Source organism: Maribellus luteus (assembly GCF_003576475.1).
Taxonomy (GTDB): Bacteria; Bacteroidota; Bacteroidia; order Bacteroidales; family Prolixibacteraceae; genus Draconibacterium; species Draconibacterium luteum.
The window spans coordinates 1-57,671 of record NZ_QWGR01000015.1; the positions used below are offsets into that span (position 1 = coordinate 1).

Consider the following 57,671-nt stretch of genomic DNA (forward strand, 5'->3'; position numbering starts at 1 on the left):
TACACCTGGACTGTGGACGGAGTGGAATACCTTGGAACCGACGGAGACACAACCGTTCATTACGAAGGGGCAAACTGCGCACCCGATACAATCCTGAACATTACGGTGAATGACGAACCACAGCCGATTGTAACAAACGTGACCATCTGTTCGAATGAAACCTATACATGGAACGTGGACGGGGTTGAGTATTTCGGGACTGACGGAGACACAACCGTTCATTACGAAGGCAATAACTGTGCTGCTGATTCGCTACTGAATATTACAGTTTTACAAACTACAGAAGCAAGTATTGACACCACTGTATGTGATATCTTAACTTTCAACGATTCGATTTATACCGAATCGGGTACTTATGAGCAGCACTTTACGAATGCTGTTGGTTGCGACAGTATGCTAACGATCAACCTTACGGTATTGGAAAGCACTTTCGAAACCATCAACCGTATCGTTTGTGACCAGTTGACGATCAATGACTCAACATACACCGAATCCGGTCAATACATTCAGAATCTCACAAACGCAGCCGGTTGCGACAGTACTTTAACCATCAATTTAACGGTAAATGAAAGTAGTGAACTGACGTTAACAGAAATTGCTTGTGACTCATACGAATTAAATGATTCAGTATACACCGAAAGTGGTACATACGTACAAAACCTGCAAACCGAGGCTGGATGTGACCTTACAGTTACCTTAAACCTAACCATCAGGAGAAGTACTGAAGAGATCATCGAAAGAACTGTTTGTAACCAACTGAGGATTAATAATACACTTTATACTCAATCCGGAACCTATACTCAAAACTTGACAAATGCAGCCGGTTGTGACAGTACTCTTATCATCAGACTAACTGTATTAAGTGAAGATCCGGTGGAATTGACCAGCGATGCAAGTGACCTTACAGTAGAATGTGACGGAAACGGCAACCTGGAAGATCTAAATAACTGGTTGCAGACAATTGGCGGAACAGGTGCTGCCCAGGCAGGATTTGGAACAATCAACTGGACCAACGACTTTGAAGCCCTGACACCGGGATGTTGCAACACCGGCTCAGTACTGGTAACATTCACGGCTTACGACGAATGTCAGAATTCAGTGTCAACCAGTGCAACATTTACCATTGTTGACAGCGAAGCTCCTGCATTCACCGCTCCTGAAGATATCACTATCTATTCAGGCGAAGAATGTCAGTACGATGCCAGCGTTGAAGCCACTGGTGATGTAACAGATGAATCAGATGCTTGTTGCCCGGAACTGGATGCAACTTATACCGACGTGGTAGAACAGGGAGCATGTGCCGGAGAGTGGGTAATTACACGTACATGGAACCTGGCTGATGCTTGTGGAAATCAGGCAGAACCTCAGGTACAGATAATCACGGTTATGGATACCGTTGCCCCGGTGGCAGTTTGCAACAATCTAACGATTCAGCTACAGGAAAACGGAATGGTAAGCATAACAGCTGATGATTTAAATGGCGGCTCAACCGATAATTGCGGCATCGACACGGTATTTATCAGCCAATACGATTTTACCTGCGGCGACCTTGGAACCAATGAAGTTACACTGACAGTAGTTGACAATTGCGGCAATACTTCAACTTGTACTGCTGAAGTAACTGTTGAAGCCGGGGATGTTGACTGTGGTCAGGAAAGACTAATTGCACAACCCGATGTACTTACCCTGGTTGTTTGTCCGGGTGGAATCGTGAATGGTTCGATCAACCTGTTAACAAACGACGAAGGTATCGGAACCTCAGGAATTACAATGAGCGCAGATAATATTCCGGACAATGTACAGGTGAACCTGATTGACGGAGAATTATTGTATGCCAACGAAGAACTATCCGAAGCAGTAATCCAGTTTACATATACCATTTGCAGCAATGCAAATCCGGAAAATTGTTCTACCGCCGAAGTAACAATCCACATCCAGCTTGATACCGACTGTGACGGAGTTCCGAATGTGATCGACATTGACGATGACGATGATGGTATACTTGATATCCATGAAGATCAAAATGCATTGAACCAGCAAACACTGGATTCGGATGGCGACGGAATCGTTGACAGACTGGATATTGACTCAGACAACGACGGAATTCCGGACAACATTGAATGGCAGCAAACCATTGCTGAAGGCATTCAGTATGCTGAAAATGGTGGAGTTGACCAGGGACTTGACTACTATCCTCCGCTGGGAACTGATTCCAATGGTGACGGCTGGGATGATCAGTACGATGCCCTGGGAGTATACTACGATCCGGTTGACATGGATCTGGACGGAATCCCGGATTACCTGGATGAAGATGCAGATGGTGATGGCATTGCCGACTATATTGAAGGATGGGATGCAACCCCACATGATACAATTGCTGATGTTGACTACATTGGGACAGATACTGATGGCGATGGTTTGGATGACGCATACGATTCTTACGACACCAGCTTAGAATGGCTCCATGGACTAAACGCCATTGGAACTAATGCTCCATTGCAGGATTCAGATACTATCATTGGTGTGCGTGACTGGAGAGATGATTACGTTCCATCTATTCCAGGAGAAGGTGAAGAAGCCGAAGGATGTGAGCTGTTCATCCCAGATGGATTCTCACCAAACGGAGATACCTATAACGATTACTTCGAGATTATTTTTACCTGTGAAACCGGTGATTTATTATTCGAAGTAGAATATCCGGATGCCAAAATAGAGATATTCAACCGTTGGGGGAACAAAGTTTACGAAAAAGCCAACTATGGTAATACTCAAAGATGGAGCTACCAGGATGCATGGTGGGATGGAAAATCAACCAATAAGATGCAGGTTGGCAGGGATAATCTTCCAACAGCCACCTACTTCTACATCTTATATCTGGGAGACGGAAGCAAACCAATTACAGGATCAATATTCCTAAATAATTAATGGTAATGATTAATGAAATGTTGAATCCAAAAAAAGAAAGAACGATGAAAACGAAATTAAATATTATCAAAGCTTTAGGGATCCTGGTAATTGCATTGACAGCGTTCACTTCTAACGCCCAGCAGGACCCAATGTACACTCAGTACATGTTTAATACGCAAACCATCAACCCTGCTTATGCAGGTACATGGGAGTCGGTAGGCTTTATGGCACTGGCCCGAAATCAATGGGCAGGATGGAATGGGGCACCTGAAACATTTACTTTTTCGCTGCAAGCTCCGCTTAGAAATGAACGCGTGGCCTTAGGTTTAAATGTAATCGGAGATAAAGTTGGACAGGTAAAACGTTTTGATATTTCCGCCGACTACTCATACCTGGTGCCGATTAGTGAACGTACCAATTTGAGACTGGGGTTAAAAGGCGGATTTGTAAACTACAGCAACAACCTGCAGGATTACAACATCATCGATCCCAATGACCCTAAATTCATCGGGCGTATAAACAGCTTCAAACCCAACTTTGGTGTTGGAGCTTTCCTCTACAGCAAGAGAGCCTATGTTGGGTTTTCCGTTCCGAGGGTATTGAATGTAAAACTTGACTCCGATATGCAGAGCGCCGCGGTTCAGGCAGAAATCAGGCATTACTTCCTGATTGCCGGTGCAGTTTTCGATTTGGGTGAGGATGTTAAGTTCAAACCAACGATGCTGACTAAAGCATCGTTTACATCCGAAACAGGTACTCCCCTTCAGATGGACTTTTCAGGAAACTTCCTGATCAAAGAAAAACTTTGGCTGGGAGCCATGTACCGTACCGGATCTTCCTACGGCTTTATTGCGCAGTGGATTTTCGACAAAAAGTTGCGGGTTGGTTATGCGATCGATTTTGCTACCAACAACATCAAGCACCACAACAACGGAACCCACGAAATTATGGTGTCGTACGAACTTAAATTCAGAAAAGAAGAAGTGGTTTCGCCACGTTACTTCTAAAAGATATTGTTGTGTTTTTTAGAGCCCGAGTTCCAGCTTCCCTTGCTGGTTCTTGGGTTTTTTCTTTTGATGTGCTTCCACAATGGCATCGATCTCGGGCAAACAGCGGCCACAAGATGTGCCGGCCCGCGTAAACTCCTGTATGTGCGAAGTTGTTTCTGCCCCTTTCTCTAAAACAGATTTAATCTCACTTTCGTCTATCAAGTTGCAAATGCAAACCAGTTTTCGCGCCATTACCGATTGCCGTTTATAAGTTTTACTACAATACTTCTCTTGTTACGAGGCCCACCAGCTTTATTAATTCCTTAATACTACCAGCCGGCACGCTACTAGATGAATCTCTTTCTGCCTTATGCCAGTATCTTATTTTCAGTATACACCTTTACTTTGCGGTAAATTTCAATCACCGTATCGCTTTTCGACATTGTGCCGTATATCTTTTCCAGAAAACGCTTCTTCATCAGGATATCAAAAGAAGGTTTAAAATTAACATCATATACCCACGAAAGCTGCATGATTTTAATGTCAATCTGATTGGCAACATCTGACTTTGATACCAGCTTCCCTGCCAGTACCTGTTTGGCTACCTCCTCCGAAACGACTCCTCCTTTGGGCATCTCCCAGGTTAAAGTATGATTGGGAACAGCTTTGGGATTTATGTAATAGTCCGTGATTACCTGGAGTATATCCAGCTTATCCGCATCGCGAAGAATACGGGCATACAAAAGCTCGTTTTCATCTGATTCCTTCGGCAACTCTCTTTTATTGTGGTATTGAACTGCCAACAGGATTTTACGCTTCTCCCCTTCTTCGCATTCGTCCAGAAAACCATTTTCAGTAATTACCTGCAATGAATATTCGGCATGATCCACCGACTGTGTATCGTTGAAAGTATTAAACTCCAGCAGTTGCCTAAATCGCCCAACGTCATGAAAAATACCTGCCAGAAAAGCCATTTCCTGCTCTTCTTCGGTAAGCCGAAGACTTTGAGCAATATCCACACACAGTTTGGCTACGCGCAAAGAGTGCTCGTATTTAATCAGAAAATTATTGGCTTGCTCTTCCGATAATCCTGAAAATGAATCAAAATACCTCTGCAAGTTTACTTGTGCGAGGTCAGTTCCCTTCTCCATAAATCCAACTTTTGAACGCGCAAAGGTAACTATAAGCCCTTTCGGCCTCTGCCGCTCGTTCAATATTTTATCAACATTTAACAGAAGGATGGCAAACCATAACCTTTCGAAATAAAAGAACATTATAGTCATTATTATTTCTGCATGATTGGGGAATTTTACTATTTTTGCGCCACAAAACGGTCCCATAGTTCAATGGATAGAATGTAAGATTCCGGTTCTTATGATCTGGGTTCGAGTCCCGGTGGGATCACAAACAAAGGCAGTTAATCAATTGGTTTTCTGCCTTTTATGTTTCAAGGGGTGCTAAAAAAGTGCTAAAAACCAACATCCAGAAAACGACATTTCGTTGATAAGATTTTTATTACCCTTACCCTGTTGTATCAACAAACTTATATCTTTAATTACCAATATCCAAACGATTTATCTATGTCTATACTATCCGTCAACGATCCCGTAAAAGCTGGATTCTCCATCAATACCAAGGAGTTATGAAGCATTCTAAGACTCATCAAGACGACACTCCCTCCGCGCTGGAAGGATCAGCGTCCGTATTGTGAGCTGTCGATCAAGACCAACAGTATTGAGTTCGTTGTTACAGGAGTAAAACGAACATGTGAATGTGATGCCTGAGACCGGCCAAGGTAACCATATCCTTCCTTCATCTACTTCTCCTGGTAGAAGATCGCCCCAGAGTAAAGACGAAAGTATTAGTGGGCGATGATATCATGACAGTGAACGAGACCACTGTGGATGTAGTGACTTGGTTCTTCCAGGATGACAGTATACTCCGCAGCATCGATCTCCCGGTTAATTATGATACTGTTGACATCCTACGGTTATCCCAGAAGTACACAAAGGAGGAGATTGAGTTCAACAAGCTGACGGAGGAACACAGGCAGGCACAAAACAAACTGTACGAGGACATCATCAAAGTAAGACGGATTTTGAAGAAGTACCTGATCGGGGAAGGAGATATAACCAACTTCATTATAAGCAACATCAACAAAACCGGAAAAAGTGCCATTTTATAACAACATGCATTACATGGGGGCAAAGGGACATATAGTCAACTGGTTACATGTTCGATTAGGACCTGTTAGGGACAATATTTAGACGAATCGGCCTCGATGGATGGTTCGACAAATGAGGTAAAACAGAAAAACATGGAGTTGATCCGATCAGTGCACATTCTACACCCTGGGTAAAAATTGTTCTCGTCAGAAGAAGGTCTCACCGGGTTCAACCCCGGCAAGACTACAGAGGTGCGTCTGTACTATGCAACCCCCGCATTTACTTCTTCCCTGCAATAACTGATACGAGGATCATTGCCAGGAATCGTCCGATAGCACTAAACACTCCCCAGAAGATTAGAAAGCCGATGAAGCTCCCAAAGCTATGTGGATGAACCAGGTTCCAACTAATGATACCTGCAATGATAGATAGTGCCACGGTGACAACCAACATGGCCGTGGCCTGTGTTTCTCCAGAATTTGAATCACTCATGATTAAAAATTTTTAAAGTGTGATGATTTGTAAGTAAGGAGGGATGCTACTGCACCCCAGCGAAATTGTTCTTGAATTGATTGTACTCCCACGCAAGAGTTTGTTTGGGCAGGAGCTCAGAAGCCCCGGTAAAGTATATTGACTCGATGTGATCTACGAACGGATCCCAGAGGTCTGCCTTCAGCTTCTCCTCTCTGCGGTTATATTTACAAGTGTTCATAATGAAAGATTTTTGTGTTACGAGGGCTTTGGTGGTTTGAAGAGAATCTGAAGCAGAACCATAGCGATGAACTATGATCCTGCATAGAAATTTCTACATCTCTCCTTCATCTGCCATCGAGTAGTACGACTCGGATGTTAGTATGATATGGTCCGGCACATCCATGTCCAACAGCTTAGCTCCGTCTTTCAGCTTGGTGGTGATCCGCCGATCGGCATCACTGGTGCGCAGCTCCCCGGAAGGATGATTGTGGAGCAGAATTATCGAGGAAGCGTTGGCTTTTAATGCAACCTGAAATATCAATTTAGCGTCCACAACGGTTCCGGAAACTCCACCGGTCGAGATCCACGAAAGCCCCAGAATCTTCAACCCACGAGAAAGCAGGAGAACAGCAAATCTCTCCCGATACTCCACATCCGGCCATAGTGGATAAACGTATTCATAAACGGACTTCGAACCAGTAACACGTAGCTGATTAGAAGGCTTAACGGAATGACTATAGGTAACAGATACCTCCGCAATGTTTTGTTGAAATAGTGTTGTCATTGATTTTGTTTTAATTGAGGACTGATTATAGCATGGGAATACTGCTAAATTGTAGGCACCGCCCAATTGACTCATCTGACTAAATGCAAGGCCGTAACCACCTTAGGAAACAACTAAGGAGCTTGTTATAGCCTTGCATGTGTCAGGTGAGTCAATACTTTTGCCGAGAATTAAGCAGTGTGTGTACCCAGATTATCTACTTCTTTGTAGATCTCTTAGTGGTCTTCTTGGGAGTGACCTCAGGGACTTCTTCCATGGGAGTACAATAAACAGTGTAGTCCCTTCCGAACTTATCGGGTTCCTGCAACTTAGCTACTTCAAAGCTGCAATACTGTGTCCCTTCAAATTCATGTACCTGAGATAGTAGTTCTTTTACCTTCACGGTAACTTTGATGATAGAGAGGTTAGGAACCTGGGTGCCCTTACCCAAATAAACTTTTCCAAATGTCTTCATAATAAAAAATTTAATGTTAGAATGTTTGATGGTTTATGACAGACAACATGTCACAACAGAGGCAGCAGACATCTGATCCAGATGATAATCGAAGTTGCATTACATGGACTGAGTAACATAACGGACAGAGCCAATCAAGCCCGACAAGTGCCTTTATGAAGCCCCGAGAAAAGGTGTGTCAGAAATAGCTAATCCGACCATAAAAACACCCAAAATCGGGGTAAAGTGTGTTGAAATTGCGACTTTTTGATGGTCCTGACACCTGTATTTACAACAAAGAAATCGCAGTTGCATTTATACCAGATACGCAAACACCCGGGGGTACTTACCAATTGAGAGCCTGTATACAATACGTAGGGGGCGCCTACGCTCGCGCAAAACACAAAAATTTTTGCAAAACTCAGTCGCTGGAAACATTGCCCAAGGAACAGGATAAGATTTAAAACGGATTGTTATCTTTGGTTTGCTATTACAAAATAGCCACATCAATGAAAAAACGATTCAGATAAGAACCAAACATGTTCGAACAAACATTTAGGAATATAGACGACGTACTATACAAGGACGCAGGAGCAGATAGTGAACTCGATTACATAGGACAAACCTCATGGATAATGTTTTTACGTTACCTCGAAGACCTTGAACAGGATAAAGCGGACGAAGCAGAGCTTCGAGGTCAAACCTACGAGTACATCATAGACGAAGAGTATCGCTGGAAAAACTGGGCGATGCCCAAAGGACCAGATGGAAAACTCGATCATCACAAAGCAATGACCGGACCCGACCTGGTACAGTTTGTAGACCTTAAACTCTTCCCATATCTCGCAGGCTTTAAGCAGAAAGCAGACAGTCCGCAGACCATAGAATACAAGATCGGTGAAATATTCAGCGAGTTGAAGAACAAGATCCAGAGTGGGTACAACCTACGCGATATCATTGGGTACGCTGATGAGTTACCCTTCCGTTCCACCAAAGATAAGCACGAACTGAGTCACCTGTACGAGACTAAGATCAAAAACATGGGTAACGCCGGACGTAACGGAGGACAATACTACACTCCCCGTCCGTTGATTAGAGCCATGATACAGGTTACCGATCCGCAGATTGGAGAAAAGGTGTACGATGGAGCCGTGGGGTCAGCAGGTTTCCTCTGTGAGGCGTACGAGTACATGTACAAACGCATGGACAAAACCACGGACAACCTGACCACGATACAAAAGGAAACCTTCTATGGTAAGGAGAAGAAAAACCTTGCCTACGTGATCGGTATCATGAATATGATCCTGCACGGTATAGAGGCACCCAACATTATCCATACGAATACACTGGGCGAAAGTATCCGTGACATACAGGAGAAAGACCGTTACCACGTAATACTTGCAAACCCACCGTTTGGAGGAAAGGAGCGTAAGGAGGTACAACAGAACTTCGACATCAAGACCGGAGAGACGGCCTTCCTATTCCTACAGCACTTTATCAAGTCGCTGAAGACCGGAGGACGTGCGGCCATCGTCATCAAAAACACTTTTCTTAGTAATACAGACAACGCGAGTATTAGCTTGCGCAAACACTTACTCGAAAGCTGTAACCTGCATACGATACTCGATATGCCCCAAGGAACGTTTCTGGGTGCTGGTGTTAAAACCGTGGTGCTGTTCTTTCAGAAGGGAGAACCAACAAAAACCACATGGTACTATCAGCTTAATCCGGGGCGTACATTGGGTAAAACCAATCCATTGAATGATGTGGACATGGAAGCCTTTGTAAAAGCACAGGTAGCCAAACCCGAAACAGAACAAAGCTGGAACCTCACATTCGTAGATGTTGATGAAAACACCTATGATCTGAGTGTAAAGAATCCAAACACACCCGAGGAAGATCCGCTTCGCAGCCCACAGGAGATATTAGCAGAGATGGAAAGCCTTGATGCCGAAACCAGTTCCATTCTTCAAACGATAAAAGATTTGTTATGAAGAAAGGATGGGAGATTAAAACACTAAATAGCGTCTGTGATAAGACTTCTAATATAAAGTGGCAGAAGTCAGATGATGCATCGTATAAATATATTGACCTCAGTTCTGTTTCCAGAGAGAGCTTGAAGATCACAGAAACGACACAAATAAACTCATTAAATGCCCCCAGTAGAGCAAAGAAGATTGTGAATGAAGGAGATGTAATCTTTGCAACAACAAGACCAACGCTTAAAAGAGTAACGCTTATCCCAAAAGAGTATGATGGACAGATATGCAGTACTGGGTATACTGTCTTACGGGCAAAGAGCAACAAGATACTACCTGAACTAATATATTACTGTCTACAGACAGAATCTTTTATGGAACGGATGGAAACGTTGCAAAGAGGAGCAAGTTATCCCGCTGTAACGGACATGGATGTAAAAAAGACACAGATCTTACTACCACCACTCCCCGAGCAGCAACAAATAGTAAACATCCTAGACCAGGCCTTCGCTGCCATCGACAAAGCCAAAGCCAATATCGAGCGCAACCTTCAAAACGCAAAGGAGTTGTTCCAGAGTGAGCTTAACCGGGTGTTCTCCCAGCGGGGAGAGGGATGGAAGGAGAAGACATTGATGGATGTAGCACTTGAATTTGGAAGAGGAAAGTCCAAACATAGACCACGAAATGATGCCAAGTTGTACGGAGGTAAATATCCGTTCGTACAAACAGGAGATGTTAGAAACGCGAACAAACATATAAGGAGTTATACCCAAACTTATAACGAAGTTGGCCTGGCGCAAAGTAAGCTATGGTCTAAAGGCACAATTTGTATAACTATCGCAGCTAACATTGCAGAAACAGCAATTTTAGATTTCGATGGTTGTTTCCCTGACAGTATAATTGGATTACAGGTTAATCCAGATAAAGCAATCACTGAATTCGCCTACTACGCTTTACAATTTCTGAAGGCAAAACTACAAGCATTAGGCAAAGGCAGCGCACAAGACAATATAAATCTGGGAACGTTCCAAAGCCAGTACTTCCCATTTCCAAACATCGAAACGCAGCAGGATGTCGTTAAAAAGTTAGATGGACTACTGAATCTATCGATAACCTTGGAAGAGAAGTATTGCAATAAAATAGAGCAGTTGGACGAACTCAAAAAGTCCATCCTACAAAAAGCCTTTACAGGAGAGATAACAGCAAGCGAATATAAACTAACAGACACAGAGGAGTTGGATATGGTGGCGGAGGAGAAAGACAACTAAATCAACCGCATATGATACTCAAGCACAGAGAACTGGATATACCCCCTGAAAATCCCTTTGCAAACTGCAAATTGAAACGTTACAGATATGCACAAGCATTGACTGATATAGTAACGAATTATTCCGATGGATTTGTCTTGGCGATTAACAACGAATGGGGAACCGGGAAAACCACTTTTGTAAAGATGTGGAAACAGTATCTTCACAACCAAGGCTTTGAAACGCTTTATTTTAACGCATGGGAGAACGATTTTGAGAATGGTGCCCTTGCAGCTCTGATGGCAGAACTATCAACACTCCAGGATGAATCGACGAAAGAAATCTTTAAAAAAGTACTAAAAACCGGAGCGAAACTCGCAAAAAGCGCAATACCAATCCTACTAAAAGCTGCGGCCGCGAAGTATCTTGACAAGGACGAGTTAAAAGATCTACTTGCAGAAGTCACTGACAGTGCAAACGAGCTCTTACATATACAAATAGAAGAGTATACAACGAAGAAGAAAGGATTGGTCGAATTCAAGGAATCGCTTAGTACATACATTCGTGAAACATCAGGAGAAAAACCTATTGTATTCATCATAGATGAGCTTGACCGATGTCGTCCAGATTATGCTGTAGAGGTATTAGAAAAAGTAAAACACTTCTTCGATGTTCCAGGTATAGTTTTCGTACTCTCAATAGACAAGACACAGCTTGGACATGCTGTTCGAGGACACTATGGAAGTGAAAAAATTGCAGCCGAAGAGTATTTGCGAAGGTTCATTGATATCGAATATTCAATCCCTGAACCAGAAATCACGGAATGGGTAGAGTACTTGTTTGAATACTTTGGCTTTTTAGAATTTTATGAAAATATCCCAAAAAGAAATAGTCAAGAGGAATATGATGCCTTTAGAAAGATACTTAAATATCTGTTTATCAAGCAAAGGCTAAGTCTCAGGATGCACGAAAAAATATTTGCCCAAGCCAGTATCGCCTTTAAAACTTTTGGTCGATCACAGGTAATACCAGCAGTATTCATATTCCTTATTTATATAAAAACTTATCATGAGGAATTATACAAATCAATTCGCAATGTCGAGTTAACACCACAACAGCTACTGGACAGTATCGAGGAGTTATTAAAGAACTTCATCTCAGATGATGTAAGGCATCATTTTCTAAATATGGAAGCCCAACTGATAACACTATACGATAACACTTTTATCCGGAAAACTCAGAAATCAGGCATATATAAAAGTGAAGGTGGGGAAATAAAATACATAGTAAAAACGAGATTCGAAGGGCCAGTAAATTACAAACTACATGATTTACTAAAGCACATAAACGAAAGATCTGAATACTTTTCCACACCTATTGAGTATTTGATTGGGAAGATAGATCTAACAGAACGAATTAAACTATAAGTATGAACGAATCGCAAACGCAATACGAACTTATAGAACCATCCCTACGTAAAGCCGGATGGGGCGAAGTGGAAGGTAGTAAAGTACGAAAAGAACACCCGATCTCACAAGGTAGGCTTATCGGCAACAGGAGGCGAAGTCAACCGATCCGGGCAGACTATGTACTGGAATACAAAAACCGTTATCTCGCGGTAGTTGAAGCCAAATCAAACGAAAAACATTACACCACCGGCGTAGCGCAGGCAAAGGATTATGCTGAGCGTTTACACATACGATTCACCTACGCAACCAACGGCGACAAGATATACGGTATCGACATGCACGAAGGTACCGAGGGCGATGTAAGCAAGTACCCCAGTCCGGAGGAACTCTGGAACATGACCTTTGTTCAACCCACCACCACAGAAGAGGAGGAGAAAGAACAATGGCGCGAACGCTTGTTTGCGATTCCGTTCGAAGACCGCAGTGGTACCTGGCAACCCCGCTACTATCAACACAATGCCATTAACAAGGTCCTTGAAGCCGTAGCCGACGGGAAAGACAAAATACTCTTAACGCTTGCAACTGGTACAGGGAAAACAGCGATAGCTTTTCAGATAGCATGGAAATTGTTTCACGCAAAGTGGAACATCCGACGAGACGGAGAACGGAGTCCACGAGTACTGTTTCTTGCTGATCGGAATATATTAGCAGATCAGGCTTTTAACGCTTTCAATGCGTTTGAGGAGGAAGCCCTGATACGCATACGACCATCAGAGATCAAGAAAAAGGGACATGTACCCAAGAATGGTAGTGTCTTTTTTACCATCTTTCAAACTTTCATGAGTGGTGGGAACGGAGAGGCCATGGATGTGAAACAAGTACGGGAACCGTACTTTGGAGAATATCCACAAGATTACTTTGACTTTATCATCATAGACGAGTGCCACCGTGGAGGAGCCAACGACGAAAGCTCGTGGCGCGAGATCATGGAGTATTTCAGCCCGGCAGTACAGCTCGGTTTAACTGCAACTCCAAAACGCGATGTAAACGCCGATACGTACCGTTATTTCGGTGATCCGGTGTATGAGTACTCCTTGAAGGATGGTATCAATGACGGCTTCCTAACGCCCTTTAAAGTGCAGGAGATTAAAACTACCATCGATGAGTATGAGTACTCACCTGACGACATTGTTGATAGTGGAGAAATAGATTCGGAACGTAAGTACACAGAGGAAGATTTCAACCGTATTATACAGATCATAGATCGAGAGCAGTTCAGGGTGAAGAAACTCATGGAACTGATGAACCAAAACCAGAAAACACTTGTATTCTGCGCAACTCAGATCCACGCAGCAGCTATCCGGGATGCAATCAACCAGCAAAAGACAAGTACTAATCCAAACTACTGTCATCGGGTAACAGCCGATGATGGAGCGAGAGGCGAACAACACTTGCGCGACTTCCAGGACAATGAAAAAATCATACCAACCGTGCTAACAACTTCACAGAAGTTGAGCACCGGCGTAGATGCACCAGAGATCAGAAACATAGCTCTCCTAAGACCTGTCAACTCCATGGTGGAGTTCAAGCAGATCATAGGACGTGGCACACGTTTGTTTGATGGGAAAGATTACTTCACGATATACGATTTTGTAGGTGCACACAAGCACTTTAAAGATCCGGAATGGGATGGTCCACCGTTACCACCACCAGAACCGGGTCCATATCGTACACCAAAGCCTTGTCCGGTTTGTGGTGAGCGTCCATGTATATGTGGAGTGGAAGACCCTCCACCATGTCCCGAGTGCGGAAACTCTCCCTGCGTATGCGAGAAACCACCTCGGCAGATCATCGAAGTCAAGTTGTCGCAACACAATGTACTACAACTTGACTCAATGGTTAGAACATCATTCTACAGTCCTGACGGTAAATTGATGTCTGCAGAACAGTTCATCAAGAACCTGTTTGGAGAGCTGCCGGTGCTATTTAAAAACGAAGATGAGCTGCGTAAGATTTGGAGCTTACCCGATACACGGAGGAAGCTTCTGGAGGAGCTTAGTGAGAAGGGATATACTCAGGCACAGTTGGAGGATCTGCAGAAACTTGTAAAGGGAGAAGACAGCGATCTGTACGATGTACTATCATATATTGCCTGGCACCGAAACATGATTCCTCGTCAGGAGCGAGCGGAAAAAGCGAAAATCCACTTCGACAGTTACAGCCCATCACAGCAGGAGTTTCTGAACTATGTACTTGACCAATACGTTCAGTCCGGTGTGCAAGAGCTTGACGGAGATAAACTGTCTCAACTACTCATCCTGAAGTACCATGCCTTGACTGACGCAAAAGCAGCCTTAGGAGACATCCCAACGATCAGGGAGACGTTCATCGGATTTCAGGAGTATCTGTATGAGAAGGGGGCAGTTTAGTTAAGAAGGAAAATAATCCGAGATGCAAGGAAAAATAACCCGAGACATAAGGGAAAATAATCCGAGACCTATAGATACAACATAGATATAGAGTAAATAAAATCTTCAATAGCATCTGTCCACCCCCTTTTTCATGGTGCAGACACTCGTAAGACGCAATAAAAAGAATACAAGATCTTGTGGCCTTAACTCTCTATTTTGCAACTTTATGGTAAAGCCGGAGGTTTTATTCTATAATGCTTAGCTTTTCTAATGGAGCGTTTGTAGGATGAGACTTGGTGGATAGGTTTTAACTGTGGTGGAGCCACATTAACATTTAATCCGAGTAAAGCATAAACATCTACCCGGTACCCTCCTGCAGGATTTGAATCCGTTTTAGGTAACTTCGCAATAATACCATGATGCAACAGGGCGTCACGATGCAAACGGAAAGTTGGCATTGTAATTCCCATCACGGAAGCAATTTTTTTATCTGTAAAGTGGATCTCATTTACATCGTCAAGAATGAGATGATAGAGTTTAACATTTAACAACCGGTCTCTCCAGTCTATATAGGGATCCCTGATAAAGGACTTTGGAATTCCACTCCAATCCAGCCGTGGCTCTTTCAGTTGTTCATACCAGACACTTCGACCATCATTCTTTGTATGCAACTTCACGTAACCTTTATTCTGCAGGACATTAGCGTATTCAGAGAATGTGGATGACGCAACACCCATCATATCTCCACAAGCCCCCTGAGACTCACTGAAGTGTTTAAAGAATAAACGTGTAATGTACAAGGTAAACTCTTCGCCTGGCGTAAGAGGAACATCATGCTTCCGTTCAACCTTGACGAATTCAGTAAGCTGTGTATTTAGAATTTTCTTCGGGGAGTTTTTACCAGAAAGCCGAGTTATCATGTTTGCATCGATTTTTGAGGAGTCAAAAATAGTAAAAGCAACCAAAATTACTCATTGAATCCACTGCTGCCCTTACGGGTTTATTACGGCACCTGGCACGCCATTAAATTTTAGCTTATACCCTGTAGCCAGAAGGATTCAAGTCAAGGGGCAATATCTGTTTTACGAAGTGCACGCAGTAAAAACTGAATCGCTCCGAAGGACGGCTAACAGAAGAAATAAGCGATCTCAGCCGCCCTTTACTTTTCCCTATGGCAAAGTACCTTTGACACGATTTAAGGGTATAAGGATTCTCTCTCTGTGAATTGTACTAGGATATTGAAGTTTCTAATGAGTAGTTGTAACCTATAACAAAATAATATGTATACTTAAATAGTCGTGCGTTCAGCACGATGTGTGTTTGGGGGTTAACATTAGTAAAAGGGCGGTTGTTGAACTGCCCTTTCTTCATTATATATAGTTTGGACACTCCCTGAGAATCCAATTTCTTCTCATCTAATACGACTCTTAGCTATGTACGTCCAGTTCCGATTCTTAACGGTGATCACCAAGGGAAATGAACGCAAGTGGGTTTCGGTTGGTGTTCAAGCATAGCGAACCGAAGCGAATGTTATGAAGGTCTCGCAAAAGATAGGTTGAAGAATGAAACCGGTTTGCGGGATATGTACGGAGAGAGGAAGGAACGACGTACACGAGAACACCGATCCGCCGGAGGCAATTTAATAATCCGTTCGATGCCTGAAATAACCAGCAGGTGAGCCTAACACGGGCTGCGGTTGGGTCGTGAGATCTTGTACAAACGAAGGACTACAAGTACTTACGGCACAGAGAAAGCAGCCATGAGGAAGATTGAGGAGCAGCAAAATACATGACAAGCTGCTGCAAGCACCCGAAGGGCTTTGTGTGAGTTTTATTCCCTTAAAGCAAGCATGATATAAAACTCGTACAAAGGCTTGGCGGGTAGTTTGCCGACGATTGATGACGAATACCATATTTCCTAAAAAATATAATTTATATTATGAATATATTTAGAAAATTTTAAATGTATTATTATGGACGCGTTTAGTAAGTTACTTACGAACAATGGCGCTTTAGCCATTATGGACAATAAAGGGAATAAGTATACCTTTGAAATGACACACATGGGAATTGGTGATGATCTAAGAGAAATAGCCGGAGAGCTACGAATTTGTTATGGGCAGTTTCAAGTGTATACTAAAGCGAGAGGACTATTCTTAGACCTCAATGTTCAACCTGACACTTATAGGGTCAGCAGAATAGATGGTTTAATGGTACATACCTGGAAGACTAACTACATGGTTGATGATGAGTATCGTTCATACGCCGTAGGAGGAGACTTAATTTTAAATGTTCGTGATAAAGGATACATATGGTCCTGTCTACAAGATGGACAAGATATACCAACCTATTTTGTTACTAAGAAGCAAAGAGATCGAGTTTGATCAAGGAGTACTAATCAGCACAAACTCATAGTCAGGGAGAATAAAAATACCAGAATTTTATACTGGTATTTTGTAATCTTTACGTAGTCTAATTAAAAGGCAAATCAGCTTCAAACATAATATCCATCATTATAGCAGACTCTCTACCATCTACATGACCATCAGAGTGTACCATCTGGGTCATAATATGGACAAAAGCCATTTTATTGATATGGGACATATCTCTGATGATAGATATCGCCTCCTTGTGTGAAAGCAAGGAAGAATCCGATACTTCACTATCAGTGATATAAAGAACTTTTTGCAAATGAAACAAGTAACCAGTCTCATTCGGATCAATGTTGTCATCGGCTTTCAAGATTTCAATTAGAAATTTGGCCATCGCCATTTTTTCAAAGGTTGTATACAACAGCTCCATACAGGTTATTTAAAGATTAATAAATTATTGAATTCTACGTGCAAGCCATTCAACTTATGAGGGCTCAGTATCTTTGTATATTAAATATTTATTATGATACATAACAAGGTAACAATTCCTCAGAAAACAGGAAATCCTATATATGCAAAATAATGAAATGTTGAAAACTTATTGTTTATCAACAGCACATACTACCAGAAACTTCTGAGCGCCTCCTCTCCTGCTTGCTCATATTTTTGCAGAGTAGCTATTGTCTGTGCCGTGATCCTGGCGATCAAGTGCAGCGGTTTACCAGCATTTAGACTATGAGTAATAAATATGCGTCTGGCCATGTGGGAAGAAATAAACTCATGCATAGGCTTCTCTATTTCAATATCTTTCGTTCCTGACTTTCTTTGTAGAAGAGCGACACGATTGAGCTTTGCAAACTTAGCAAGTTCTTTTAATCTTCTGTTATGATACTGACTACTAACCGTTGGTAATTTATATTCATATTTAGAAAGTATTGATAAAGCATCATCGTTCAATGGAATCTTAGTCAACTTATATCCCTTCTTCTGCCTTATGGTCCAGAAACCATCAGATACACTACTTAAACTTAATTTATTTATATCTGAGATGCGCTGGCCAGTCACACATTGAAACAAGAATATGTCACGAGTACCTTCAAGATCTGCAGGAATCTTAGCCTCACGGAGCAGAGCCAGTTCCTTCTCCGTTAAAATTGGTTGATCATGTTTCGGAGCTGTTGTAAATTTAAATGCAAGAGCAGGATGGGATGGATCAAGATCGCGAAGAACAGCCTTCACCATCTTCACTTTTATGAGTATAGTATCATTTCTTCTACCTTTACTGATCATACCGTCACGAAGTCTTTCAAAAGTGGAAACATCCCACTGGTCTATACGGAGATGGCCCAGATGGTAATCATTGAGGATATTTTTACAGCTTGTGTAGTGCCTAATCCGTCCGTCACTAAAAACAGATTTTTTCTTATCAATGTATGCCTGTATTGCTTCGTTGATGGTAGGAGGTAACTTCTGAGGACTGATCTGTCTCATTAATTCTTCTGCACTGAGTGATTTCCCAAGATAAAAACCTCCCTTCGCTTGGCTAATTATATTCTGCACCCTCAGCCTGATATCTTCTTCTGGAACTATATTCGAACCAAATAATTGTCTTAAATATCCAGTCACACGCTCATCAATAAGCCGAAGCTGATCGTTTAAGTCCCTGGCCTCTTCTCCTCTTCCCCGAACTCGCTGTATTTCCTTATTCCATGCTTCCGTATGCACTTTCAAACCAGTTGAGAGTCTTATCTGCTGCTTTTCATACGTAAATTTTATATATATCACACTTTCCTTTAGCCCAGGGCTCTTCAAATTAAAGTTAACTTTCATTATATCTGATGTTTACAATTTAGCACCTATGGTGCTTTACGGTGCTAAATATACAAACAAACTATGACCCCATACATTTATGAATATACAAATTACTAACATTCAATCAACAACATTAGCACCTTTGGATAGATTAGCATATTCGAATCCCGGTGGGATCACCAAAAGCCGCATAAACAGCGGCTTTTTTCATTATTGGGGAATGAATGAGGGAACAGAAATCATAATATAAGCTTGTTTTCTATCATCTCTTCTCTCTGTATGGATAGCTACAAAAACGTTGAACCTTCAAAATACAGCATCAATCATCGGATATGATCAAAAAAATAAAAAGCGCTTAAAGTCAATTACCTTAAGCGCTTTTTGAGTGAAAATCCGGGACCGTTCTTATGGTTACGATCAACTGAATGTTCCGGTTTATGTTATTGCTTTTTGATAATCCGCTTTTGACCCGCGGTCAACCTCTTTCAGCTTAATTTTAATAACAAACGGCTCTTTTTTGTTTGATACTTTTCGCGGAATTACAATGTCGTAATAATAACTTCCGTATTTATCCCGGCCACCGTCGGCTACAATGGCTTCTTGTTTTCCGGAAATAAATTCGGCATGTTCAATTACAAAAATCATGTCCTTTGTTTTGCTTCTCGGAACCTTCACCCGAACTCTGTCGTTCATCGGTTTGTTAAATACAGTAAGGTAAATAGATTCACCTTTTTGTGTTGAATATCCCCAATCTTGTTTTTCCAGAACCGAATTGTGAACGCCGTAAACAGCTTCGCGGTTAACATCCATCCACTCTCCTACTCCCTTGGCAATTTTTGTTTCTTCTGTGCGAATATTTCCTTCGCCATCGGGGCCAAAGTTTATAACAAAGTTCCCATTCAGTGAATTGGCTTTCACAGTCATTTCAATCAAATCGTACGGAGTTTTTACATACGACAGCGACCAATCGCGGTGATAGCCCCACTGGTTTTCCGGAATGGTCATTACGCAATCCCAGTCAAATCCTTTTGTATCTTCCAAGGTTGAAGGCAGACTTCGTTCGTAGCGCTGGTCGTAATCGTCGATCAGGTCGCCATTGGCATCCACATGTCTGTTTCCCAATTCATCCGACCGAAAGCGGCTTCCGATTATCAGCCCCGGATGTTTGGCTCTGAGCTCCATTCCCAGGGTATCAACCCAGGCCGCATTTTTTACCCAGGCAACATCCCACGATCCATCGAACCAAAGACCTTTCATGGCCGGATAATTATCCACCAGTTCCAAAAGCTGGTTACGGGTAAACGATTTAAAATCTTCGTAGCGTTCTTCCTGTTCTTCTGTTTCAAACGGGTTGTAATCGCCACCCGACTGGAATGTTTCCTTTATTTTAGGCGAGTTAATATTTCCTCCCGAATAATATCCCGGATGGCTCCAGTCGATAATCGAGAAATACAGGTAAACATCAATTCCTTCAGCCGTGTAGGCATCAACCAGTTCTTTTACAATGTCTTTTTTATATGGAGTATTGGCGATGGTATAATCGGTATATTTACTGGGCCACATGCAAAAGCCATCGTGGTGCTTGGTCGTAAAAATCATGTACCTCGCTCCCATTTCTTTGGCTTGTTTTGCCCACTCTTTAGCATCGAAATTTACCGGATTAAACTGTTTGTACAGGTTATCGTACTCTTCGTGTGTAATTAATCCCGAGGTTCTGAACCATTCGGCCGCATAGGTAGTCGTTTTCCCGTTCCACTGACCGCCCGGGATCGCATAAACACCCCAGTGAATAAATTGTCCGAGACCATATTCGCGCCATTTTTGCATGGCCGCATCATTGCGCTTCCCTTCCCTATGGGCGCCATGTTTCAAAGCAATTCGCTCTTTGTTTCTTTCCTGGGCAAATCCTGAAAACATAAAAAAGCAGAGCAGCGTCGTAATTAATAAGTTCTTCTTCATTATGATAATTTTTATTGTTTATAGTCCGATATGTTCTTCTGTTTTTTTCTTGGGCGGCGAATAGTTGTTCAGCAGTTTATTGTCTTCCGAATAATCCCAAACAATCTTATCGTCGTACGAAATACCCTTAGTTCCCGCTTTTGCTTCGATAATATTTTCACCTTCTTTTAATTCAACTCCCTCAAAAATATAATGTACGGGGGTAGTCCCCTGCCGGTAATGAGTTATTTCTACACCATTTACAAAAAGCCGGGGAACACCAATGTTGGAATAAACCGTTACCGGGGTGGTTTTATTGACGCGTTTAACAGCTCTTCGTTGTGTTAAATAAAGTACCGGTTCTTTGCTCCAGTTGGCTTTGTACCAGTAAAACGGATCTTTTTTGACTTCCCTGTCGAAGGTTACCAGACCTTTCATATTGCGGGCTTCCACACCGCCCTGCGTATTTACCGGAGTGGCAAAGTCGAACATATTCCACACATAAGAAGCGAGTAAATACGGATGTTGGGCAATAACCCCCCACTGAATTTCGTGAAATTTGGTGGCAAAGGTTTCCGGGTAAAACTGGGAGAAATAACGCCCAAACTCGCCCACCATTTCTTCTTGCTGGTAAATATTGGCTTCAGCTCCGTATTCTGAAAATATAATTTTATGATCCGGGAATTCCTGTTCCATTCCTTTAACCCAATTTTCGATGTCACCTATCTCTCCGCCGTACCAGCCAAAATAATGGTTAATCCCCTGAATGTCGGCATTCAGGTTCGATGCCTGATCCACGGCCTGATGGCCATTTACCGAAACCGTATAACGCGATGGATCTTCTGATTTTGCCAGATCGTTAAGCTCTGTTGTTAAAGCCACCGTGTAATTGTAGGGCGTATAAACTTCGTTGTGCAGGCCCCACACATAAATAGACGGATGGTTGTAATTCTGACGTATCAATTCGGTTAATTGTTGTTTTGCATTATCAGCTTCTTCGGTACTTACCCTGTTTACAAAAGGTATTTCGGCCCATACAATAAACCCCATGCTGTCGCATTTCGAATAAATATATTCTGCCTGCTGATAGTGCGCAAAACGGATGGTGGTGGCCCCTATTTCCCTGATCATTTGCAAATCGGTTTCGTGCTCCAGATTGCTTAGTGCACTTCCTTTTTGCCACCAGTCCTGGTGACGGCAAACACCGTACATCGGCACTTTTTTGCCGTTCAGGTACATCCCGTCGTTGTTTTTCAGTTCAAAATGCCTCAAGCCCAAGGGCTGTACAATTTCATCAATAACTTCGCCTTCCGAAAGAATTTGAACGACTGTTTTATACAGATGCGGATCTTCGAGCCCCTGCCACAAGTGCGGCTTTTTTATGCTAAAATGCTGTTCGAAAACCTGGCGTCCTTGCGGCAAAACACGAACCGGCAAGCTGTATTCAGCCTTTTTATCCCCGTTCTGTTCATACAAAGTAGTAAGGATTGTTACCTCTTTCGTCTCTTTGTTTTTGTTTTCGAGCTTTGTTTTGATTGTTACATCGGCCGATTTTGACGTTACATTTTTTTGAGAAATATACACCCCCGGCGAAGCGTAATCTGTTACGGCAATGTTTACCTTGTCGGTAATTATCAGTTCTACAGGACGGTAAATTCCGCCATAAACTCCAAAAAGTGTGTGGTTTATTGGAATCACATCGGGACGCGATGCGTTATCCACCTTTACGATTATCTCGTTGGGTTCGCCCGGTTTTAGTAAAGTCGATATTTCGATCGCAAAAGCGCCGTAGCCGCCTTTGTGTTTTCCGGCAATTGAATTGTTTACATACACTTCGGCAACTGCCGCCACGCCCTGAAACCTTAAAAAGAAACGTTTTTCACGGAAGTTGGCATCGGGAGTATATTGCTTTTTATAGTAGGCCGCGCCTGCGTAAAAAATATTCTTTTTTACCTGCATGTCTTCTGCATTCCAGGTATGAGGGACGCTCACCTGCTGCCATTCCTCGTCAAAAGTTTTCGGAAAGTTTTCGGCTTTCTTAAACAACCAGTTATCGTTAAATGAAATTACCTCGCGCGCACCAAGCGGAGATGCAAAAAACATCCCGGCAAAAGCGAGGCTCATTACCATTCTTTTTATGAAAGATGAACTTAGCATAGCTATTGAATTTTTCTGAATTAATCAACCAATTTGTAGACTTCTGACCCTGCCAGCAAAAATGCACCGGCGCCATAAACCGCTGTCATATCCTTTGTTACCGATTTCGGATCGGCGCCAATAGGCTGCACCCAGCCCAGTTTCCCTTCGTCGTCGACCATTGCCGTTAGTGCGCTCCACGATTTCATTAAGCCGGGGAGGTAAATGTCTTTGTCGAAATAGCCCTCATTAATTCCATAGGCAAGTGCATAGGTAATCAAGGCTGTGGCACTTGCTTCGGGTGCCGGGTAGCTTTCGGGATCAAGCAAACTGGCATGCCAAGCACCACTTGTGTCAGCCAGTTCAACCAGGCGCGAAACATGTTCGTGCAGTAAATCCTCGTAAAAGCTGCGATAGGGCGAATCAGCCGGCAAGGTTTTCAGAATCTTCACCGTACCTGCGGCTACCCATCCGTTTCCCCGGCCCCAAAATATTTTTTCTCCGTTTTGCTCGCGCTTTTCAAAGTAGCTTTTATCCCTGAAAAACAAGCTTTCCTCTTTATCATACAGGGCGTCATAGGTTCGCTTGAATTCGGTGTCCATAAACGCCAGGTATTTTTCATCTCCTGTTATCGAAGCCATGCGGGCATAAACGGGCGGTGCCATAAACAAGGCGTCACACCACGACCACCACTTTTTTCCTTGCAGTTCTTCGTGAAAGTTTGACATGACCCAGTCCAGCCTTTGCTGCGTAGGGATTCTCATGCTTTCGTCGTTATGTTTTTGGGACATTTCCAGAAACATTTGTCCGATGCAAAACTCATCGGCATGATACAAACTGTAAACCGGCATGTCAACAAAGTTTTCGGGGAGTTTCCACTGGCACTCTGAACCAATCTTGTTCAGCCAGCTGTAATATACCGAACTACTATCGGACATTTTGGCCCACTCTTCCACCCCGGTTAAAAAAACGGCATTGGTCCAGGCATCAATCCCGTAATCGTGCAAATATCCGGGGCTACCTTCAGTTGCATAATCAAAATGACTTATTTGCCAGTCTGCTACTTTTTTCATCACGTCTTTAACCAACGCTTTCTGCGGATGGCTTGACTTGGAAGAAGTACAGGCAGTTATCGAAAAAATGATAACCAGAAAAAACAGCGAAATATTAAAATGTTTCATTGTCAATAAATTAATATCGGCACGATGAAGCAACGGTTAAACGGCTTGTGCAGTATAACAAGGGTTGATCAGCGCCTTTCTCAAAAAAGTTGTCCGGCACAAAAATATTTTTGGCCCCCATGTGGCTATTACTCTTTTGACTCTTTCTTTTATCATTTTGATGCACATTCCTGTCTACGAGCTCTTTTCCGGCATAAACAACCGAAAAGGGAAACCGATTATCCGGATGTATGAGGTTTGTGTTTTTGTGCAAAAGCAGTGGGTGTTTGTCCAAATTCCTTTTTAAACGCATTGGTAAAATAAGGCTGACTCTCGATTCCTACTTTTTCCATAACCTGCCGCATGCTTAAATCTTCTTCAATTATGATTCGGGCGGCTTTGCGCAACCTGTAATTCAGAATAAACTCCACGATCGATTTGTCGGTCATTGTTTTAATTTTCCGGTAGAGTTTACTTCTGCTCATCGATAATTCTGAGGCAATAAAGTTAACATCAAGACCAGACTGGTCGATGTGGTCGTCAATAATACTCACAAAGTCACTGAGAAACTTGTTATCCCGTTCGTTGGATGATAATTCGGCACTGTCGGCAAAAAAGTTGCGCGCATAAAACTCTTTTAGGTGCTGACGTTGTTTAAATATGTTTTGAATACTGATCTTCAACAGTTCAAAATCCACCGGTTTTTCAAAGTACAAATCGGCTCCCGAATCTACGCCTTCAATTTTGCTTTCGAGCCCTGTTTTGGCGGTAAGCAACACCACGGGGATATGCGAAGTCTCCACATTTTCCTTTATTTCGCGGCTTAGTGTTACTCCGTCTTTCCGGGGCATCATAATATCGCTGATCACCAGGTCGATCATTTTCGAAGCCAGTATTCCGGAGGCTTCTACCCCATCCCCGGCTTCCAACACTTCAAAATCACTTGCCAGGTAGTCGGCAATCATATTTCGCAGGTCCTCGTTGTCTTCCACCAGAAGAATACGCCTTCGGTCTTCCTGCATTCCCTGCATTATGTCCTCTTCCAGCAAATCATTTACAGAAGCGCTGTCGTCTTCTTCCGAATCCTCTTCGGCGGGTATTTCGCTGGTGGGTAAAAAACAATCATTCGGATATATTGATTGATCTACCGGAAGCGAAATAACAATGTCGGTTCCCTTATCCGGTTCACTGTAAATCGTAATTTCTCCCCGGTGCAATGCAACCAGGCTTTTTACAAGAGCCAGGCCAATTCCTGTTCCCAGCTGTGAGTCGAAGTGTTGGGCATTTATTTTATAAAACCTCTCGAATACCTTGGGCAGCATTTCTTTGGAAATACCAATTCCGGTGTCACGGAAAACCAGCTGGATTACACTGATGGGCAACTCCCTGTTATTTACCTTGTAACTGCTTGGATACGGCGAAATAAAAGGCTTGTCACCGCTGTGTATTTCTACTGAAATCTGCCCGTTATCGCGGGTCGATTTGAACCCGTTGTTCAGCAGGTTCATAATAATCTTTTCAAGAATGTTTTTATCAATCCACACAGGCACCGGCAAATGAGGGTTGCCTGTAATTTTAAAATCAATGTTTCTTTGTTGGGCGTAATCGGTGAAACCCGATGCTACTTCCTCCACCAATTTATTCGGATCGAGCGCCTGAAGTTCGAGTTTCATTTTGCCGCTTTCTACGGTGCGAAAATCCATGAGTTCGTTTACCAGGTTCAGCAGGCGCTGTGCATTGCCATTTAAAATGCGGTAGTAATACTCTTTTAAACCTTCGCGCCTGAGTTTGCCGAGTGCCGCTATTATCAGCGACAACGGGGTTTTAAAATCGTGCGAGATATTGGTAAAGAAACGGAGTTGTGCCTCGTAAATCTCCTTGTTTTTTTGCTTTTCAACATTTTCGAGATAAAGCTGTATTTTTAGTTTTTTCTTATCCGAAATGTATTTTACGATGAGTGCCACTACCACCAAAAACAAGATCATATAAAGAATATAGGCCGGCCAGCTGAACCAGGGAGCCGCTTTTCGTATCACATTTATTCGCTCGGGAGTATCGTTCCATACTCCGTCGTTGTTGGCTGCCACAACTTCAAAAGAATAAGACCCCGGGGGTACTTTTGCATACATTGCTGCCCGGTTAGAGGCATCCACTTCAATCCAGCGGTTATCGTAACCATGCAGACGGTATTTAAAACGTGTTTTTTCGGGTATCAGGTAATTATCGGAAGAAAAACGGAAACCAAAATTGGTTTGATTGTATTTTAAGGTAACTACCGGAACGCTATCCTTGCTGGCAGAATTCCGGTTCAGGGCAGAAGAAGTATGATCGACTAAAAAATCGGAGATGATTACCTGGGGCGGATTCTGGTTTAAAGTAATGGCTTTGGGATCGACAATGGTAAAACCATTTGTACCTCCAAAATACAGGTTTCCGTCCTTCCCTTTCATTGCTGCGAGCGGATAATAAACATCTCCCTGCACTCCATCGTGTTTATCGTAGCGCGAATACGTCTGCCCCGAAATATTGTAGCGGATCAAGCCGTTGTCGGTTCCGAGCCAGAGGCTTCCCTCGTTGTCGTAACAGATATTAAAAACCGAAAAGATGCCGTATTTTTCCATGTCATTGAAAACGGAGAACGTCTCCGATCGCGGATCGTATTTTAAAAGCCCGTTGCTTAACGTGCCAATCCACAGGTTGCCGGAATCGTCGAGACAAAAGGTACGGAAGTTCATAAATGAAGAATCAGGAGGAGCAATTTCTTTTACTTCGCGTTTTTTTACATTAAAAAGAAAAATCCGGTTACTGCTGATCATCCACAACTGGTTTTCACCTTCTCTCAGCATATCAAAAATGTAGTTCTCGTTGTTTTCTTCGCCAAATTCAAAGTGGGTTATACTTTCATCGCTAAACGAGAGGTAAGAAACTACCTGCTTGCGAAGCTGATAATTGATCCACAAGCCGGAATCACTTTCAAGTACCAGTTTTCGTATGTTGTTTGAGAGTATCGTTTTTTTATCTTTGGCCCTGAAATGTTTGAAATGCCCGCTATCGAGGTTGTATTTATCCACACCACCTGAATACATTCCAATCCACAAATTCCGGTTCTTGTCGATTACCATCGACTTCACATTGTTGTGCGACAGGCTGTTTTCAGCATTCTGATGAGAGAAGTAAGAAAATTCACCGCTGCTTTTCTCCATCCTGTTTATTCCCCCGCCTTCGGTAGCGATCCATAAAAAACGATCATCGGAAGTAAAAGCGCTTACCGGAATATGATTCAGTTTTCCGGGTTGAGGGGCATATGATTTGAAAGGATTTTTTTCGTCGAGGTTTACGTAGCAAACCTGCCCGGCATACGTGCCTATCCAGATATCTTTATTGAAGTCTTCGTAAATGCTCCATACCGAGTTATTGGGGATGCTGAATTTATCGGTTCTTGAGTGACTGAAATGACGGAATTCCCTATCCTCCGGATTCATGACATATATGCCGTTCAGGGCCCCAAACCACAGCATTCCGGTTTTATCGATGTGAAAGGTCCTTATCATTTTCACATCCAGTTTTTTGTAAATATCGATGTGGTCTTCCACCGTAAAAGTGGCCAGATCAATCCGGTATAAACCATAGGAATTAACAAGTACCCATAGTTTTCCTTTGTGTGCTTTTGCTTCAAGGATAAACCCGTCGCTATCGGGCATGGTCATGCACTGCGAGAAACCGCCGGTAGTATAGTTGTACCTGTAAATCCGTCCATAATTACTGGAAACATATAAATCGTCGTTATAGGGGCAAAAAACGGCACCAATATAAGGTAGTTTCTTCCCATCATACAAAGGAGTTTCAAGGTTTTTATCTTGGAGGTTTAAAATGCTCCAGGTATTGTCGCTTCTGATCCAGGTGTTGTTTCGGTTGTCCACTTTTACTTTCTGTATATTCCCTTTCCGTTCAAGGTGAAAAGTATCGAACGGGCGTTTGTACAAATACAAACCGTTGTTGGTGGTTACAAACAGGTTTCCCGAAGCATCCACGTCTATATCATTGAACTCCCACTCTTTGGTTTTATCTGTTTGAGCAAACTTCCCGTAATAACGTTTGTACTCGTAGCCATCAAAGCGGTAAAGCTCGTTTTCCATCAGTACCCATATAAAACCATCTTTATCCTGCTGAATGGATTTGACACCGTCGTAATAAAATCCTCCTTCGGGCGACATCGTGCGAAAACGATAGTCAACCTTTGCCTGAATTCCCGACGCATGCAGGAAAGCCAAAAGAATAATGATTAAATATCTCCTGATCATGGTATAACTGAGTTGTTTCAACAAGGAACATTTGGTATTTCGAAGCAGCGGAGAACTTCTATTTTTCCTGGCAGGCAGGCTTAACGCTCCATCGGCTTCCTTTTCGTCCTGTTTTGGTTTTCCAAGTTTTAGAATATAAACAGATTGCAAAAGTAGGATTCATCCAGTTTTAGCGGCTGTCAAAACTCATAAATCTAAATTTTGGACGGGCTGCTGTTTCGAGGTAATCTATAAAAAAATTGCCCGGGAAAGCTCCCGGGCAGTTTTTCATAGTGAGTTAGAATTATTCAACAATTATTTTTCCCAATCCAAATTCGGCAATTTGCATGGTACTTCCGCTACCAGTGTTCCACGAAGTAAGCTCCACTTTCACATAACGGTAATTAAACCCTGCAGGTGCTTGCGTTAAGGGTTCCGGTAAATCTACCAGCGGAATACGATAAACGTTTTCATCCTTTCCGTTTTGTGCGTTCGCGCCCGTATTGGGGATTTCAACATTCTCTTTTAATACTGTCCACGACGAGGCATCGTTACTACCGGAGATAGTAAACGTATAGGGGCGCAGGAATGCCAACGTATTGGTGGTGCGGTGCTGCCAGATTACATAATCGAAGTTTTGAGCCGATTGCAAATCAACTGTAAAATAAACTTCTGTGTAGGTAGTTCCATCATAGTCACCGTACTTTTTCCCCGGTTTAACCATCGACAGGAAAGTAGCCTGATTTAAGTCCAGTATGTCTTCCGGTTTTCCTGTAGTACCGTCAGTCACATAATCATTTCCGTCGTAATAGCTTACTGAAGTTGAAACTGTCCATCCGGTGCGTTCAATATCAATTTCACGTTTTACCAGGTTGAGTACGGTAATATTGCAATCGCGCGAAATGTTGCTGCCGTCAGCAGTTGTTACCGTTACCGTGGCATTACCCACTCCCACCGGAGTAATAATACCTTCGGAACTTACTGTAACCACGTTGGTGTTTGACGACATATAAGTCACCGATTTGTCCCAGGTATCAGCCGGTGTGATGGTGATGTGGTCGGCCAGGTTAAAAGTAGCCCCGCCAATTTTTAATTCAACATTGCTGGCTTCAGCAGAAACAGAAATGCCGGTGGCTTTTACCATGTGGTCGGTAATGTTAACCCGGTACGAAGTCTGAACACCCGAACCGTCAGTGGCTTGCACCATAATGGTATCAAACCCGATGGCTTTGGGAGTTAGCAATCCTTCGGCACTTATGGTCAGCATCTCCGGATTTTTATTGGAGTAAACAACTCCTTTTTCAGAAGCATTTTGGGGCATAATAAAAGGGGTCAGTTGTAAGGTCTCGTTGTCTTTCAACGAAATCTGCATATTGTTGTCCACGTATTCAGCCTGTAATAAGGTTACGGCGGCTACCTTTATTTCATCGTCTTCTGTACACGACGAGAAAGCCAGTCCGAAAGCCAACAGCAGAACAGTTAGTTTTTGATAATGTATTGCTTTCATATTATTTCTTATATCCTAATGTTTTGGTTATTTATCTCTCAATATCTTCCCAGCCGGGCGATTGTGTCAGGTTCTTGTTCAAGGTAAGCTGATCGAACGGAACGGGCCAGTAGTAGCGTTTTTCGCTCCAGGGCAATGTGCCGTCGGTTAACCTTGAATCACGCGGATAGGCAATCAGGAATCCGTCTCCGTCAACCCACACTTCTTTACCGATGGTTGCTTTTTTGGCCGTCCAGGTGGCAGGTGTGGTAGCAGCCTCATGCGACCCATCGTACATAGCTTGTTTTTCGGAAGTAAATTTCATACCTCTGAGCGGAACCGTTAATAATTTTCCGGCTTTCCAACGCATTAAGTCTTCGTAACGCTGTCCTTCCAAAACCATTTCCACTCTTCGTTCCCTGCGGATTTCGCGAATAAGCGGCGACACCGGGTAATCCAGTTTTTCGGCATAAATTCTATCCAGACGCGGGTCATCCGGCAAATTCGAAATATTGAGTTTTGAATTTGGATATGTATTGAAATCAAAACCGGCTCTTTCTCTCAGTTTATTGATGGTTCTGTCGGCATCTTCCTGGCTAAATGTACCCAGCTCGGCTTTTGCTTCGGCCAGCATCAGTAACACTTCGCCGTAGCGGAACATTACGGCAGTTTGCGTACCGTTGGTTACAGCATTGTACTCTTCGAAATCGCACACCCAATGTTTGCAAAACAAATAACCGGTTACGGTTGAACCGTTTGCACGGGCGTAGTTGTAGGCAATGGCCGGATAGTTGACACCGTACTTTTCAACATTCATATCGCCAGCTCCTGCCGGAGAAATGGTTTGGAATTCGCCCGGGCGCGCTACGGTTTGACGCAAACGCGGATCCCTGTTCTCCAACTCGGTCCACAAGCCATCGTATCCCAGGAAATGAGGGTTTTTCTCATAATTGCCTTCAGAGCCTCCGGTATAAATCGGACGTCCGTCAATACACAGGTATTCGTCAATTAAACCTCTTGTGGCACCTTTGCTGTAACGTCCTCCTGCACCACCGTTGTTTTGGTCGAAATAACGCTGCGTAGCATGGCCCAGTTTATCGCCGTCGTAAACACGCGCCAGTATGGCTTCGGTGTTGCCATCGGCAGATGGGGTCTTTTGAAAGCTAAACATTTTCCAATACGGATCGGTACCGGCATTGTACAACTCGTAACGTCCGCTGGCGATAATCTCCTCGCAGGCAGTTACACACTCCTGCAAAAACTTATTGGCGCTCGACTCAAGGCCCAACTCAGTATGGTATTTGCGGAACGTTCCTTCAAAAAGACAAATCCGGGCTTTCAGGAAATTGGCCATGTCGCGGTTGATACGGCCGTCAGGATTTCCACCTTCTTTGATATTTTCCACGGCATAGTTAATGCTCCAAAGCACGGAGTCCATCAATTCGGCACGGGGAGTGCGCGGAGCATACAACTCTTCCGAATCCACGTTCAAGTCGGTCACATACCACGGAACTTCACCGAAAATTACCACTTTGTTATAATAATCCCATGCCTTGAAGAAGTATGCTTCGGCAGCCCATTTGTTCAATTCGTCGGGGCTGGTTACCGAGCCTTCCGCCATGCGGTAGTTACGCAGAAAATAGTTGATCTTTCTCAGGCTCGACCAGCTCCATCCCTCGTTTGAACCGCTTTGCGGAACAATGTACGATTCATTTAAACGGCTGCTTGAGTTCCCCGTTTTTACCATATTGTCCGAAAACAAATCTTTGTAAATAATCGGGCTTCCCTGTACATCGTAAAAAGGAGCTACGCGGCTGTACGCCCAGCCATTTTGATGGCCAACAATGTAATCGTTGTAAACCTGGTTCAAAAACAAGGGTAAATCGCCCTCATTCTTCAGGAAGGCACCTTCGGCCAGTTCCTGAATTGGATCTTGCTGCAGAAAATCGTCGTTACACGAGCTAAACAGTATACCTCCTGCCAGGCAAAGTGCAACTATATAATATTTTAGATTCTTCATCTTTTTTTGTTATTAATAATTCGAAAATTGAATCCGATACAATTTGTTATTCAATTTAACCCTGTTAGAAGCCCACCTGTACACCAAATGATACTGTTCTTTTGGCCGGATAAGAATCTGAGATTTGATCAGGATCAAAAACACCCGGAATATCCGTGATTTCAAACAGGTTGTAACCGGCAACGTGGAAACGCAACCTGTCAACACCTAGTTTCTTAGTTAATTCCTGTGGCAAAGTGTATCCCAGCATTACCTGTTTCAACCGCAAATAAGCACCGTTAAGCAGGTAAGCAGTTTGTGTGCTCACCCCTGAGGTGTACATCGGGAATTTGGCATCGGTGCGTTCGGGTGTCCACGAACGGTCGTACATCCATTGCGAACCGGCGCCGCCGCCCCAGTATGCCGAACTTCCTGTCCAGATATCACGTTTGGCAACTCCCTGGAAGAATACGCTAAAATCAAGTCCTTTATAAGCAACATTACCTGTTGCACTGTAGCGGTAGCGGGGAGTGCTGTTACCAATTATGCGAAGGTCACCTGAATCTTCAACGGTTGAATTTCCATTACTGATTTTACCGTCGCTATTGATATCGCGGTACCAGATGTAACCCGGGTAAAGGTTTCCTGTGTGGTATGGACCATTAAAAATATAGCCGGTTCCCGATTCTTTTTTCACCAGGTCTTCTTCCTGCAAAATACCACCTGTTGTATAGCCCCAGATCGCACCGGTGTAGGCACCGTCGTACAGGTAGCTGATGTTTTTGCTCGGGTTGGCTGCATAATGTTCCACTTTTGTTCTTGAATCGTACACCGAAAGCTCCACTCCGTAACGCAAGCCGTTTTTCAGCTGCTCGTTCCATTTTAAAGCCAATTCCCATCCGTAGGCTTTAATCGCTCCCGAATTCTCAAGCGGAGCACTGGCACCAAGTACCGAAGGATAAGCTACGTTACCATTGGTGAGGATATCTGTGGTTTTGCGCTCAAAAATATCCAGGTTCATGTTCAGTTTGTTGTCAACAAATCCGGCATCGAGACCAAAGTTGGTAGTAGCAGCTTTTTCCCAGGTTAAGGTTGGCGCTACCAGTCCCGGAGCATTAACAGTTGATACGTACACGCCATCGATGATCATGCCGGCGCTGCCCGAGTCCATCGTTGCCTGGTAAGGATAGTAACCGCCCGGCTGGCTACCCAGTTTCCCCCACGAAGCTCTTACTTTCAGGTTGGTAAGCCAGTTTTTGGTACCTGCCATAAAAGCTTCCTCGGTAATACGCCATCCCAAAGAGAACGAAGGGAAGAAGAAATAACGCTCGTTAGGCGTAAAGCGCGAGCTACCATCGTAGCGGCCATTCATTTCCACCAGGTAGCGTTCTTTATAATTGTAGCCAACACGGCCAAAAACGGCACGGCCTGTACGTTTCTGAGCTCCTGTTCCAAGCGTATGAAGTGTGATGTCTTCGGCTGCATCCGGATTTTGGATGTCAGGAGAAAACAAGCCTCTCATGTTACCGGTCAATGATCCGTAAGTAACACTCTCCTGGCTAAAACCGGCAATGGCCGAAACATTATGTACCCCTGCAAATGTTTTGTTAAAATCGGCATAGGTGTTTAACAAATAAGTGTCGACCGAACTTCGGGTTAAAGTGGCCCTGTTGTCCTGTGCCTCTGACTGTTCAGAAACCGGATTTGTCCAGCTGATGGTAATGTATTCGTGCTGCGGACTATGGCGGTTGTATACCGTAGTTTGTGGCAGGTACGATAAATCGGCCTTTAATTTCAAGGTTTTCGGGATCACAATAATCTCGGGCGAAATGGCCAGCGATGTTGACGTAGAAATAGAACTGGTTTTGGCACCGTAGGTTAACCAGGCCAGAATATTATCGGTATAAGCACCGGGAATCGGATCGTTGGGTCCGGTTTTGATCGGCATGTTTATGTTTTTGCCCGTTTCGTTGCGCATGGCTCCCCACAGGTTTCCTTTGCCTCCAACAAGGTAAGGAGCATCGTAGCTGGTTTTGTTGTAATTGAATTTTGCTTCAACATTAAACCAGTTTTTAATTTTTGCATTCACGCGTGCACTTGCATTGTAGCGCTTATATTCATCGGTATTAATGCTGTACATTCCTTCCTGGTTTTGGTAGCCAAGCGACACATAGTAAGAAATCCTGTCGGTACCATCGGTAAAACTCAGGTTGTGTTTTTTAGTGGGTGTCCAGTTTCTGACAACGGTTTTATAGGGATTCATATTCCCCACCCATATAATCGAATTTCCGTCCATGTAATAAGCATTCTCGGGAATAGGATTGTCGAGGTACTTTTGCATGGCTTCCAGCTTTTTCATATCGGCATCGCCAACCGAACCACCTGTCCATACTGTCTTGTCCATTCCGGCTTTTTGAATGGTGTACGAATCGAGGATGTCGGGCATGGCCGACGGAGTGTCCCAGGAAATGTCGTAGCTGTAGCTGATTTTTCCTTCCTGGTTGAATTTGCCGGTTTTGGTGGTAATCAGAATCACCCCAAACGTAGCTTTTGTTCCGTAAATGGCAGCTGCCGAAGCATCCTTAATAACACTCATACTTTCAATGTCGTTGGGATTCATTTGATTGAGCAACGAAGCTGTCATTTCAATACCATCGACCAGAATGAGCGGAGAACCTGAGGTTACCACGTATTTTCCATCACTGTAAGTCATGGATGTTCCTCCCCTGATGTTAAACGAAGGAGTTGCATTGGGAGAACCGCTGCTGATGTTCACATTCAGGTTGGGTACTACGCCCTGCAGTGCCTGTCCAATGTTGGCAACCGGTTTATTCTCGAAAGTTTCGGCGGTAACACTACTCACAGCACCGGTTACGTTTACTTTCTTCTGGGTACCAAAGCCCACCACTACCACTTCTTCGATGTTTTGTACATCATCTTCGAGCGTAACTGTGATGGAGCTTCTTCCATTTACGTCTACAGTTTGTTTTAGATAGCCAATCAACGAAAAATCAAGTTTCGCGTCAGGAGCAACCTGTTCCAGCGAGAACTTGCCATCGATATTGGTTACCGTTCCTATGGTTGTCCCCTGGATAACCACGTTAGCTCCGATAAGCGGTTCGTTGTTTTTGTCTTTCACCAAACCACTTACTCCCTGAGCCTGCGAAAACAGCGTCAGCGAAACCAATAGAAAGAATAGAATAGCAGACGTCTGTTTTGGAGTTAAGAACTTCTCCAAAAAGATCTTGTTAGGTTTTTTCATGTCATAACAATGTTTAGTAAATTAATAATGCATATGATTGTTGCAATATTAGTGTAGGGGCATTTTTTCGATTTACTCAAATTGTGATTTGTTTTACTCTCCTTACTCTATATGTTCGCGCGGAGATTCCCAAGCCACAGATTTGCAATCTATTGCAATATTCGGATGTATTTTAGTGTCTTTGGAATGGCAGTATTAATTGTCCAATGGTTACTATTTCTGATTGTTCAGGTAGGATTCAATAACCGAAGCCGGTGCATCTTTTAGCAACACCATTTTGTCCGCATCCAAAAGATAAAGCGACGGAATGGCACGCAGATCAAAAAGCTCTTCTTTCCATATCCGGGTGTTTTTGTCGTAGCCGTTAATCCAGGTTGCAGGAATATCGTCACAATACTTTCTCCAGGCGCTTACGTCTTCATCGGGATAGATGGCAATAAGTGTTAGTTCTTTTTCAGACAAAGCACTATTTATAACCTGCGATTGTTTTAGAAATGCAAGGGTTTCTTCGCAGGCATGACACCCCGGGTTATAGAAAAGCAAAAGCGTGTACGGAGTGTGGCTGTCGTAAATACGCCCGGTTTTACCTGAAGCAAGCGTGTAAACCACATCCGTAACCTTGGTCCCTATCGTGTTTTTGAGCAACGACTGTTTTTCGCGTTTAGCCCTTTCTTTCTCCGCCCGGGTAGCTTTGGGCGAAGCAATGAGAGCATTCAGTACTGCCAAATAGTAATCGTCGTTTCGAAAGGGTGAATCAGGATGATACAGGTAATCTTTCAACACTATGGCAAAGTAGCTGAACATGGGTTGGCTGGCTTGTGTTTTTTCAACAAAGTTGTACCACGATGCATCGGAAATCTTTTGGCTGGCCATGGCCAAAACCTGTAAATAGCTTGCCATTGCTTTATTCAACACGGCAGGTTGTGTTAGAAATACGGTGTCCTGAAAATTGAAATTATCCCAATAATGCGTGGCAAGGTAGTTTATTTTATCACTTTGAGGAATGATTTCCGGAATGGTGATTTTGGGAAAATTCTTCTCGTGCTGGGCAAAAACTGTCTTTACTCCGATAAAAAAACAGCAAATCCCCATCAAGAAACTTAGAATACGATTTTTCCACATTTTACTCATTGTACTCGCGAATATAGTTTTTTCAAAATTGTCAGACGTTGTGCAAAGCTTTTGGAAACGACTGGCTGAAAAGCGCCGGTATTGCTTTAAAACTGTATCGTTCTCTCTTTCGTCAAAAACACTTTTCGGCAGGTTATCAGTTACTTTCGATTATTTCTACTTCTTCGCTTTCACGCAATTAAAGAATACAAGAACAGCCCTCCAAAGTAAGGAAGGCTTACTTCCATTACTTCTTCAGGCTGTTTTTTAGCTTTTCTTACGATCTGCTTTTTAGCGTATTATAACTTTCGTTTGCTGTGATTGATTTTCTGACTCGTATTTTATGATGTAAATACCCGAGGTTGCGATGCTCACTTGTTCTTTGGTCTGCCTGGCTACCTTTTCCTGAATCTTTTGTCCGGTAATACTGTACACCCCGATCGTAGTATTTTGGGGTAAAGAACTGTTTTCAATATAAAAAGCCTGACCAACACTTGCCGGGTTTGGGTAAACCCTCAAATCTGCCCCGCGTTTAATCTCCGACGAAGAGGTTACGTCCCCGGCATCGCGTACACAACGGATGGAACCATAGTGGCGTGAATTCCGGTTTTTGCGATCCATTGACAGAGAAGAAGCGGTAAAAACCTGGTGGTACCACACTGACGAAGGATCAAAGAAACTGGCTTTATTTCCCTTTTCATCTCCCTGTTCGTAAGCCGAAGTAGTGGTGCTGTAAACCCCTGCCGGCAAAATATTAAATCCCACCTGTTTTCTCAGCTCATCGGTTCCTTTAGAGCCAAGAGCTCCTTTCCACCATAGTCCGTCAGTTTCGTTATCCTGGTCGCCACCACAAACCAAACACGAGCTTACCTGATCTTCATCCAGTTTGTATTCCTCTCTTATTGCTTCGTACAAATCCACCCAATCCCGGCTGGTAGCTACTCTCCAGCCCTCGGGACACCAGCTGCTTGCCAGTTCACTCATGGCGTAAGTAACATACATTCTGCCGAAAACTTCACCGGCCGGATCTTTTTCGGTTTCAGGATAAACACTGAGCACATATTTGGGCATGTTCGGATCAGACGGATTGTTGATACGTTCGTCGGCATAGTTCAGGTTTTCAGTAAACCAGTCGAGCGCTCCGTATTTTTTATAGGAATATGCTTTTCCGTCGCGCGCATCGGTAATCGTTCCGGTTGAAGTCGAATAATCGCAGTATTTTTTACGGGCCTGTACCCAATCCACATCGTTTTGAGCCAAATCGTCATCGGGCGTTGCTTCTCCAATCAAAGGCAGTGGGCACCAATCGGGCAAATCCTGCCCCGATACCTTGATTATTTCACTTACCGGATGTGGTAAATCAACCATTTTGCCTGCTTCTACGGCTTCCTCTGTTTTTGTATTCAGTATGTCTTTGTCGTAGTCGGAACTTAACCTGATTCCCCATTGGTTAAAGAACTCGCGCAGATCGTAACCGCTTATTTTTGAAGCTTTCCATATCAGGTAGCGGCGTCTTTCATTTTCCGACCCACCAACTGTTCCTTCCTCGCGCGTTACCCGGTGCAGTTTCTTGTAAAAATCGTCACCAAAAATCAGGAACAATTGTTCCCAGGGCATAAAGCGCAGTTCGTCGCGGTTAAAGCCGATAATTGCCTCCAGGCTGCTATCATCCATATCATATATACGTTCTTCCACCGGCAAACTCAGGTAAGTACTCTGTGCCTGTTGCCATCTTTCGGCAGTGGTTCTGTTGTACGCAAGGTTTCCTTTTTGGTGCTGAATGTAGCGTTCCACAAAATAGGAGTAAATATTAACTGTCGATTCGGTTGATTTATTGATCTGATACGCCGGCTGCTGATGTTGGTGTCCAACTTCATGTCCCATCATCCACGAACGATCCCATATTCCGGTGTTAGTAAGGTACCTGCCAACGCTTGATGCCGGATAGCCTGTGTAACCGGCGGAACTTGCGTGTGGACTTGAGCTTTCATTTTCGGTAAACAGGTAACGAACCTCGCCGGCTTTTAAACGGTGGTGAACCGGGTTTTCATCTTCGTTATCCAAGCCACTTATTTCATCTTCTTTTTCAAGTAGAGTATGAATCGTTTCCATCCATTTTTTCTTGTCTTCTTTCATCGAAATCGCAATGGCGTTTGAACGGGTGGCCCCCACAAGTGCATAATCAGAATGGAAAACAACATCCGGTGTTTCGTACTTCCCAAGCATGGAGGCAAACTCATCCTCGCCGGTAACCCCGAATACATAGCGGGGAGCGCGCACTTGTTCGCTTTCGCCGGTAAAAGTAACCTTTACCTTACCAACGGGGTCAAAATCTTTTTTGCTTGTGGTATAACTTAAATAGATTAAACCGCCCTGGTGCGCTGAACCTTCGATGGTGTTTAGCCCGGGGCTTAAACGAATTTCGGTGCGGGTATTGTTTATCAGCCCAAGGGTTCCGATGGTAACTACAGGGTATCCGTCTGCTGAAGGGATAAGCTCTTCTACATCCAGCACCAGCTTTTTGCCGGGGTACAAATAAAAGCCGGTGGGTTGTCCATCGTATTTCTTATGTCCCTGGGCCAAACGTATGCGTTCTTTTTCGGCGCTGTTGATCTGGTTTAGTTCAATTGTTGTAGGATAAGGTGTTTTTATCTCCACATCAGGAAACCCTGCATATTTAATACAACGCACATTTCCGTATTTTTCGGTTTGGGTATGCCTCAGGTTTTCATGGCTATCGTTGCCCGTTTCTGTAGTACCCGTCCAGAAGAACTGCGCGCCTTGCATGTGCATTAAGGTAGAATAGCCCAACCCTTTGTTAGTGCCGGTGTTGAAACTAACGCCGTTTGTATTAAGCCATCCTGATGGTAAAAGATTGAATTGGACCTGGTTCGTGTCCTCTGCTTTTGTCCCAAATTTCCAAACAGCATTCTCTCCTTCTGTTGTCCCTCCCCGCATATAATAAGCTGCTTTCCAAAACAGCCAGTAGTTGGTATTGTTGGCTTTCAGATCGGGCAATTCATATTCTTTGCTGATTGCATCTACCAAATCAGCCCAATCGCTTTTGGCCGGAACAGTCCAGCCTTCGGGGCAAATGTTTTCTTTTGTTTCATCCGTAGAATAATACCTTCCGAATTTTAGTCCCTCGTTGTTTGCACCTGCCGAAGGGCCGGTCACTCCAACGCTGTTTCGGGTTTGTTCATCGCTGCCGTTGTAACCATCCCAGTTCAGGTTTTGCATAAACCAATGCACATTACCATACTTTTTGTAGGCATAGGTTTTTCCGTTACGCGAATCGGTTACAACCCCATCTTTTGTCGAAAAATCATTGTCGGTTAGTACCGTTGGTATTTGAGTCTTGGCCGGAAGCCATATCGTCAAAAGGAATAAAAGAAGGAAGGAAGGAATGTTTTTCATATTCTATTGAGTTTAATTTTGATGCTGCAGCAAACAAAATAAGCGGCTAAACAGAAAATGAGATTACTCTTTTAAGTCATCATTTTATCCAAACTGACAGAAGTACTATACTTATTTCTTAACCACATGTTTATTCCCATGCAATCCTACTTATTGGCAGAAAAACCACTTGTTCAAAAATTTGCCCGCGATAAATTCGTCTTAACCTCTGGCTAATTTGTGAAAACTTGCCGAGCGGCCAGAATCGATATTGAACTTTCTTTTTTATTTCAGCGTTCATAAACTTCAGTACTGCATCATAATCTTCCAGCAAAAAGTTCGGTATTTCCCAAATCCAATTAGCGCTTCCAATAATGCAACCTGAACAGGATAAATTTGTTATTGTATTTAACATCATTTTTAGCATCTTGTACCTCTATTTTAGAAAAACTCTCGCTAAAATTGGCTGTTAGAAAAATAATTTAGCGAACTTCCGGCTTGCAAAACGAAATTCTGGTAGAATGAAGCGAAATGTAAATATTATCCTTACTGCATGGGGAGTTTTTTCCCTGCTGGCAATTCTGTTTACTTTTTCGCGGGGGGTCTCGCTTGAGAAAAAGCACACAATCATTATCGACCTGGCCGAACGCACTAAAACAGAGTTTTTTCTGTCGCAAAAATTTCATGAGAGCTTCCTGTTAACCGGCGACACGCTCTCGGTTCCGCTGCTTATTGAGCACCTAAAAATAATGGAGCAGAATTTCGACTCCATCATCCACTACATTGGGAAAGAAGCCTCGGAAGTAGATCCGCAATCGCCCGAAGGTTTTATCAGCCAGGTCCCGTCGATGCAGGATAACCTGCACGAGATAGAATCGTTTTTTAATAAGCGGGAAAATATTCAAAACACAGAAAGCCAGCACGAACTCAACAAAATGTTTGCGGCTTACAACCTGCGCTTTAAAGAGTTTGAAACAGGCCTTCAGAAATACCTTTCCGCCGAAAACAGTGACTTCAAATTCATATCCTTTCTGTTTAAACTGGGCGCTTTTGCAGCTCTGTCGGTGAGCCTTTTCTTTATCTCGAAGCTTCTGAACCGGCTGAGAATAACCGAAATAATGCTGGTAGAAAAAACGGTGGAAACAGAACAGAAAGAACGTAACCGGATTGCTGCCGATTTACACGACGACCTGGGAGCCATTCTCTCCTCGATCAACCTGTACCTGAAAATTCTGGAAGCGGAGGTAAAAGAAGGAAAGGATGTGTCGTCGCAAATAAAAAACCTTCGTCAATTGTCTGATATTTCGTTGCAACGGGTAAAGATGGCCATTAACAACCTGGAGCCTCTTTTCCTGAAAAAATACGGTTTGGTTGAATCGGTTCAGCGTATTTGCGAAAGCATGAATGACCTGGGAAAAAGCCAGTTTGAATTCGATGCCCAACACTTTAACCTGAAACTGTCGCCCAACACCGAGTTGATTATGTTTCGTGTGTTTAGCGAACTTACCAACAATGCACTGAAACATTCGCAGGCTTCGTTGGTTAGAATGACTTTAATGAGTTCAAAAAATACGGTAATTTTAAATTATACTGACGATGGTGTTGGATTCGACATGGCATCGGGCCAAAACAACGAGAAAAACAAAATAGGACTGAAGAGCATTGAAAACAGGATAGAATCGCTGGGAGGAAGCTGCCAGTTAAAAACAGCCCCCGGCAAAGGCGTAAGTATGCAACTGCGATTTAGGGTAACCAGGCAGTTTACCAAAAAACCAAGTAAAACAGTAAACGAAAATGAGTAAGATTTCCCTGATAATTGTTGACGACCACAAAATATTCCGCGACGGGCTAAAACTTTTGCTTTCCCGCTTTCCCAATGTAGAACTTATCGGAGAGGCTTCGGATGGTGCAGAGTTTCTGGACCTGCTGGAAAACAAAAAGCCCGACATTGTTTTCATGGATATCAACATGCCAAAAATAAATGGTTTGGAAGCTACCAAACTGGCACTGCAACGTTATCCTGATTTAAAAATAATTATACTCACCACTTTCCTGGAAGAAGAATACATTGAGCAAATGATAACTGCCGGCGTGGAGGGCTACATGCTGAAAAACTCGGAGCTGGATGAATTTGACAAGGCGATTAACCGGGTTTTTTACGGTGGCAACTATTTTTCCGAAGAAATTGTCGGAATGATCTTATCGAACATAAAGCGGCTTCGCACACAAAAAAAGATTTCCAACAAACACAACTTCACCCCCCGCGAAACAGAAATACTGCGACTGATTTGCAAAGGGCTAAGCAACGAGCAAATTGCTGAATCGACCTTTGTGAGCGTAAAAACAATCGAAAAACACAAAAGCATTCTCTTTCAGAAAACCAATACTCAAAACACGGTCAACCTGGTGATCTATGCGTTCAAAAACGAGTTGATTGATTTCTAGCGTTCTCTAAGTCAAGCTACCCTCTATACACATCTTCTTATTTCTGGAATTTTAGGAAAACATGAAAGATTTCTAATTATTAATGTCTGGTTAAAAATTAAGATTGCTTTCCTAACTGAACGTCAGTGATTTTTAATAAGAAACATGGAATAAGGAATAAGGAATAAGAAATCAGAAAATATTGGCTCAAATTATTCAGTTTTTCACACTTTTTTATTCGTTATTCCTTATTATTTATTTCTTATTCTCTAGCTTTTTTGAATTCATAATTGAGTGTAAATAATAGTTAAGGCAAATGAGAAAATTAAAATGCAGTTCGGCAGGCAAACTATTAACTGATGGATTTCGGCCAATAAAAAACGCATCCGAAACAGCCCCTGCACAAAAAGGAAGCTTTCGGATGCGCAAAATTCAAATCCCGTTATTCTTAGGTTTTCCTATCAGATGGATGTACTGATCAGGAAGGTAACGGCAAATGCAACAATTGCATACAATTCCGGGAATACGGCCAAAATCATGGTTTTACCAAAAACATTGTAACCAGCACCAATCCCGTCAATTCCGTTGGCGGTGATTTTTCCCTGCTGAATGGCCGAAAACAAGGCCACAAAACCAAGTGCCAAACCCGCTCCCAGAAACGCTGCACCGTGCAACATGGTAACTTCTGTTAATGTTGAAAGTTTTAAATTAAGTACGAAAAATCCGGCAAATCCATAAAGTCCCTGCGTACCCGGAAGGGCGCTCAATAACATGTAGCTACCAAACGCTTCTTCGCGTTTTTTCAATGCTCCAATGGTGGCATTACCGCCTTTCGACACGCCAATGGCACTTCCGATTCCTGAAAGCAAAACCATTAATGCCAGGCCAACATACACTAAAATATAAGCTAAATCCATAATAATTGATATTTGTTTTAATTGTTATTTACTCGTTTCGAAAATGGCTGATAGGGTTTTCCGGTTCCCTGAAATCCGGCATTTTTGTAGAACTCCACAAACGTGAGTCGCATAGGGTGTACAAAGGCTCCCAACGATGAAATGGCAAGATTGGCGGTATGCCCGATCACAATGATCAGCACAAAAATTACCGGTCCGATGTACGGAGCGCTGCCAAACGAAATGGCCATCTGGTTAATAACCAGCCCCAGAATGGAGCTTGCAATTCCCAGTGCAAACAAACGGATGTACGACAGCAAATCGCCAAAAATACTGGTAACGGTGTTGTAGATTTCCCAGATTCCGCCCATGGCCCGCATAAAAACAGGCCCGGTTCCTGAAAAGAAAACAATCATCACCAGTGAAAGTCCGTACAACACCGACGGAGCAATTTCCATCACCGTATTTTTTTCTGCGTCTTTCCACACAAACTCGAACAAACCGGCCGTAGCAAAAAGCAGCAGCCAGCCGATGGTTCCGATGGCCAGTTGCGGATGTTCCTGCCGAAGCTGGTTAACGATGCGCAAAACAATGCCAAAAATTATCTGAACCGCCCCAATTACCAGCGACAATGAAAATACTTGTGAACTATCCAGGAACAGCGATTTCACCTGTTCCAACTGAGGCACTTTTGCCAGTTCTATTCCGAAGAAAGTACCGAAAATAAGTCCCATTACCAGCGTTGAAGCCCCAAACAACTGCCCCAGTGGTAAAAACGGTTTTACCGAATCGGAGGCAAACTTCCGGAAAATGGTGGAGCCCAACAGCAACACCAGTCCGTAACCTGCATCGCCCAGGCAAAAGCCGAAGAACAGCATAAAAAACGGCGCAAAATAAATGGTAAGGTCCAGCTCCTGGTAAGCCGGCAAAGCAAACAATTTTGAAATGGGCTCAAACAGTTTTCCAAAGCGGCTGTTTTTCAACTCGATCGGAGGTTGTTCTTCAGCCGATTTTTTTGCAACCAGGTACAGAATACCGTGTTCTTCCAAATATTTATTCAGTCGTTCTGAGCGGTCTTTGGGCACCCAGCCTTCCAGAATCCGAACAATCCCCTCGCCCACCGACAAAGTTTTGTTGTTCCAAACATCCAGCCATGTGCGGCGATTCACAAATCCGTTTAGTTGTTCCTGAAGTTTATCCGTGTTCTCATGAGCCAAAATGCTCAATGCCTTTTCCTGCTTTTGCACTTCGGCCTCGTATTTTGCCACATCTTTCTCCAGAACAGAAAGGTCTCTTTCGGGTAACTTTTCTGCAGTAGCCCCTTCAAAAATAGCTTCGTCGTGGTTAATGCAGGCAAACTTCACTTGGTAGCCGGTATCAGCAACCAGGCTTACCGCGTATTTGTCCAGCCATTCCTTTTTGAATTTCTTTTTGGGAATGGAGTAAAAACGGATGCTGATTCCTTCCTGTTCCAGCTTTTGCAGCAAGTCGGAAGAATAAGTGCCCCACTCTCCTGCCTGCGCCAGTGCAGCTTTTGCCTGTTCCAGCGCCAGTTTTGCGGCATCGCGTTTTTTTAGCCTTTCATCCGTGTGGGTTATCGCTTCTTCCGGGCTAAGGTTTGATGAAGCCGAAGCCGTCATTTCCTCCTCCCGGAAACGGTCAAGAATTTTCAACGTTTTTTCAAGCCGGTGAATTTCCTTGTCCACTTCCTCCTGTTCACGTGTGCCGGTTTCTCCGGCCTCTTTTTCAATTACATGAACAATTCCCCATTCCTGCAAATTATCAAGAAAAGCTGCATACTCCTTTCCTTGCACCGCGAATGTATATTTTAACATCGGAACAATCATGATACCGCCTTTCTTTGAATTTTAGATTTCAGTAATTTCTGTCCGGCCTTCGACAGGTTATCCTCGTCTTCGAGGTAACGTTTTATTTGCCTGATGGCCGATTCCAGTGAAGGAATCTGTACTTTTTCGTACAGGTTTACTTTTTGCGTAGCTTTTTTCCGCGCGTATTCCAGCAAATCCAGCCGCTTTTTCAGCAGCTTGTATTTAATGTTGGCTTCCAGCAAACGCTTCATGGCTTCCACCCCGTCGGCAAACCAATCGGGGTAAGCAGTTGTAGCAAAATCCACTACCTCCACTTCCATTTTTTCAAATACCGGAATCTGAATGCCCGCCACCTTGCTGATCGTTGTTTTCACTTCTTTTACCTCCAGAAGACGCGGATCAAATTCGTTCCACATCTCTTTCCAGGGGCCAATTTGCTGTGTAACCGCCCGGTATTCCGCTTCAGCTTTCTGAAGCTGGTCGCGGGTTTCGAAAACCATTGCACGCAAGGCAGCTTCCTTGTTTTTAAGAGTAGGAAGCGCATTTTTGCGTACTTTCATTTTATTCTGAAAATCGCGTAAAGCTGTTTTATTGTATTTTATGTCAATATTCATTCTCCGCCGATTTTATCACGTCTCATTTGTTTTCTTTAGGATTCAACCCAGTATTTGTCAACAAATTCCTGCTTAATCCCCACCTCATCGCGGCTCAGGTATTTGCTCATAATCCGCCAGGTTTCTTCCAGCATCTCCTCCACCTCAAGATTTACGTCAATAGCCAGAATGTTTCGTGAATATTCCTCGGCAAACTGCAACACCCTGCGGTCGTAATCCGACAACTCGAACCCGTTCTCCATTTTCGTTTTGGAGTTGGCCGCATCGGCATAAAGCCGGATCGCCGAGTTCATCACCTGCGGATGATCTTTACGTGTCACTTTTCCGATCACCAGCTGTTTCAGACGCGACAAGCTTCGGAACGGGTCTACAATTACTTTATTTACATCCGACGAACGACGCAGGAACAACTGTCCTTCGGTAATGTACCCCGTGTTATCCGGAATGGCATGCGTAATGTCGCCACCCGACAAGGTTGTTACCGCCAGAATCGTGATGTTTCCGCCATCGGGGAACTGAACGGCTTTTTCGTATATCTTGGCCAGGTCGCTGTACAACGATCCCGGCATACTGTCTTTCGAAGGAATCTGGTCCATACGGTTCGATACAATACTCAGTGCGTTGGCATATTGCGTCATATCGGTAAGCAGCACCAGTACTTTTTCATTTTTTTCAACCGCATAATATTCCGCGGCGGCCAGTGCCATGTCCGGAATCAGCAACATTTCGATGGGCGACTTATCGGTGGTATTGATAAAACCAATGATTTTCGACTGTCCGTATCCTTTTTCAAAGGTGTTTTTAAAGAACAAGTAATCATCGCGGGTCAACCCCATTCCGCCCAGGATAATTTTATCCACCTTGGCACGCAAGGCAATAAGCGCCAGTACCTGGTTGTAAGGCTGGTCGGGATCGGCAAAAAACGGGATTTTCTGTCCCGAAACCAGCGAGTTGTTCAGGTCGATACCCGCAATACCCGTAGCAATAAATTCGCTGGGTTGTTTACGTCGCACCGGGTTTACCGATGGTCCTCCGATCGGATATTCGCGGCCTTCAACAGCAGGTAAACCATCGATGGGTGCTCCAAACGCGTCGAAAAAACGTCCGGCCATGTGGGCACTAAGCGGCAGCCACGGAGCCCGTCCTGTAAAAATTACTTCGGCATCGTTTTGCAAACCTTCGGTACCTTCAAATACCTGAAGCGTCACACTTTTCCCGGCAATCTTTACTACCTGGGCAGTTCGCCCCTGAACATAAGCCATTTCTTCGTAGCCAACGCCTGTGGCATCGAGCGTACAGGTAGCTTTTGTAATGTTGTTTAAGCGGCAATATATTTTTTGAAAGGCTTTTGCTCTCATGATACTGTTACATTTTGATTGATGTATTCTTCTAACTGTGCTTCGTAATCTTTGAACTGCTGGCTCTTGAATTCGGCGTAGTTCATTTGTTTGAACAGGTTGATGATGCGTTTGAAAAAGTCGCGCACCTCATCAAAATCAGAAAAACTGAATTCTTTTCGTACCAGTCCAATTACTTTTTCGAGCATGTATTTCTGGCGTTTGAGCGGCGAGTTACAGTCAACCGCATCAAAAGCATCCTGTTGCAGGATGGCAAAGTCGATCAGTTCCGACTTCCAGAAGGTTTCGTGGTAATTTACCGGAACACCGTCGTCGCCCAGAATATTGATCTGCTCCCTGATCTCGTTTCCCTGGATCAGGAAATACTTAACAAATTCAATGTTCTCAATCCAGTCGGCACTGATTTCGCGTTTGGCAAAAGCAATAAACTCGTCGTACTCTACATATTTTGAGTAGCTGTCGTTCGGATCGATGGCCGGATAGCGTTTACTGTCGGCGCGGTTTTGCGACAAGGCAAAAAAGCAACGTGCCACTTTCTTGGTGGCTTCGGTTACCGGCTCCAGCAGGTTTCCACCGGCCGGCGAAACGGTGCCGATAAAAGTAATCGAGCCACTTCTTCCGTTGGGTAACAAAGTGTAACCCGCCCGCGAGTAGTAGTTGGCAATAATGGCCGATAAGTCCATCGGAAACGCATCGGGACCGGGCAGTTCCTCCATCCGGTTCGACATTTCGCGCAGAGCCTGTGCCCACCGCGATGTGGAGTCAGCCAAAAGCAGTGTTCGCAAGCCCTGCGAGCGGAAATATTCAGCCAGTGTCATGGCAGTGTAAACCGAAGCTTCACGGGCTGCCACCGGCATATTCGAAGTATTGGCAATAATAATGGTCCGTTCAGCCAGTTTCCCCCCGGTGTGCGGGTCGTCCAGGTGCGGAAATTCAGAGAAGATCTCCACCACCTCGTTGGCGCGCTCGCCACAAGCCGCTACAATTACCACATCGGCAGCTGCCTGCTTGGCCAGTGCATGCTGAAGAACGGTTTTCCCGCTACCAAACGGACCGGGAATAAAGCCGGTTCCGCCTTCCATAATCGGGTTAAGCGTATCAATTACCCGAACCCCGGTTTCAAACAGTTTACCCGGGCGCAATTTCTCGCGGTAGCCCCTGAAAGCCTTTTTCACGGGCCAGGTAAAACTCATGGAAACTTCGTGTTCGCGGCCATTGTTGTCTTTTAAACGGGCAATGGTATCGCTCAGCTGGTATTCACCTTCGTCGGCCAGCCAGCTTATTTCGTATTCTCCCTCCAACTTAAAGGGAACCATAATTTTATGCTGAATATGGTATTCGGGCACTTGCCCCAGCCAGTCGGCAGCAGTTACCAGGTCGCCCACTTTTGCCAGCGGTTTGAAATGCCAAACCGAGTCGTTTTCGAGCGGATACGAACGCGAACCTGCTTCCAGAAAAATACCGTCGATTTTATCCAGGTCGTTCTGAAGCCCGTCGTAATTGCGTGTAAGCATTCCCGGCCCCATTGTTACTTCCAGCATCGAATCGATAAAATGAACATCGAGGCCTACTTTAAAACCACGGGTTGTTTCAAAAACCTGCACATAGGCAGTTTGTCCCGAAGTTTTAATTACTTCGCCCATTATTTCTTTTCCATCGTGTTGAAAAAAGCAAATCCCATTCTGGATCAATGCTCCCTTGGTTTCAACTTCAACCAGGTTGCCCACAATGGCAGTTACTTTTCCTTTACTTATAATATTCTTGTTTTCCATAGCAATTTTATTCTTTTGAAAACCGGGATTTAATTGAATCAGAAGTGAATTTGTTGACTACTGTCGTACGCGCGTACCATGGCTTCGGCCAGTTCTTCGGGCACAACCGTTTTTTCCGGGTTGTGAATACGTGTCCACCTGTCGATGATCATCAGTTTTTGCTGATAGCCCAGAATAACATCGACCGAGAAATACTCAAAACGATTGATCTCGTCGATTTGGGCCCACCTGAGTGCATCCATTTTCTTTTCCCGTTCCTGCAAATTGGTGTTGTCCGAAAGCTTTTTCAATTTTTCGGAAGCACCAAACTCTGACGTAACCACACGGGCTTCTTCGTTAAAATCGAGCAGTAACTCGTAATACGAATTCCCTTCCACCAGCTGGCGTTTTTTCTCGTCAGCCGATTTTCCGCTACGCCTGAACGCAAGGTAATTAACCCGGTTAAGTTCCCACTCGCCCCACTGTTCCAGAAAACGGTTTCCGGAGTCACGAAGCGCAGAAAAATAAAGCTCCTGTAGTTTTTGCCCGCTGGTTCGTTCCGAAACGCTTCCCTCCTGTTGCTTTTGCCAGTTTATCCACTCACGGAGGTAAGCCGGCAAAGCCTGAAACTGTTCGTTTTCAGGCTCCAGCATTTCGGCTTTCCAGCCAAAGGGAAGTGTTTCTATTTGCGTTCTTCCACCCGCATACAGCACCAGCGTATTATGAAATCCGCGCATCCACAAAAGTTCCGCCCACCGAAGTTCATTTTCGGCCAACACCTCTTTCAGGCGGGCATAAAATTCTGCCGGTTGCTGTACTTCTCTTTCCGGAGCCAGTTTTAGCTCCGGCAGCCCGGATATAAACGCATAATAAGTATTCATGAAACTTAGGAATTAAAAAGCAGCTCTTTCACTTTCGGCTTGATTAGTGATTCAAAAAAAGTTTGAAAATCGTCTTCGGTAAACGAGACTTTATAGCCTTCGTGATTGTTGAGCAGCTGAAATCCTTTTTCCATGCCGCGAACAGGTTTTATAACCAGTCCCGAGTTCAGGATTTTGGCAGCCGACGCTTTGTAAAGCGGCTCCAGTTCACCGATCAGATTTTCAGGAACCAGTGCTTCGTTGGCCGAGCCGTTCCCGTTTGGATTTACCCACGTGCGGGTAATTTCCAACATCATATCGTGAATCACTTTTGGATCGGCTGTGGCGTGTGCCGCAAGTTCTTTGCCTAACTCGGCCGAAACCACATTGCTTACCTCCTGCCGGGTAATCTCAAGCATCTGCGTTGAAATAGACTCCAGCTCGTCCTGCATGGCAGCATAGATCTTTTCCGACTCAGCCTTAGCTTCAGAAACCATCAGCTCCGCTTTCTGCCGGGCATTGCTCAACAGTTTTTCGGCTTCTTTTCTTGCTTCTTCAACCAGCAAATCGCCTTCGTTTTTTGCCTTTTCGATACCTTCCTTGTAGATATTCTCGGTTAGTTCCTTAATCTTTGTGTTCATATTTTTTTCTTTTACCCATACTCTTTAATACATCAATCAAAATGGTAAACAGCGACTCCTTTTTAGGAGTAATCGTGAAAACCGGGTATTCTGATTGTTTGATCACATTTGAAGCCATTTTCCCGATGCTTTTGATATTGATCAACACTTCCTGATGGGTCATAATCACCACCATATCGGGTTTGCTTTCGTTGATAAAGTCGGGGACCATTTTGTGCATTTCCTTTTCATCTCCCCTCAACAAAGTCGTTTCACACGCAATGTTCTGCTTTAGCAGCCAGTCTTCTATTTTCCATATTTTGGTGTGAATGCTGCTGTTTTCCCGCTTCATCTTTTCGTTTAGTACCGACATCAGATGAATTTTGGCACTGTATTTTTTGGCAAGTTCTGCCGCCCACTTAACATTGTGGTTGTGCCGGCGGCGTATATCAATCGGCACCAGAATTTTGTGCTTTTCTTCGTCCGACGGAACACCGTCGAAAGTCACTACCGGGCAATAGGCTTCTGCCACCATCTGGCTTACCTGGTCGCTCCATTTCCGAAGGCCATCGGTATCGTTGCCCAGTCGTTTATTGATCACCACCAGGTCGTACTTTGCCCGATGGATAAACGAGACAACCCATTTCTGCAGATTTCCCTTGCGCAGTTTTAAGCGAATAAAACCCGGAATCTCCTGGTCAAAAAAATCGTTGACAAACTTTTTGAACCTTGCAAAAGCCTCGCGCTTGTAATGCAACCTCTCCATGGGACGGTAGTATTTCCCGAGCATGCTAAACCGCGGCGCCACATACAGCAAGGTTACTTTCGAATCAAACTTGCGGCTTATTATAAGCGCTTGCCTGATCGAGTTGATCCCATGCTCATCGAGAGTCACCGGAACCAGAATATGATGAATAGTAGTTTTTGCCATTATTAACAAATTAAAACGGGTTTGGAGTATTTGTTTCCGAACCACTTTTTCAGGTTTAAAGCCTTTCCAAACGGCGATTTTAATAGCTCCTGGTCTATAATGACCAAATCATATTTATAGGTATCTTTTAATAATTCATGCACCTTTTCAAAAGGAACGGCCTCGTTTGATTTAAGAGCGGCTCCCCATTGGTTCGACACGTAACTGTTCCAGTCAACCGGAGGTGCCGTATTTTTATCGAGCAATATGCGCAAGTCGGTTTCCGATTTTTGCAGCAGCGTGCTTACCGACTCACACTCATCCAGTTTGCGCAAAAAAGACAGTTCTTTGCTGGTAAGAAACAATATACTTTTCAGTTTTGCCGGCGCAAATGAAGCAGGTAAAATCAATAAGGGATTGGTAGTTTGAACAGCCAGCTTCTGGATTTTGCCAATGATCGGACAACAAACTCCGGGGAAAGCCTTTTTTAAACTAACAACCAGTAATTCGGGCGACAGCGATTTTTGCCCCCCGTTTAAAAAACTAAACCAATCGCCTTCAAAAGGACGGATTGACACACGTGATTCTTCAAACTGAAATTCTTTTACTGCTTTCAATTTCAGCTCCAGCAACTCATTCCGAACGATTTGCTTCATCACAGGCACAAAATTCTTCAGTAAGGACTGACCGTACCTGGGTTTACTATAGGTTTGAACAAAAACAACCCCGTGATTACTGTTGATAAGGTTTCTGTGTGAAAAGATCGCCGACTCCCAGGCTCCCTCCATGAACTCGGTCAGAATAACAATATTCTTGTTCTTCCCTTTTAATCCGTTGCTGTACATTGTTTACTAGTTAATGTGGCTACAAAATTACTTAGCTCCCAACAGATTCTTTAGGGGGCATGCCTAAACCGGGGGGTGGGTTTTCCCTACTTTTTTACTTAGACAACTCTGAGAAAAACAAAATTGGGTGAAAAAGAATGGCACATTTTAGCCTGGAAGATTCCGACGCTTTAGCTTATTTCCCATTTTTGAGAAAATTCAAAATCGCGATCGCGAAAAGGAAAAACCAACTACGGATTCTGAATCAATCCATCATGCACAAGAATCTGCGATTCAGGAATAAAGAAAACAACACGCGGATGATCTGGTGATACAGAAAGAAGCGCATCTCCGTTTTCATGAATACCGGGATAGTGCCGGTCAAGTGTTAATCCGTTTCTGAAAATATCCCAGCGCCGCTGGGCTTCGAAAGCCAGCTCGAGCCTGCGTTCTTCCAGAACTACTTCCAACACATTGTCTCTTCCTTTCAGATCATCGAGGGAGTATAACTGATCGCCTGTCAATCCGGCACGCTCCCGAATCAGGTTAACGTCATCAATGGCAGCCTGGTTGTTGCCCAGCTTGGCGTTTGCTTCAGCCCGGTTCAGATACATTTCAGCCAGTCGCAGAAAAACGGGAGAACTAAGCGTAGGATAATTTTCCTGTAATGAGAATTTATTGATGAAATATTTAGGATAGCCATTGCGTTTTTGAAGGGTAATACCATCAGCTTCGTATTGCGGATCGATGAACGAGTGACGCGCATCTTCAGGATTTTGATCGAGCAATTCCCGGTACGACAGCGATGCATACATCTCTCCCCAACCTTGCTGAGCGACATAGTTGTACATCGAGCCGATTGAATTCCACCCCTGATCATCCACATCGGCGATGTGTTTCACGGCAAAAATAGTTTCGCGGTTATCTTCCGGGGACAAACGGAAATACGTTTTATAGCTTTCCGTATCCATCAGTGAGTATCGCCCCGAGGCAATAACCTTACCGGCATATTCGACAGCTTTTTCCGCATATTCACGATTTGGGTTATCCGGTGTTCCCGACATGTACAAATACACCCGCGACAACAGGGCTTCAGCCACCTCTTTCGACGCATAGATATTTTTCTTTCCTCTGCCCATAAGCTGCTCAGCATACAATAAATCATCAATTACTTGCTGATACACTTGTTTTACGGTTGAACGGGGCGGGACATTTTCCACAACATCATCCAGCTTCACCGGAATCCCGGGGTTTATTTCAGGATTTTGATAATAGGGCCTTCCGAAAGTATTGCACAGGTGAAACATGGTTTGAGCGCGCAAATAAAGATTTTCACCTTTAACCTGGCGCATTTCAACCGAAGCATTATCATCGATGGCCTGGATAACTTTGTTGCAGCCAACCACCAACTGGTAAGCCTTCTCCCAAAATGCTGTGGTGGGAAACATGGCCGGGAAATGCTGATAATTGTAGCAATAAAACAGTTGATCGGTAGTAGTGCCGCTCAACGAAACATTGTCACCTCCGTATTCTCCAAAAAAATGAAAATTACGCTGGTAATACCAATCCTTCAGGTAATTGTAATTTCCTATGGTAGCCCCTTGTAAGCCGGATTCGGTTTCAGTAAGTTCCGACTCGGGTAACCCGTCATACGGTTCAAAATCAAGATTACAGGCACTTACCGAAAATACGACCAGAATACATATTGCTACTTTTTTCATTCTTTTCTCTCCCTGCCATTATTAAAAACTAACCTCCAGTCCCAGCACATATTTTCGTGTAACCGGAAAAAATGCTCCTGAATATCCGTCAATCCCCACTTCCGGATCCATTCCCGAAAACCGCGTCAATGTAAACAGGTTTTCGCCCGAAAGTTTCAAAACCGCCTCTTTAATATGCATACGCTCTAAAAAAGCTTCGGGCAGATTGCAAGCTACAACCAGTTGTCGTAAGCGGATAAAACTCCCATCTTCCAGGTACCTCGATGACACTTTGTTTGATAGCTTATTTCCCTGCAGTACCGGCTTTGGATGTGTTGCCTTATCTCCCTGTTTTTCCCACCGGCTCCACCCGCTGTTTAATTTCATGGAGTTGTAGGTCGGATAAGCGCCATCGTTATCAAATAATTCTCGATAGAAGTTGTATACTTTATTGCCCGCCACAAAATTGAAATTGGCGGTAACACTAAATACTTTGTAATGAAACTGGTTGGTAAAACCACCAAAAAAAGCAGGTGACGAAGATCCAACCTTTTGCAAACTTGCCCGGCTGTAGTTATTGGTGATTTCAACAACCTTGTTCCCGTTCTCATCGGTTACGACTCTTTCCCACAGAGGATCACCATTTTCGGGATTCACACCAGCCCATTTTCTCAGGTACCAGGTGTTTATGTCCCAACCTTCACGAATGATTTTATTTCCGGTAATTATATCCTTCCCCTCATTTAGCCGCAATACTTTGTTTTTATTGAAGCTGACATTAAAATCGGCATTCCACCTAAACTTATCGTGTTTAACCACATCTCCTCTGACCAGAATTTCAATCCCCCGGTTTTGAATTGCCCCTACATTGTCGGTAAACCAGTAATAACCACTAACCATTGGTAACGGGACATCCTGCAGCAGGTTTTCGGTTTTTTTGCTGTATACATCAACCGAAAAGTTTAAACGCCCGAACAAACCGGCATCCACCCCAAAATTGGTATTGTAATTCGATTCCCAGGTTAGATCGGGATTGGAGAGGCGCCGCGGATAGCCACCGGGAACCCCGTCGTACTGCACGGTTACATTGTAAATTCCCTGTGCTACATAATCTGTGATATTAGCGTTTCCTACCGAGCCATAACTTCCACGCAATTTCAACTGATCGACAAACGCGAGCGATTTCATAAAATCTTCGCGGTGAAGGGCCCAGGAAACACTGAGGGAATAGAAATTTCCAAAACGCTGGTTTACCCCAAACCGCGACGATCCGTCTCTTCGAAACGAAACTTGTGCCATGTACTTTTCGTCGTAGTTGTACTGCAATTCGGACAACAGCGATAAAAAAGCCGATTCAGTCTTACTTCCTCCCAAATACTTGGGAACTGAAGTAGCGTTTAAAATTTCCAGCCTAGGATAAACTCCTTTTCCTGTTCCCAAGATCCCGTCAGCATAAGATTTTGAGTATTCGTAGGCAGCCAGTCCGGACACCCGGTGCATTCCGGGATTAAAACCAAAGCGAAAAACATTGCTGGTTAACAGATTATGCCGGTACCCGTAATTGTTTTCAATGGATCCGTTATCGGCCTGCCCCCTTAGCGACCGAGCGTCAATAATGCGTTCGTACCGATTGTGAATGGTATGCAGGCGGTTTCCTGATGAAAATGTCAACCAGTCGGTCAACTCCAGTTCCAGCCTAAAGTCAGACATATATTGCGCACTCCGGCTTTTCTCGTAATTAAACTGTCTGTCGAACAGAGGGTTAAACTTATCACGCGTATACCATGCCGTGCTCTCGTTGTTGCCGGTAATCTTTTTTATGCTTCCGTCTTCATTGTATGGATTATCCCACGGAAGCATTAAATACGAATAGGCAAGTAAGTCGTCTTCGTTATCGTATTTATTTTGAAATATACCGCTAAGCTTGGCCACCAGTTTTACCCGTTGCGATGCATTGTAGTCGAGATTGATACGCCCTGTAAATTGTTCCCATTTGTGTCCCACCACAGCACCTTCTTCATTGTAGTACCCCCAGTTCGTGTAAATCATGGTTTTTCCCGATCCCCCCTGGTACGATAAATTATAATCGCGAATGACTCCGGGTTGCATGGCAATATCGAGCCAGTTGGTGCCATATCGTACATTATCTGAATTAGGATCAGGTAACGCGAACTGGTCTTCATCTGTTACTATCGGGTAGATATAATCGTAAAGTTCCTGCCCGTTCATCATCGAAAACTCCCCCTGGTTTAAAGAAGTTATCCCGATGTTGGAGATAAATTTGAAGTTGGAGGTGCTAATATTTCCGGTTTTGGTCTCCACCAGAATAATCCCGTTTGAAGCCCGCGAGCCATAAAGTGCAGAAGCCGCTGCATCTTTTAATACCGAAATCGACTCAATATCGTTGGGATTAATGTCGGGCGATGAATTTCCATAGATCACTCCGTCGATCACCCAAAGCGGTTCATTTGAATAGTTGATAGATCCGTCGCCACGGATTCGCAACTCTGGCTTTTCTCCCGGCTCCCCCGAGGCATTTACAACCAGCAGGCCCGGTGCTGAACTTTGGATCAAATCGGAGATATAAGGCGAGCTGACACGAGTGATTTTATTGACATTGATCGACTGAATTGCACCGGTTACGGTTTCGGTCGATTGTCTTCCGTATGCCACTACAATTATTTCATCGAGTTCACGGTTTTTCGAGAACATTACCACCGGTATGTTTTCCTGCCCGTTATAAAGTACTACCCGCGGCTCCATCCCCATAAACGAAAATTCGAGCAAAGCCGGGAAGCTGTCCAAATCAATAGAAAAGGCTCCACTGGCACTGGTAATAGTCCCCAAACTTGTTCCACGTATTACCACCGCTACTCCCGAAAGCGGTTCGTTCTGTTCGTCGGTTACTTTCCCTTTTGCGGTTATCTTAGTGCTTTTAAATGCTTTAAGATCGAGCGGCGAAATAACAATCTGCCGGCCCTGTATGACGTAGTTTATTTTTTGATTCTGAAAAAGAAGATCAATAATTTTTTCGATGCCTGCCTGTTCCACATTAATTGTAACCCTGCGATCGACATCGATTAAATTGTTGTTGTACAGAAAAAAATAGTTGCTTGACCGTTCCACCTGTTTCAGCGCATCTTTAACAGGAATATCGTTCAGTTTTAGTGTAATTCGGCCTCCCTCCTGGGCGTACAAATATGGCGCAACAAATAAACAGGCCAAAAAACACATTGACCAAATCATAGCCTTTATCGTATGAACCATTTTTCTCGTATCCCCCATAAGGAATTACACCGTTAATCCGACTTATTCATTTGTTTCTATTTCTAATCTTTGATGAAACTCATACCTACATGAATGAATTTTACGGGTTGAGAACTAGCAGCCTCTAAAAAAACGACAATCACCTCTTTTCATAACAACCGCCCGGCTCATCGCTTTTATCCTCCAATTAAGTATAGATTGGGAAGCCTGAACCGGTTTTAAGCGAAACGACCCGAGAAATGTGCCATCCTCTCGCTGTATTCTTTCATTTACCGAATTTTCTTCGACGATAAAATAACTTTCCGTTTTGTGTAAGAGCCGTCGGTTTTTCGCTCCGCAGCAGCTATTTGGTAATTGATACCTGATGAAGAGCTGCTACACAAAAGACTTAAGGCCTGATTTAATGTTTCGTCGGTAAATGTTGCGGTAAAATGATATTGCCGGATTTCGTCGTCTGCAATAAGCGTTTCCACATTGTACCATTTCTCCAATTTTTGAACAACCGTTTCAAGGTCATCGCCAAAAAAAACCAAACGCCCGTCTTTCCAATCACTGTATTTTCCCAAATCACTTTCTTCGGCAACATTTAAACTACGCTCCCCGCGGTTAAATGTTGCCACCTGGTTTGGGTCCATTGTCAGCAACTCCTTTTCAGAGCCCGCGCTGCCCTGAATAAGGCTTACTTTCCCTTCCAGCAAAGCAACCGTCAATTTATCATATTCAGCATAGGCCGAAACATTAAAGGAAGTTCCCAGTACTTTTACGTCCAACTCCCCCGCATTCACAACAAACGGCACTTCAGGGTTGTGAGCTACTTCAAAAAATGCTTCGCCGCTTAGTTCCACTTTTCTCTGTTCCTGGTTATCAAAC

The 57,671-nt window shown here is 43.8% G+C and carries 39 protein-coding genes and 1 tRNA gene (1 of these 40 running past the window's edge); 11 read left to right on the forward strand and 29 right to left on the reverse strand.

All coding sequences use genetic code 11. The features are described 5' to 3' along the window. Both D1614_RS19040 and D1614_RS19045 read left to right on the forward strand, forming a co-directional pair. Positions 1 to 2,925, forward strand: a 2,925-nt coding sequence (locus tag D1614_RS19040) for a T9SS type B sorting domain-containing protein (RefSeq protein ID WP_119439575.1), incomplete at its 5' end; no start/stop codon positions are given. Between the two features lie 44 nt (positions 2,926 to 2,969). Further along, positions 2,970 to 3,914 carry a PorP/SprF family type IX secretion system membrane protein gene (locus tag D1614_RS19045; RefSeq protein WP_162304569.1) on the forward strand — a complete coding sequence of 315 codons (945 nt, stop codon included), beginning with the start codon at positions 2,970 to 2,972 and terminating at the stop codon, positions 3,912 to 3,914. 18 nt (positions 3,915 to 3,932) lie between these two features. Here the strand turns inward: D1614_RS19045 and D1614_RS19050 are convergent, their stop codons facing one another. Beyond that, entirely contained in the window at positions 3,933 to 4,148 is a 216-nt protein-coding gene (locus D1614_RS19050; protein ID WP_119439577.1) for a (2Fe-2S)-binding protein, read from the reverse strand. Between the two features lie 116 nt (positions 4,149 to 4,264). Beyond that, positions 4,265 to 5,047, reverse strand: coding sequence for an HD domain-containing protein (locus tag D1614_RS19055; protein WP_162304570.1), 783 nt, complete (start codon positions 5,045 to 5,047; stop codon positions 4,265 to 4,267). A gap of 181 nt (positions 5,048 to 5,228) precedes the next feature. Here D1614_RS19055 and D1614_RS19060 point away from each other — a divergent pair. Then, positions 5,229 to 5,300 (forward strand) — tRNA-Arg (locus tag D1614_RS19060). Between the two features lie 460 nt (positions 5,301 to 5,760). Further along, the gene (locus D1614_RS19065) at positions 5,761 to 6,081 is read left to right on the forward strand and encodes a hypothetical protein (protein ID WP_147384323.1); all 321 of its coding nucleotides are present in this window, start codon (positions 5,761 to 5,763) and stop codon (positions 6,079 to 6,081) included. A 259-nt stretch (positions 6,082 to 6,340) separates the two neighbouring features. Here D1614_RS19065 and D1614_RS19070 read toward each other — a convergent pair whose 3' ends face one another. From D1614_RS19070 to D1614_RS19080, 3 genes are all read right to left on the reverse strand, one after another. Next, positions 6,341 to 6,553, reverse strand: a complete 213-nt coding sequence (locus tag D1614_RS19070) for a hypothetical protein (protein WP_119439580.1) — start codon at positions 6,551 to 6,553, stop codon at positions 6,341 to 6,343. Between the two features lie 313 nt (positions 6,554 to 6,866). Continuing rightward, on the reverse strand, positions 6,867 to 7,319 hold the full coding sequence (locus D1614_RS19075; RefSeq protein WP_119439651.1) for a JAB domain-containing protein: 453 nt from the start codon (positions 7,317 to 7,319) through the stop codon (positions 6,867 to 6,869). Positions 7,320 to 7,515: 196 nt separating this feature from the next. After that, positions 7,516 to 7,773 (reverse strand): hypothetical protein, encoded by a 258-nt coding sequence (locus D1614_RS19080; protein ID WP_119439581.1) that lies wholly within the window; start codon positions 7,771 to 7,773, stop codon positions 7,516 to 7,518. Between the two features lie 518 nt (positions 7,774 to 8,291). Between D1614_RS19080 and D1614_RS19085 the strand changes: the two genes are divergently transcribed. The 4 genes from D1614_RS19085 to hsdR are packed head-to-tail and all read left to right on the forward strand — an operon-like array spanning position 8,292 to position 14,816. Next, on the forward strand, positions 8,292 to 9,746 hold the full coding sequence (locus D1614_RS19085) for a class I SAM-dependent DNA methyltransferase (RefSeq protein ID WP_119439582.1): 1,455 nt from the start codon (positions 8,292 to 8,294) through the stop codon (positions 9,744 to 9,746). Continuing rightward, on the forward strand, positions 9,743 to 10,999 hold the full coding sequence (locus tag D1614_RS19090; RefSeq protein ID WP_119439583.1) for a restriction endonuclease subunit S: 1,257 nt from the start codon (positions 9,743 to 9,745) through the stop codon (positions 10,997 to 10,999). The genes D1614_RS19085 and D1614_RS19090 overlap by 4 nt, the downstream gene beginning before the upstream one ends. 11 nt (positions 11,000 to 11,010) lie before the next feature. After that, positions 11,011 to 12,405 (forward strand): KAP family P-loop NTPase fold protein, encoded by a 1,395-nt coding sequence (locus D1614_RS19095; protein ID WP_119439584.1) that lies wholly within the window; start codon positions 11,011 to 11,013, stop codon positions 12,403 to 12,405. Positions 12,406 to 12,407: 2 nt separating this feature from the next. Beyond that, a complete protein-coding gene (gene hsdR, locus D1614_RS19100) occupies positions 12,408 to 14,816 on the forward strand; it encodes an EcoAI/FtnUII family type I restriction enzme subunit R (RefSeq protein WP_119439585.1) in 2,409 nt (802 codons plus the stop codon). A gap of 206 nt (positions 14,817 to 15,022) precedes the next feature. Here hsdR and D1614_RS19105 read toward each other — a convergent pair whose 3' ends face one another. After that, a complete protein-coding gene (locus tag D1614_RS19105; protein ID WP_119439586.1) occupies positions 15,023 to 15,718 on the reverse strand; it encodes a hypothetical protein in 696 nt (231 codons plus the stop codon). A gap of 1,052 nt (positions 15,719 to 16,770) precedes the next feature. Here D1614_RS19105 and D1614_RS19110 point away from each other — a divergent pair. Further along, positions 16,771 to 17,181 (forward strand): hypothetical protein, encoded by a 411-nt coding sequence (locus D1614_RS19110; protein WP_119439587.1) that lies wholly within the window; start codon positions 16,771 to 16,773, stop codon positions 17,179 to 17,181. An 88-nt stretch (positions 17,182 to 17,269) separates the two neighbouring features. Here D1614_RS19110 and D1614_RS19115 read toward each other — a convergent pair whose 3' ends face one another. The 11 genes from D1614_RS19115 to D1614_RS19165 all read right to left on the reverse strand — a co-directional run bounded on the left by D1614_RS19115 (position 17,270) and on the right by D1614_RS19165 (position 39,769). Then, positions 17,270 to 17,599, reverse strand: coding sequence for a TerB family tellurite resistance protein (locus D1614_RS19115; RefSeq protein ID WP_119439588.1), 330 nt, complete (start codon positions 17,597 to 17,599; stop codon positions 17,270 to 17,272). Positions 17,600 to 17,790: 191 nt separating this feature from the next. Further along, positions 17,791 to 18,999 carry a tyrosine-type recombinase/integrase gene (locus D1614_RS19120; RefSeq protein ID WP_119439589.1) on the reverse strand — a complete coding sequence of 403 codons (1,209 nt, stop codon included), beginning with the start codon at positions 18,997 to 18,999 and terminating at the stop codon, positions 17,791 to 17,793. A gap of 417 nt (positions 19,000 to 19,416) precedes the next feature. Continuing rightward, the gene (locus D1614_RS19125) at positions 19,417 to 20,940 is read right to left on the reverse strand and encodes an alpha-L-fucosidase (RefSeq protein WP_119439590.1); all 1,524 of its coding nucleotides are present in this window, start codon (positions 20,938 to 20,940) and stop codon (positions 19,417 to 19,419) included. Positions 20,941 to 20,958: 18 nt separating this feature from the next. Continuing rightward, positions 20,959 to 23,043 (reverse strand): glycoside hydrolase family 2 protein, encoded by a 2,085-nt coding sequence (locus D1614_RS19130; RefSeq protein WP_206610085.1) that lies wholly within the window; start codon positions 23,041 to 23,043, stop codon positions 20,959 to 20,961. A 53-nt stretch (positions 23,044 to 23,096) separates the two neighbouring features. Continuing rightward, complete coding sequence (locus tag D1614_RS19135; protein WP_119439592.1) at positions 23,097 to 24,236, reverse strand: glycoside hydrolase family 88/105 protein; 1,140 nt, start codon at positions 24,234 to 24,236, stop codon at positions 23,097 to 23,099. A 218-nt stretch (positions 24,237 to 24,454) separates the two neighbouring features. Beyond that, complete coding sequence (locus tag D1614_RS19140) at positions 24,455 to 28,516, reverse strand: hybrid sensor histidine kinase/response regulator transcription factor (protein ID WP_119439652.1); 4,062 nt, start codon at positions 28,514 to 28,516, stop codon at positions 24,455 to 24,457. A 283-nt stretch (positions 28,517 to 28,799) separates the two neighbouring features. Next, positions 28,800 to 30,002, reverse strand: a complete 1,203-nt coding sequence (locus tag D1614_RS19145) for an Ig-like domain-containing protein (protein ID WP_119439593.1) — start codon at positions 30,000 to 30,002, stop codon at positions 28,800 to 28,802. Between the two features lie 31 nt (positions 30,003 to 30,033). After that, positions 30,034 to 32,001, reverse strand: coding sequence for a RagB/SusD family nutrient uptake outer membrane protein (locus D1614_RS19150; protein WP_119439594.1), 1,968 nt, complete (start codon positions 31,999 to 32,001; stop codon positions 30,034 to 30,036). Positions 32,002 to 32,065: 64 nt separating this feature from the next. Continuing rightward, on the reverse strand, positions 32,066 to 35,242 hold the full coding sequence (locus D1614_RS19155; RefSeq protein ID WP_119439595.1) for a SusC/RagA family TonB-linked outer membrane protein: 3,177 nt from the start codon (positions 35,240 to 35,242) through the stop codon (positions 32,066 to 32,068). Positions 35,243 to 35,455: 213 nt separating this feature from the next. Continuing rightward, positions 35,456 to 36,364, reverse strand: coding sequence for a DUF5106 domain-containing protein (locus tag D1614_RS19160; RefSeq protein ID WP_162304572.1), 909 nt, complete (start codon positions 36,362 to 36,364; stop codon positions 35,456 to 35,458). Positions 36,365 to 36,643: 279 nt separating this feature from the next. Continuing rightward, positions 36,644 to 39,769, reverse strand: coding sequence for an FISUMP domain-containing protein (locus D1614_RS19165; RefSeq protein ID WP_119439597.1), 3,126 nt, complete (start codon positions 39,767 to 39,769; stop codon positions 36,644 to 36,646). A 500-nt stretch (positions 39,770 to 40,269) separates the two neighbouring features. Between D1614_RS19165 and D1614_RS19175 the strand changes: the two genes are divergently transcribed. Then, positions 40,270 to 41,550: a sensor histidine kinase gene (locus D1614_RS19175; protein WP_119439599.1), complete on the forward strand. Its 1,281-nt coding sequence runs from the start codon at positions 40,270 to 40,272 to the stop codon at positions 41,548 to 41,550. Beyond that, complete coding sequence (locus D1614_RS19180) at positions 41,543 to 42,193, forward strand: response regulator transcription factor (protein ID WP_119439600.1); 651 nt, start codon at positions 41,543 to 41,545, stop codon at positions 42,191 to 42,193. The genes D1614_RS19175 and D1614_RS19180 overlap by 8 nt, the downstream gene beginning before the upstream one ends. 440 nt (positions 42,194 to 42,633) lie before the next feature. Here D1614_RS19180 and D1614_RS19185 read toward each other — a convergent pair whose 3' ends face one another. The 12 genes from D1614_RS19185 to D1614_RS19240 all read right to left on the reverse strand — a co-directional run. After that, positions 42,634 to 43,089, reverse strand: coding sequence for an ATP synthase subunit C-like protein (locus D1614_RS19185; protein ID WP_119439601.1), 456 nt, complete (start codon positions 43,087 to 43,089; stop codon positions 42,634 to 42,636). Between the two features lie 17 nt (positions 43,090 to 43,106). After that, positions 43,107 to 44,915 carry a V-type ATP synthase subunit I gene (locus D1614_RS19190; protein WP_119439602.1) on the reverse strand — a complete coding sequence of 603 codons (1,809 nt, stop codon included), beginning with the start codon at positions 44,913 to 44,915 and terminating at the stop codon, positions 43,107 to 43,109. After that, positions 44,912 to 45,511, reverse strand: a complete 600-nt coding sequence (locus D1614_RS19195; protein WP_119439603.1) for a V-type ATP synthase subunit D — start codon at positions 45,509 to 45,511, stop codon at positions 44,912 to 44,914. Before D1614_RS19195 ends, D1614_RS19190 begins: the two co-directional genes overlap by 4 nt. 35 nt (positions 45,512 to 45,546) lie before the next feature. After that, positions 45,547 to 46,869, reverse strand: coding sequence for a V-type ATP synthase subunit B (locus D1614_RS19200; RefSeq protein WP_119439604.1), 1,323 nt, complete (start codon positions 46,867 to 46,869; stop codon positions 45,547 to 45,549). Beyond that, entirely contained in the window at positions 46,866 to 48,641 is a 1,776-nt protein-coding gene (locus tag D1614_RS19205) for a V-type ATP synthase subunit A (RefSeq protein ID WP_206610086.1), read from the reverse strand. Before D1614_RS19205 ends, D1614_RS19200 begins: the two co-directional genes overlap by 4 nt. Positions 48,642 to 48,679: 38 nt before the next feature. Beyond that, a complete protein-coding gene (locus D1614_RS19210; protein ID WP_119439605.1) occupies positions 48,680 to 49,501 on the reverse strand; it encodes a DUF2764 family protein in 822 nt (273 codons plus the stop codon). Positions 49,502 to 49,506: 5 nt separating this feature from the next. Next, on the reverse strand, positions 49,507 to 50,121 hold the full coding sequence (locus D1614_RS19215; protein WP_119439606.1) for a hypothetical protein: 615 nt from the start codon (positions 50,119 to 50,121) through the stop codon (positions 49,507 to 49,509). Continuing rightward, the gene (locus D1614_RS19220) at positions 50,105 to 51,031 is read right to left on the reverse strand and encodes a universal stress protein (RefSeq protein ID WP_119439607.1); all 927 of its coding nucleotides are present in this window, start codon (positions 51,029 to 51,031) and stop codon (positions 50,105 to 50,107) included. Before D1614_RS19220 ends, D1614_RS19215 begins: the two co-directional genes overlap by 17 nt. Positions 51,032 to 51,033: 2 nt before the next feature. Beyond that, complete coding sequence (locus D1614_RS19225) at positions 51,034 to 51,855, reverse strand: hypothetical protein (RefSeq protein ID WP_119439608.1); 822 nt, start codon at positions 51,853 to 51,855, stop codon at positions 51,034 to 51,036. A 230-nt stretch (positions 51,856 to 52,085) separates the two neighbouring features. Beyond that, positions 52,086 to 53,555 carry a RagB/SusD family nutrient uptake outer membrane protein gene (locus D1614_RS19230; RefSeq protein ID WP_119439609.1) on the reverse strand — a complete coding sequence of 490 codons (1,470 nt, stop codon included), beginning with the start codon at positions 53,553 to 53,555 and terminating at the stop codon, positions 52,086 to 52,088. Positions 53,556 to 53,576: 21 nt separating this feature from the next. Beyond that, positions 53,577 to 56,819, reverse strand: a complete 3,243-nt coding sequence (locus D1614_RS19235) for a SusC/RagA family TonB-linked outer membrane protein (protein WP_119439610.1) — start codon at positions 56,817 to 56,819, stop codon at positions 53,577 to 53,579. Between the two features lie 251 nt (positions 56,820 to 57,070). After that, positions 57,071 to 57,671 carry the 3' portion of a FecR family protein gene (locus tag D1614_RS19240; RefSeq protein WP_119439611.1) on the reverse strand. It continues 449 nt past the right edge of the window, so only the last 601 of its 1,050 coding nucleotides appear in the window; the start codon falls outside the window, past its right edge; it ends in the stop codon at positions 57,071 to 57,073.

Excerpts from the sequence above, each read along its gene's own strand:
- D1614_RS19045 (WP_162304569.1), top strand. The coding sequence starts at position 2,970 with ATGAAAACGAAATTAAATATTATCAAAGCTTTAGGGATCCTGGTAATT.
- D1614_RS19050 (WP_119439577.1), bottom strand. The coding sequence starts at position 4,148 with ATGGCGCGAAAACTGGTTTGCATTTGCAACTTGATAGACGAAAGTGAG.
- D1614_RS19055 (WP_162304570.1), bottom strand. The coding sequence starts at position 5,047 with ATGGAGAAGGGAACTGACCTCGCACAAGTAAACTTGCAGAGGTATTTT.
- D1614_RS19070 (WP_119439580.1), bottom strand. The coding sequence starts at position 6,553 with ATGAGTGATTCAAATTCTGGAGAAACACAGGCCACGGCCATGTTGGTT.
- D1614_RS19075 (WP_119439651.1), bottom strand. The coding sequence starts at position 7,319 with ATGACAACACTATTTCAACAAAACATTGCGGAGGTATCTGTTACCTAT.
- D1614_RS19080 (WP_119439581.1), bottom strand. The coding sequence starts at position 7,773 with ATGAAGACATTTGGAAAAGTTTATTTGGGTAAGGGCACCCAGGTTCCT.
- D1614_RS19085 (WP_119439582.1), top strand. The coding sequence starts at position 8,292 with ATGTTCGAACAAACATTTAGGAATATAGACGACGTACTATACAAGGAC.
- D1614_RS19090 (WP_119439583.1), top strand. The coding sequence starts at position 9,743 with ATGAAGAAAGGATGGGAGATTAAAACACTAAATAGCGTCTGTGATAAG.
- D1614_RS19095 (WP_119439584.1), top strand. The coding sequence starts at position 11,011 with ATGATACTCAAGCACAGAGAACTGGATATACCCCCTGAAAATCCCTTT.
- hsdR (WP_119439585.1), top strand. The coding sequence starts at position 12,408 with ATGAACGAATCGCAAACGCAATACGAACTTATAGAACCATCCCTACGT.
- D1614_RS19105 (WP_119439586.1), bottom strand. The coding sequence starts at position 15,718 with ATGATAACTCGGCTTTCTGGTAAAAACTCCCCGAAGAAAATTCTAAAT.
- D1614_RS19110 (WP_119439587.1), top strand. The coding sequence starts at position 16,771 with ATGGACGCGTTTAGTAAGTTACTTACGAACAATGGCGCTTTAGCCATT.
- D1614_RS19115 (WP_119439588.1), bottom strand. The coding sequence starts at position 17,599 with ATGGAGCTGTTGTATACAACCTTTGAAAAAATGGCGATGGCCAAATTT.
- D1614_RS19120 (WP_119439589.1), bottom strand. The coding sequence starts at position 18,999 with ATGAAAGTTAACTTTAATTTGAAGAGCCCTGGGCTAAAGGAAAGTGTG.
- D1614_RS19125 (WP_119439590.1), bottom strand. The coding sequence starts at position 20,940 with ATGAAGAAGAACTTATTAATTACGACGCTGCTCTGCTTTTTTATGTTT.
- D1614_RS19130 (WP_206610085.1), bottom strand. The coding sequence starts at position 23,043 with ATGAGCCTCGCTTTTGCCGGGATGTTTTTTGCATCTCCGCTTGGTGCG.
- D1614_RS19135 (WP_119439592.1), bottom strand. The coding sequence starts at position 24,236 with ATGAAACATTTTAATATTTCGCTGTTTTTTCTGGTTATCATTTTTTCG.
- D1614_RS19140 (WP_119439652.1), bottom strand. The coding sequence starts at position 28,516 with ATGATCAGGAGATATTTAATCATTATTCTTTTGGCTTTCCTGCATGCG.
- D1614_RS19145 (WP_119439593.1), bottom strand. The coding sequence starts at position 30,002 with ATGAAAGCAATACATTATCAAAAACTAACTGTTCTGCTGTTGGCTTTC.
- D1614_RS19150 (WP_119439594.1), bottom strand. The coding sequence starts at position 32,001 with ATGAAGAATCTAAAATATTATATAGTTGCACTTTGCCTGGCAGGAGGT.
- D1614_RS19155 (WP_119439595.1), bottom strand. The coding sequence starts at position 35,242 with ATGAAAAAACCTAACAAGATCTTTTTGGAGAAGTTCTTAACTCCAAAA.
- D1614_RS19160 (WP_162304572.1), bottom strand. The coding sequence starts at position 36,364 with ATGTGGAAAAATCGTATTCTAAGTTTCTTGATGGGGATTTGCTGTTTT.
- D1614_RS19165 (WP_119439597.1), bottom strand. The coding sequence starts at position 39,769 with ATGAAAAACATTCCTTCCTTCCTTCTTTTATTCCTTTTGACGATATGG.
- D1614_RS19175 (WP_119439599.1), top strand. The coding sequence starts at position 40,270 with ATGAAGCGAAATGTAAATATTATCCTTACTGCATGGGGAGTTTTTTCC.
- D1614_RS19180 (WP_119439600.1), top strand. The coding sequence starts at position 41,543 with ATGAGTAAGATTTCCCTGATAATTGTTGACGACCACAAAATATTCCGC.
- D1614_RS19185 (WP_119439601.1), bottom strand. The coding sequence starts at position 43,089 with ATGGATTTAGCTTATATTTTAGTGTATGTTGGCCTGGCATTAATGGTT.
- D1614_RS19190 (WP_119439602.1), bottom strand. The coding sequence starts at position 44,915 with ATGATTGTTCCGATGTTAAAATATACATTCGCGGTGCAAGGAAAGGAG.
- D1614_RS19195 (WP_119439603.1), bottom strand. The coding sequence starts at position 45,511 with ATGAATATTGACATAAAATACAATAAAACAGCTTTACGCGATTTTCAG.
- D1614_RS19200 (WP_119439604.1), bottom strand. The coding sequence starts at position 46,869 with ATGAGAGCAAAAGCCTTTCAAAAAATATATTGCCGCTTAAACAACATT.
- D1614_RS19205 (WP_206610086.1), bottom strand. The coding sequence starts at position 48,641 with ATGGAAAACAAGAATATTATAAGTAAAGGAAAAGTAACTGCCATTGTG.
- D1614_RS19210 (WP_119439605.1), bottom strand. The coding sequence starts at position 49,501 with ATGAATACTTATTATGCGTTTATATCCGGGCTGCCGGAGCTAAAACTG.
- D1614_RS19215 (WP_119439606.1), bottom strand. The coding sequence starts at position 50,121 with ATGAACACAAAGATTAAGGAACTAACCGAGAATATCTACAAGGAAGGT.
- D1614_RS19220 (WP_119439607.1), bottom strand. The coding sequence starts at position 51,031 with ATGGCAAAAACTACTATTCATCATATTCTGGTTCCGGTGACTCTCGAT.
- D1614_RS19225 (WP_119439608.1), bottom strand. The coding sequence starts at position 51,855 with ATGTACAGCAACGGATTAAAAGGGAAGAACAAGAATATTGTTATTCTG.
- D1614_RS19230 (WP_119439609.1), bottom strand. The coding sequence starts at position 53,555 with ATGAAAAAAGTAGCAATATGTATTCTGGTCGTATTTTCGGTAAGTGCC.
- D1614_RS19235 (WP_119439610.1), bottom strand. The coding sequence starts at position 56,819 with ATGGGGGATACGAGAAAAATGGTTCATACGATAAAGGCTATGATTTGG.